The sequence below is a fragment of the Streptomyces sp. WMMC940 genome (assembly GCF_027460265.1).
In the GTDB taxonomy this organism is placed as follows: domain Bacteria; phylum Actinomycetota; class Actinomycetes; order Streptomycetales; family Streptomycetaceae; genus Streptomyces.
The window spans coordinates 1,084,776-1,141,652 of the sequence record NZ_JAPZBC010000001.1; the positions used below are offsets into that span (position 1 = coordinate 1,084,776).

The following is a 56,877-nucleotide window of genomic DNA, read 5'->3' on the forward strand; positions in this document are numbered from 1 at the left end:
GCCGGGGCGATCTTCCCTCGCCGTGCCCGGTGAAGCGGGTCTCCCCGGCCGGGGTGAGGCCGTGCGCCGCGCCGAACGCCTCGATCCGCTCGGCCCGGTCGTAGGGTGCCATCGCCCGGTGGGGAGCGAGCACTGCCTCGATGTCGTCGCCGGGTCCGTGCGCCGCGTCCATGTCCACGGTGGTGACGAACACTCCGCCGGGGCGCAGTACCCGTGCGGCCTCCGCCACCACCGCCCGGGCGTCACGCACGAGATGCAGCAGCCACACCGAACTGACCGCGTCCACGGACGCGTCGGGCAGCGGCAGCCGGCGCGCGTCCGCGAGGACGACGCGCGGGACCCGGCCGACGGCGGCCCTGACCATGCCGGGCGCGGAATCCGCGCCCAGCAGCCGTAGTCCGGGCCGGGCGAGCCGTTCGGTCACGAGGCCGGTGCCACAGCCGACGTCGAGGAGCGAACCGGCCGGGTGGGGGACGAGGGAGAGCACCGCCGCGGCCGCCGCGGCCGCCCGGTGCACCCCGCCGCGCGCGGCGTCGTACAGGGCCGCCTCCACGTCGTGGTCGAGCAGCGCGTCACGGCCGGCGCCGGCGGATCCGGCCCTGACGCGCGGCTCGTCGTCGTGCAGCACGGTCAGCTCGCGCCGTGGCTGGGGGCGGCGCCCTCGACCCGATGGGCGAGCTCGAAATCGTGTTCGGTGATCGCGCCGCCGGCGGCGTGCGTGTTCACCGTGAGATTGACCGTGTTGTACCCGAGGAGCAGGTCGGAGTGGTGGTTCAGCTCCTCCTGGATCTGGGCGATGTGGACGACCAGCGCGGTGGCGGCGAAGTGACTGCCGAGCCGGTAGGTGCGGGCGATCCGGTCGCCTTCCTGGGACCAGCCTGGCAGTTCGCGCAGCCGGTCCTCGATCTCCTTCTGGGACAGCGGCTCTGTGGGCATGGGCGAGCTCCCTCCGGAAGTGTCTGTCGGCGACGTTACGGTTCCCTGATGACAACTGTCGCGCCCGACACGGGAGTAGGGCCACTACTCGCGGCTGGCGGGAGCGGCGCAGGCTGAGCCTGCTCCTCCGCCCGCCACGTCAGCTTCGTCGACGTCCCGGCGCCGGGGGCGGGGGCGTGGGGCCGGTCCGAGCCGCCGCCCTTGACATCGGCGCTCGGACCGGCGTCTGTTCCGCTCTCGCGGCGTTGATGGCCCGCACCAGCGGCAGGGGGCCGGTTGGACACGTACGGACACCGGTACGGGAGTCCGGAATCGGCGATCTCGACCCGGACCGCCGTGGGGACGTACGCGCGCAGCTTCGGCTCGGCGCGCCGGGGACGGCCCAGCCGGGATGCCGGGATGCCGGGACGGCCGGGATACCGGGACGGCCGGGATGCCGGGGTGCCGGGGTGCCCGGAGCCGGGCGCGGGGCGGGTGAGCCCGCGTGCCCGGCCGCGCGGGGTCAGTGGGCGTCGTGCGGCCCGGCGTCACGGCCCCGGGATTCGGCGGGTTCGGGAGGCGCGGGTTCTCGTTCGGCCGCTCCGGGGGTGTGGTGGTCGTCCGGACCGGTGCGGACGACCTCGGCACGGATGAGGGCGTTCACGGCGGCGAGGGGGTCGATGGGCATGGCTGTCTCCTTGCGCTACACGAGGTGCTCGGACTGCGGTTGAAGGTGGGCGTCCTACGGGAGCCGGCACGACGAGACGCCGGTCCCGTACGGGTCCTCAGCAGCGCAGGACCACGGACCTCGTGGCCGGGGGCGGGGGCGGCGCGGCGGACACGGCGACTCCCCGGGGATACGTGCCGGGGGCCCTTTCGCCCGCCGTCCCGTCCTCGGGCGGCGCGCAGGCCCGCGCGGTCCGCCCCTCCGACCGGGCGGGCGGTGGCTGTTCCGCGACGGAGGTGTCCATCGGTGCCTCCCCCGCCGGATCGGCGGGCACGGAGGCCGGCGGGCGATCGGCGCCCGGCGGGATGACGGCCGTGGCGCCCGCCCGGGTCCCCAGTACGGCGACGAGCGCCATCAGGACGGCGAGCACGACACGGTCGGCACAGCGCACGGGTCGGTTCACGGGCACAACCTCCTGGACATGCCAGCTGTGCCCCCGAACCGGCCCCGGCGCGCCGTCCTTGCCCGGAATCCGCCCTATCGGACCTGCCTGACTACACCCGACCGGCCGAATCCTCCGAGTCCGGCACCGTCCGGCGGTTCCGTGCCGACATCGACGGTGACGAGCACGCCCGCGGCCGGCCCGCGGCGCCGCCTGCGGGCGAAGACCGCCGGGAAGAGGCCGTCCCGCGCGGCCTCGTACGGCGTCTGGGCACTGAGCAGGGTCCAGCCGTTGAGCGCGCCGACCATGGAGACCAGCGCCATGCACGGGGGGGGGGGGTGGCGCGCCCTTCTCCGTACGAACCCGAACATGTTCGGGGACGGTCGGGCAGCCAACCGAATCAATCGGGTTCGTCCTGCGGCACCGGACCGGTCACGGGAAGAGCTTCGTCCCGGCCGTCCGGCGATCGGCGCTCCTCCACGGGCCCCAGCGGCACCTGCGGTCCGAACGGCTCGCCCCGGCACTCGTCCAGCCAGCGCTGCAGCACTGCGTGCACCTGTTCGGCCCCGGCCGGCTCGCCCCCGTCCGGGACGGGCTCCGAGAGTTCGAGCGGGGAGAGGAGGAAGGGGTGGGACTGCTCTCCGCCGAGTCCGCCGTGCGAACCGATCTGCGCCTCGAAGGCGTGCACCCGGCCCGTCGCCGGGTCGTACATCGAGTTCACCATGATGTCGGCGGCGTGCGGGAACGAGTCGGTGCGCCGGACGGCGTCGGCGGCCCCCGGCCCGAACACGGCGAGCGGGCCGGAACCGTCGAGTCCGGCAACGGGCAGTTCCACCGTGCCCGCGCCGTCCCGGGCGAGCACGACGGAACCGTGCCGTTCGCTGCGCACCAGCAGGAATCCGATGCCGGGGTGCCCGGCGAGGGTGTGCAGGAGCGCCGGGTGGCGGCGGTCGATCTCCTCCCGGCCGGCCCGGCCCGGGAGGTCCGGGAAGGAGATCAGACCCAGGTTCCCCGAGGCGAGGACGATCGGATCCGGACCGGCCGCGGGCCGCTCCCCGACCGCGTCCTCGCCCATCGGCCGGTGCAGCGCGCCGAACAGCGCGTGCCGGGCCGCGTCCCTCGCCTCCGCGCCGCTCCTCGTGCGTCCCGCGCGACGGGACACGGGCAGCCCGCACCCGGCCCTCACGAGGTCCTTCAGGGTCAGCCCGTAGGCGCCCTCGAAGGTCTCGCCGGGGCTCTGGCCGTGGTCGGACAGAAGCACGATCCGGTAGGTGCGGGGCGCGTGGTCGGCGACCTTGGCGATCAGGGCGACGGCACGGTCGATCCGCTCGAGGACCTTCGCGGCGTCACGGCTGTGCGGTCCGGAGTGGTGGGCCACCTCGTCGTAGGCGACGAGGTCGGCGTAGACGGCGGTGCGCCCGGCGAGCATGTCGCCCATCACGGCGGAGACCACCACGTCCCGTTCGACGACGGTCGCGAAGGCCCGGATGAAGGGGTAGAGCCCGCCGCGGCCGGTGCGCGGCCGGTCGCCCCGCGTCCGTGAGCGAACGGACTGCCCGATCTCGCGGACCACCTCCGCCACGAACGACACCGCGGTGCGGACGGCGTTGGCGGGATCCGAGAAATAGGCGAAGTATCCGGCCCGGGAGCGGTTGGCGCGGCCCCGGCGGGCCGCCACCGACAGCACCAGCGCGAGCTGGTCGGCACCGCCGGTGAAGAGGTTTCCGCGGCTGGCGCCGTCGAGACTGAGCAGCCCGGCGTCCTTGGTCCGCAGTACGGCCCGGCGCTGGAGCTCGGCGGCGCTCGCGGGCCTGTTGCTGACCATGATCCGGCCGGTGTCCTTCTCGTACCAGCGGAAGCCGGGCACGTCGTGGTTCGAGCCGTGCAGGATGCCGAGCTGGCTGGCCCCCGTCTGGCTGGACCAGTCGGTGCGCCAGCGGGTGAGCCGGTGCGTGGTGTCGAGCCATCGCGCGACGGTGGGCATCAACCCGTCCTTCACGGCCTGGACGAGCACGGCGTGGCCCACGCCGTCGAGTTGCAGGAACACCGTGCCGGGAGGCGCGTCGCCGTCCGCCGGTCCGCCGCGTCTGCGGCGCCGGCGGGTGGCGAGGCGGGACAGCCGCCGGCGGTAGGCGTTGTCGTCGCGGACGGCCAGGGCGGTGGAGGTGGCCGAGGCGACGGCCGACATGACGGCGGCGACCACCACGGCGGTCTCGGGCGCGGCGGCGCCGCCCCCGTCGGGGATCAGCCTCAGGGCGAGCAGCAGCAGCGAACCGTTCAGGAAGAACACCAGCACTCCCAGCACCAGCGCGGGCACCAGCAGGAAGGCGCGTACGACCAGCGGCCAGACCAGCGCGCTGAGCAGGCCGAACGCGCCAGCGCCCCAGGCCGCGGTGACCGCCGTCCTCGTGATGCTCTCGCCGTCGTCGGACCGCAGCTGGAAGTCGGGCAGGATCCCGGCGAGCGCGAGCAGCGTCAGGGTGGACACCGCCCACACCACGATCACCCGCAGCAGCGCTCCCCCGGCGGTCTGCCACCGCCCCGCACCGATCCGCGGTCCGCCCACGCACGTCACCGCCCTCTCGACTCGCCTGCGTCCAGCCTGTCACGCGGCCCGGCAGGCCGGGCTCCGGATCCCCCCATCACGGGCGCCAGGGCGCCGGGCCCGCGGACCGGTACGGGCCCGGGCGGCGTGAACCGGCCGGGGGTCCGACACCGGGACGGCGCATCGGCTCCGGATCGCGGACCGCCGGGGCCGGGGTCGCGGACCTGGAGCCCGGCGGCCGGGGTCGCGGACCAAGGGCAGGACGGCGTGAAGCGGCCGGGTCCGGAATCGTAGACCTGGAGCCCCGCGGCCGGGATCGCGGCCGGGCCCCGCGAGCCGGGCGGCGAGCCAGGACGGGGCCGGAAGCGGAACCGGAACGGACCGAGACCCGCGGGCCGGGCTGCCGGGCAGGCCCGCACCCGGGCGGGACCCGGCCGCCCGGGCGCCGTTCCCGCTCGCGGCCCGTTCGCGGCCCGGTCAGCAGCCGTCGTAGCCCGCGGTCGGCATCGAGAGCCGGCGGTGGACGCTCGCCTTCATGGCGGCGTCGTACGCGGGCTCGTCCAGACCTGCCGTGGCCAGCGGGACACCGCGGCGCTCGCATTCGGCGGAGAACTCGGGGACGGAGGTCAGGGCACGCGCCAGGACGCGCTCGTTCGGGGCGACGAAGAGGTCGACGAGGCCCGCCTCGACATCGGCCCAGAGGCCGCAGTGGTCGGGCCGCAGACCGTAGAAGAGGAGCTCGCGGGCGACGACGTACCCCTTGTCCGCCGCCCAGCGGGCGCACATCGCGTGCTGGCTGCGGGTGTCGACGAGGAAGGGGTCGATGTCGAGCTCCTCCAGCGGGGTCAGGCTCGCGATGGCCGCGACCCGCACGCCGTCGTCCCCTGCGCCTGTCATGGACCGTCCCCCTGCGTCGGCTGTCGTGGCCCGACCCTACTCGGCCACGGCCGCGCGGGGGAGGCGCACTTCGGGGCGCGCGGGAGACCGCCGGACCCCCGAGCGCCTACGCTCGTACCGGAGACGGCGGCCGGCCCGCCGAGGTCCGGAACGGCGCCGGGTCGCCGGCGAGGAGGCGGTGAGTGGCGGTCGAGGTCACCTGGTGGGGTCACGCCAGCTGCACGGTCGAGGACTCGGGGGTCCGGGTGCTCACCGACCCGCTGTTCGTCGGCAGGCTCGCGCATCTGCGCCGCCGGCGGGGGCAGCTGCCGCCGCCCGAGGCCGCGGTCGCCGACGCAGTGGTCGTCTCCCACCTGCACTCCGACCATCTGCATCTGCCGTCACTGGCCCGGCTCGCCCCCGGCACCCGGCTGATCGTGCCCCGCGGCGCCCCGCGGGCCGTCCCGGGGCTGCGCAGACTGGACCGTCTGCGGATCGTGGAGGTGGCACCGGGCGACGAGGTGGCCGTGGCGGACGTGCGCGTACGGGCCGTGCCGGCCGCCCACGACGGGCGGCGGCTGCCGATGGGGCCGCACCGCTCCCCCGCGCTGGGCTTCGTCGTCCACGGCACCGCGCGCACCTACTTCGCCGGGGACACCGGCCTGTTCGACGGCATGGCGGCCGCGGTCGGTCCGGTGGACGTGGCGCTGCTGCCGGTCGGCGGCTGGGGGCCGTTCCTCGGGCACGGCCATCTGGACCCGGACCGCGCGGCCCGCGCGCTCGCCTCGCTCGCGCCCCGCGCCGCGGTGCCGGTGCACTACGGCACGTACTGGCCGATCGGGATGGACGCGGTCAGACCGCACGAGTTCCACTCCCCGGGCGACGAGTTCGTCCGCAAGGCGGCACGTCTGGCGCCGGAGGTGGCGGTGCACCGGCTGGGGCACTGCGAGAGCGTGCGGCCGGAGGTCTCCCGGTGACGCTCCAGGACGTGGTCGGGCAGCTGCCGCCGGAGTCGACCCAGCAGGCCGTCGGCTATCCGACACTGTTCCTGCTGGTGGCGCTGGGCGCCTTGGTACCGGTGGTGCCGACGGGGGCGGTGGTGAGCACGGCCGCGGTGGTGGCCCTCCATCAGACCGAGCCGCTCTCGGTGTTCTTCGTGTTCGTGGTCGCCGCGTCGGCCGCGTTCCTCGGGGACATCACGCTGTACTGGCTCGGCAGGCGCGGCGTCGGGTCGAAGAACGGCTCGAAGTGGCTGGAGGCGCTGCGGGCGCGGGCGGCCCCTGACCGGCTGGAGCAGGCACAGCGCAGACTCGACGACCACAGCGCGACCGTGCTCGTACTCTCCCGGCTGGTACCGGCCGGACGGATTCCGGTGATGCTCGCGTGCCTGATGTCGCGGATGCCGCCGACCCGCTTCGCCCGCGGCGACGCGCCCGCCTGCCTGGCGTGGGCCGCCACGTACGGGGTGATCGGGATCCTCGGCGGCTCGCTGTTCGACGAGCCCTGGGAGGGCGTGCTGGCCGCCGTGGGCCTGACGCTGCTGCTGAGCGGGGCGCCCGCGCTGTGGCGACGGCTGCGGCGGCGGAGACTGCGCCCGCGCCGCCCGTCAGGCGGTCAGCACGCGTGAGCCGCCGACGGGCAGGTCCCACAGCTGCTCACGGGGCCGGCCCGTGTGCTCCCAGGCGGTCAGCAGCCGGCCGAGGGGCTCCATCACCGGCTCGGACGAGAGCACGAAGGTGGCCCAGTGCATCGGCGCCATGTTGCGGGCGCCGAGGTCCTCGAACGCCTGGACCGCCTCCTCCGGGTCGGTGTGCACCGAGCTGAGCCACCAGCGCGGCGCGTACGCGCCGATCGGCAGCATCGCCAGGTCGATGTCCGGGTGGCGGCGGCCGATCTCCTTGAACCAGTGGCCGTAGCCGGTGTCGCCCGAGAAGTACACCTGGCGGCCGCGCTGGTCGGTGAGGATCCAGCCGCCCCAGAGCGAGCGGCAGGTGTCCGTGAGCGTGCGCCTGGACCAGTGGTGCGCGGGCACGAACTCGAACCTGACCGACCCGACCCCGCTGCCGGCGGGCAGTTCCGCCGTCTCCCACCAGTCGAGTTCGGTGACGCGGGTGAAGCGCCTGCGCCGGAACCAGCCGCCGAGGCCCGCCGGCACGAACATCGGGGTGCGCCTCGGCAGCCGGGCGATGGTGGGCGCGTCCAGGTGGTCGTAGTGGTTGTGGCTGATGACGACGGCGTCGACGGGCGGCAGGTCCTCCCAGCGGACGCCGACGGGAGTGAGCCTGGCCGGGGTGCCGAGGATCCTGCGGGACCAGACGGGGTCCGTGAGCACCGTGAGCTCGCCGATCGCGACGACCCAGCTCGCGTGGCCCGCCCAGGTGACGGCGACGGTGCCCGGTTCGGCCTCCGGCAGGGCCCCGGGGGCGAACGGCAGCTGGGGAATGTCCCTGAGTCCGGCCGCCGCCGGCCGCAGCGCGCCCTCCCTCGCCAGCCGCGCCATGGCCCGTACCCCGGGCAGCGGCGCGGTGAGCCGGTCGGCGAAGGACCGCGGCCACCGCCGGACGAGCCCCAGCGGCCGCAGCCCGGTCACGGCCGCCGCTCCGGGCCCGGCCTCGTCGTTCACGGGCCGGTGCCGGGGCCCGCCCGGCGGCCCGTGCTGCGTCTCCGGCGGGGCGGCCGCGCCGGTCCCGGCGTACGAACCGCCTCCCGGAGCGGCGCCGTCCGCGGGCGCGGTCGGCTGGGCGGAGACCCCACCGCTCCCGCCGCCCGCACGCGTCTCCGCGTCGGCCGGGAGCGCACCGCCCGGACCCCTCGCGCCGGACGCCTCCTCCCCGCGCGCCGCCGCGGCGGCGGTCGGAACCGGGCCGTCCGGGTCTGCTCCGGCCGGCGCGTCGTGCGTCGCGCGGGTCGTCCCGGGCCGGTGGGCCGTGGCCAGGGCGGGGGCGGTTCCCGTGGTGCGGCGGGTGGGGGCCGCCGGGGAGGTGGGAGGCGGCTGCTCCGTCTGTTCCGTCATCTGCGGCTCCGTTCATCGCGGGTGGGGCTCGCGGGTCGCGGTCCCCCGGGGCTGCGTCATCGCAGTTCCCGGAAGGCCGATCCGAGGGACTTCAGCGCCTTGGCGACATGCGGCAGTGCGAGGGGGGCGTCGGACTCGAGGGCTTCGAGGCGTTCCTCCGGGCTCGTGCCCAGGAAGGGGCTGGTGTCGACACGGACGCGCAGCGCGCCGAGTTCGTCGCCGAAGCGGTGACCGCCGGGGACCGGTGTGTGCAGGCGTTCGCTGAGGTAGTCCTCCAGCTCCATCGAGTCGGTGACCCCGAGACCGGCGAGCCGGGCTCGCAACGGGCCCAGGTCCGCGTAGAGATGGCGACCCGCCTGGGGCGGCCCGGCGAGGGCGCCGGAGGTGAGGACCAGATGGTGGACCGCGTCGGCGACGGCGGCGTGCAGGGCGTTCGCCCGGGCGCGCCGGGCGGTGACCGGGCCCGGCTCCTCCAGCGCGTGCGCGGCGGCCGCCGCCACCGGACCGGCGACGAAACCCCCGAGGGCCGTGAGGATGTCGAGCACCCGGGCCCGCCGCCCGGCGCCGGGCCCCGTCGTCGGGAACCGGGCCACGGCGACGGGCCACGCGGCCGGCAGCAGGGCACCCGACAGATCGCTGATGACGGTCACGTCGTCCGGGCACATCTCGGCGGGGCTGAGCAGGGGGCGGTCGAGCGGCTCGTGCACCGTGTCGCGCCAGGTCTCGTCGCTGATGATGTGCAGCCCTTCGTCGACGGCCGCCTCGCAGGCCTCGCGGACGAGTTCGGGCGGGGCGACGGTGGCGGTGGGGTCGTCCGCGACGGACAGCAGCATCACATGCGGACTGCCCCCCTCCGCCCGGATCCTCCGCACGGTCTCCAGCAGGGCGTACGGATCGGGCACGCCGCCGCTCTCCGCGGACGTGGGCACGTGGAACGCGGGCCGTCCGAGGAGCCGGGCCTGCGGTGTCCACCACGCGGGGCAGGGCCGCGGCATGAGGACGTCGCCGCCGTGCGCGGCGAGCAGCGCGAGCAGCAGCGGCTGCGCTCCGGGCGCGGCGGCCACGTCCTCGGGACGGCTGCGCAGTCCGCGCCGCCACCAGTAGCCGGCGGCGGCCTCGCGCAGGATCGGCCCCCCGCCCGGCGGTTCGGGGGAGGTACGTCCGGCGGCGGACGCGAGCACGCCGGCGAGTTCGGGCAGCACGGGCAGGCCGGGGTCCGGTGCGGGCGGCCCGTAGCGGACCGGGCCGCGGCCTTCCGGATCGGTCCGCCGCATGCGCCCACCTCCCGTCGCCAGGGCCCGGGATTCGGCTGCCCGGCCACGAGCCCTTTATACGGAGGTTCGGGCCGGCCCGCCGCTCCGGGCGGGCCGTTCGGCAGTCCCCGGGTTCGGGGCCGGCCGGGAGCGCGGTCGTGCGCGTCGCCGGTGCGCGGCCCGCTCGCACCAGGGTCAGGGGACGGCGGACTACGGCGTCGAACACGGGGAACGCCGGGCGGGCCGACGGCGGACGGAGTCGTCACGGCACTCCTCGGAAGTGCGACGGGGGCGGTACGGGGTCCGGTGGACCGCAGGCGGCGCGACGCGGGCGGCGGCCGCTGCGGGTGAACAGCCGTGGGAAGGGTGGGAAAAGGGTGGGGACGTGAAGGGTGGTCACGGGAGCCCCGGGCGAGAATTCCCTTGCGACCGGAGCCGGTCGGGACGGTCCGGCCGCCGACCGGCTCCGGCCGGAAGGGCGCGCGCCACCGTCGCCCGTCGCCCGTCGCCCGTCCTCCGTGCGCCGGTCCGGCGCGGGCGCGCCCGTGTACCGGGCGTACCCCTGTGCCGGTGCGGCGGTTCGCGGAGCCGGCGTCAGGGACGGCGCCCCAGCAGGCAGAGCAGCCTCGTCTGCCGGTCCGCGCCCTCCGGCGGTTCCACGGCAGGCGCGAACAGGCCGCTTCCGGACAGTTCGGCGGCGTACGGCGCGACTTCCTCCGCGGCGAAGCCGACCAGTGCGTCCGGGAGGGTGTCGTCGGCGCCGATCGCCCGCGAGAGGTCCCACGCGTGCACGATCACGTCGGCCGTCATCTGCGAGCAGTAGGCGGCGACCGTGGTGTCGCCGTGCGACAGACCGACGCCCCGGTCCAGGGCTCCCGGCTCACGGAAGGCAGCCTTGGCCGCGGAGGCGGCCCGGTCCCAGGTGACGGCGGGATGCCCGCCGAGCACGTCGCCGTCGTAGGCGTCGCCCACGTCCGAGACCGAACGGCCTTCGCCGACCAGGGGCGGTACCCACAACTGCTCGGCGGTCACATGGTTGACGAGGTCCCGCACGGACCATCCGGTGCAGGGCGTCGGCGCGTCCCACTGCTCAGGGCGGACGGCGTGCACCCGGTCCGTGAAGAGCGCGAGGGCCTCGGCGTGCCGGTCCAGCAGGCGAGTGTCCATGGGCTCCACTGTGCTCCGGCGGTCCGACGCCCGCGAACGCTCACGGCGCCGCAGGGGCGCGGGGGGCGCGCGCCACGCGGGCCGTCGCCGGGGCGGCGGTGCGGCGGCGGTGGGCCCCGGAGGCACGGGCCGCGGCCACGCCCCCTGCGCCGCCCGGGTGCACGATCACCGCACCCACCCGTCCTGCACGGCCCCGGGACCCACGCCCACGCACCGGCCCCGCGCCCACGCGAGCGCGTGCACACCGCCACCCCACCGGCCCTGCACGGCCCCGGGACCCCCGCCCACCCCCACGCCCACGCACCGGCCCCGCGCCCACGCGAGCGCGTGCACACGTCCTGCGCGGCGCGGGTGGCATGTGCAGGGGGTCCGCTTGGATCGCGAGGACTCGGGGTACCCGCGTTCCATGCCGGCCTTCCACCGAGACGCAGCGCCGCGGTCCGCCGCGCACTCGCTCCCGCAGTCCTTCACGCGTGCCGTGTCCCGCGTCGTGTCCTTCCCCGAGGGGTTGCCGCAGCGTACGCCGCGCGCCCGGCGGGTCGCCTCGACCCTCACCGGGTGGGACCGCGGGGTCCTCCATGCGGTCGCGACCCGCCACTGGCCGGGGGCCGACCCGGTGCTGCCGAGGCTCAGCAGGGCCGCCGACCACGGGCTCCTGTGGTTCGGCACGGCCGCCGGGATGGCCGTCTTCGGACGCGGCGCACGGTCGCGGCGGGCCGCTGTGCGCGGCGTGGCCTCGCTGGCGCTCGCCTCCGCGACGATCAACACCGTGGCCAAGCGGTCGGTGCGCAGGTCGCGCCCGCTGCTCGACGCCGTGCCGCTCGTCAGGCAGCTGAAGCGGCAGCCGTTCACCACGTCCTTCCCCTCCGGCCATTCGGCGTCGGCGGCGGCGTTCGCCACGGGAGTGGCGATGGAGTCCAAAGGCTGGGGTGCGGTCGTGGCACCGGTCGCGGCCGCGGTCGCCCTGTCCCGCGTCTACACCGGGGTCCACTACCCGAGCGATGTCCTCGTGGGGGCCGCGCTCGGCGTCGGAGCGGCGTTCGCGGTGCGCGGGCTGGTGCCGACCCGGGACCAGCTGCCGCCGCCGGGACGGCCGCACACCCTGGCGCCCCGGCTGCCCGCCGGGAAGGACCTCGTCGTGGTCGCCAACCGCTCCTCCGGCTCCGGGACCGGACCACTTGGCGCGCTGGCCGCCGGGGACGACGCCACGGCCCTGGTCCGCGACGCGCTGCCGTTGGCGCGGATCGTCGAGTGCGCTCCGGAGGAGATCGAGAGCGCCCTGGAGGAGGCGGCCAGGAGCGGCTGTCGGGCCCTCGGCGTGCTGGGCGGTGACGGCACGGTGAACCTCGCCGCGAGCACCGCGGCCCGGCACGGGCTGCCGCTCGCCGTGTTCCCCGGAGGGACTCTGAACCACTTCGCTTACGACCTCGGTCTGGAGACCGTGCACGACACGTGCGAGGCACTGACGTCGGGTGATGCCGTACGCGTGGACCTGGGCCGGTTCACCCCGGGGCCGGACGGCGCGCGGGAGGGCCACTTCGTCAACACCTTCTCCCTCGGCGTGTACCCCGAGATGGTGCGCATCCGGGAACGGTGGTCGCCGAGGATCGGCGGCTGGCCCGCCGGTGTGCTGGCCGCGCTGCGGACCCTGCGCGGCGAGCACCCCCTGGAGGCGGAGATCGCCGGGCGCAGGAGGCCGCTGTGGCTGCTGTTCGCCGGGAACGGGAGCTACCAGCGCGTCGGCCCGACACCCGGGCGCCGTTACGACCTCGCCGACGGACTGCTCGACGTCCGGGCGGTGCACGGCGGCCGGTTCCCGGGCGTGCGGCTGCTCGCCGCGGCGCTCGCGGGTCCGCTGAGCCGGTCCCCGTTCCACGCGGCCGGCCGGCTGCGGAAGCTGCGCATCTCCGGCCTGGCGCCGGGCTCGCTGCTCGCGTACGACGGCGAGATCGCCGGGGCACCGACGGACCTGACGGTGGACAAACTGACGGAGGCACTGGTCGTCTACCGGCCCTCGCCTGCCTCACCGCTGCTCTGATCGTTGCGGGGCCCGGATCTGCACTTCCGCACCGACGGACGGCTCCCGGGCCCCGGGCCGTCCGGAGCCCGGCCTGTGCGGCGGCCCGGCACTCACCCGAGAGGCCGGCACCCGCCCGCGGAGGCCGGCGCCCGCCCGGGTCAGGTCCGCCACAACCGGCGGGCCGCGCTCCACCGCGCGTCCATATCGCAAGACGCAGGTCTCAACATCCGGATGACCGGCGTACGGTGGCCGTACCACGTCTCGAGAGGGGTAGGGCCACATGCCGAAGGAGACCGCCGTCTACACCCACGGCCACCACGAGTCGGTGCTGCGCTCGCACCGCTGGCGCACGGCGGCCAACTCGGCCGCGTACCTCGTGCCCGAACTGCGGCCCGGTGCCGACGTGCTGGACGTCGGCTGCGGCCCCGGCACGATCACGGCCGATCTGGCGGCCCTGGTCTCCCCCGGTACGGTCACGGCGGTCGACGCCGCGCCGGACGTCCTGGAGCCGGCGCGGGAGGAGGCGCGGGCACGCGGACTGGACAGCATCCGCTTCGAGGTCGCCGACGTCCACGCACTGGACTTCCCCGACGACTCCTTCGACGTCGTCCACGCCCACCAGGTGCTGCAGCACGTGGGCGACCCGGTGGCGGCGCTCCGCGAGATGCGGCGGGTGTGCAGGCCGGGCGGCGTCGTCGCCGTCCGCGACAGCGACTACGGCGCCTTCGCCTGGTTTCCCGAAGTCCCGGCGCTGGACACCTGGCTGGAGCTGTACCGCCGTGTGGCACGGGCCAACGGCGGGGAACCGGACGCCGGCCGCAGGCTGTACTCGTGGGCGCGCGCCGCCGGCTTCCCCGACGTCACGGCTACGGCCTCCGCCTGGTGCTTCACCACCCCGGACGAACGCGCGTGGTGGAGCGGTCTGTGGGCGGACCGTACGACGGCCTCGGCCTATGCGGCGCTCGCCGTCGAGGGCGGCCACGCCCGCCCGCACGAACTCGACGCCATAGCCGCGGCCTGGCGCGCTTGGGGCCGCGCTGACGACGGCTGGTTCATGGTCCCGCACGGCGAACTGATCTGCCGGGCACCCTGAGCCGTGCTCGGCCGCGGCCCGCTCCGCGGCCGACCGGCGGCAGCGCCCAGGGTTCCGGCGTCCCGTCGCCGCGCTCGGCGAGGAACCGGCCCCGCCCCGCCGGCGCAGCGCCAACGGCATCCTCGCGGTAGGCGACCGCAACGCCCCGTACTGCGGAGCGTGTCCGGGGTCCAGCCAAGGTGAGCCCAAAAGCCGCCACGGGATGATCTTGGTGTTCTGATTCCCTGCTGCCCTTCTATCACCAAGGAGCCACTCGCGTCCGGGACTCCTGGATTCTGATCTTCTCAGGTCCGCGCACTGGGGATGATCACGCGGCGCGGCGTGAGGCACCTTGAAAGCTGGGCATCGAGTGGGGGTGGGATGACCTCGATCGAGAGAACCGGATACCCAAGCGGCTGATCACCCCGCGCGAACTGCACGCGTTCTTCACTCCCAGTGAGGAGGAGCGAGTTGGTCCGAGGAGGTCACAGACTCTGGCGAGCACCAGCTCGCCCTGTTGGTGGCGCTGAAGTCTTACCAGCGGATGAGCTGCTTCCCTAAGGCATACGACGGACCAGGTGGAGGAGTTCGTGCGCCGGGCGGTGGAGCTGCCGGAGAGCACCTTGCCGGTGTACGCGTCGGCCCGGACGGCCGAGCGGTACGGGTCGTGGGTGCGTGAGCGGTGCCAGGTGCGCTACGACGGCCCGGCGGCCCGCGGGCTGGTCAAGGAGACGATGCGGATCGAGGCGGCGTCGAAGAACGATCCGGCGGACCTGATCAACATCGCGCTGGAGAAGCTGGTCGAGGCCGGGCTGGAGATCCCGCGGTTCTCCACGCTGGACGCGACGGTGTCCACTGTGCGGAGGCAGGTCAACGAGGAGATCCTGACAAGGATCCGGGTCGGATGACCGGGAATGAGTGGGGCCAGCTGCCGGGGCTGCCGGATGTGATCGGGCTGGACGGCAAGACGCTGTTCAACGCGCTCAAGCAGAGCCGGGCCGAGCGACCTGGTCGCACTTCAAGCGGCTGAAGGGCCACCTGGAGTGGGTGGACGGGTTCGGCGATCCGGGGAAGTGGCTTGAGGGGGTCGCGTCGGTGAAGGCCGCGGACTTCGCGGGCGAGGCGGAGGCGCAGGACGTCGCGACGTTGAAGGACTACACCGAGGCCGCGGGTGGGCGCTGATCGCGTGCTGATAGAGACCCACTTCAAGGACCTGATGCGGGTCACGGTCTCGGTCCGCGAGGGCACGATCTCCTCGACGCTGCTGCTCAAACGGCTGCGCCCCGGTTCCCACAAGAACGCCACCTACACCGCGTTCCGCGAGGTCGGGCGAGTGATCCGCACCGTCCAGCTGCTGCGCTACCTCTCGGACGCGCCGCTGCGCGGCCGGGTGACGCCCCGGTGTGTACTCCACCCACGAGATCGGGATCACCCCGGAGGACTACGACACCCGTCTCGACGTCGACTTCAGCACGCTGTAAGACGAGCGGGCCCCAGCCGCTTGAACCACCTGGCCGTCCGGAGCACGTGCCAGGCGCCCGGGCGGGGAGAGGGGCAGCCCAGCCCGCGGGCGCCGTACTACTTGATCACAGTTTTCATCACCGACGGCGTTGGCGGCGAACCTGCTGATGGACTCGTCGACTTCGAACTAGTGGTCCCGGTCGAGCTTCTGGTAGTTCGCCTCGAACTCGTCCTCGGGCATCGTTGCGATGCTGGTGCACAGAATCACGACGAGCTGCTCCTGCTCGTCGAAGCTCAGTGGCTTCGTGGTCATGTGTCCCCTTCGAAGGTGTCGGGCTTGCTCAAAGGGTGAGCGTAGGACCCCTCGCGGCGACGTGTGCCGCGAGCGGGCTTGTTGGGACATCGGTACAGCCGTTGACGCTGCGAACGATCACGGTCCGAGAATACCTGCGGGCATTGTGAGAAAGCATTTCTGCGAGACATCGCGTGAAGATACAAAGAGCAAATCGAACATGGTCGGGCAGGGGTTCGCAACCTCATCGGCAAGAGGGAAACTCGGGGCCAGGGAAACCCGGCCTCCTGCGCAAGCCTGCCAACATTGAAGGCCAGCGCGACGATGCCCGTCGATAGGCGATCACTTCGGTGGCGCGACCACCCCGAGGTTCAGAGCGAGGGTCATGATCACTGCAGTAAGAGCGGGCTGGCCGGCCTCGGCGAGGAACGAGGCGAAGCGTGCGAACGCGGCCCGCAGGCGTCCGGGCTCTACCGGCTCGACCGAGGCGGCTTCTTCGATTTCGGCCAATGCCGCCTGTGTTCCGGCTCGGTGCTCCTCCGCCATGGTGACAGTAGCGAGTTCGCGGGACATCATGGTGACGAAGGCACTCAGGGCCTCGCGGTCGGATGCCCGTCGGTTCGTGAGCACGTTGTTGTCGCCGGTGTTGAGCTGACCGACGGCGTTGCCGCCGACACTGATGCTGCGGGTGCCAGGGGATTCTGTCACGGCTTCCTTCCTTCAGATGCGCGAGAGAATGATCTTCACGAGTGCTTCGGCTGCCGCCATGTCGTTGATCCAGTCCCATCCCTGTTGCCTGCCGACGCGCACCTGAAGGCTGGATCCGTCATCGCGCTGCACGCGGACTTCTTTGCCGTCGGCATCCCCGGGGGTCGGAGCGGGGCAAATCCAGGACTTGTCAGTGATGTCGATCTGGCGACATTCATCCCTACCCGACCAAGTCAATGTGGGCTGGTATGACCATTCGACAGTTGCGGGGTTGTCGGTATATGGCGGCGTGTAGTATCCGCATTGTCCGAAAAACGCGGCACCGGTGTTCCCTGGGTCTGAGTTTCTACGCACTTCCAGCTCCGTGGCAATCGCCAGATATCCAGCGGTGCGCTTCAGGTCGGACGGTTTCAGGATTGAGCAGGGATCAAACGCGGGCTGCGGGGTCGCGTTCACGTCGCCCGGCGGTGACGCTGGCGAGACCGATGCCGGTGAGGTGTCGACGACGGTCGGCGTTTCCTCGCGGTAGGTGCCGCTCAGAGTCGGATCTCCGGTAATGGTGAGCGTGCGATCTCGGCTACCGATATCGCCTGCTGCGGAGAGGCTGATCGTTGCCTTCCGGCTGCTGTCCAGGTCCTGGCACGTCATCGTGATGGTGGTGCTGCTTGACGGGTCGTCCACGGTGTAGCGGCACACCGTGAGATCCTCGCGGCTCGCGGGGAGCCATCGCGCGTTGGCCCCGTCGAAGTCGAACTTTGCGCCGTCCTGCCGGGTCCACACCCCGAGAATCCGCGCCCACGGAGGTGCCGATGCCTCCTTGCCGGTGCCGCCGAGCGCGGCGCACCTGCTGCGGGCCGCTGTGTCCTTGGGGCTGGTGGTCGTGACGCATACCGAGCGCTCGGCGTCCGCTGTGACGGTGCAGGTTGCCGAAGCAGCGCCCTCGTCGCAGCCCCAGTAGACGATCTTGACGCCGGTGGGCAGGGGGCCGTCGGGCACGACCGTGACCGGTCCCTGCTCTCCCTTGGCCACCCGGACGACCTTCGTGCAGTCGCTCCGGCCGCCCTCGACACGGCAGGTTCCCTCGGTTGTGCCGGGCATCGCGCCCACCTCGAAGACGTCGGTCGCTACCTGAACGTGCAGCGGCACCGAGGGCTTGGCACCTGCTTCGCCGCCCTGCCCCAGGACCCACACGCCGCCGCCTCCGATCGCCAGCAAGGCGCCGCCGATCAGGAGCTTGGCGGTCAGCGTCAGGCCTCCTTGGGAGAGTCCTCCGCCGGGTGGCGTGTGGCCGTCGGTCCTGTGGCGGTGAGGCGGCTGGGTCGTGTCGGCAATGCCGTGGTCGACGGACCCTGGCTCCTTCGCATGTTCCGCGCCACCGGAATGGCCGTCTGCGGAACCGGGCTGGCTGTCCGCGCCGCTGTTGTATCCGTCTCCGGCATGGGACGGGTCACTCGCCTCCTTGCCGTCCGCCGAGGGGGATCCGTCCTGCGCTGCTTGCGCGCCTGAGTCCGGCTCCGGCGGCCCGGTCGTCGTGCCGTGGGGATCCGCGAGTGTCTGACCGTGCTCAGCGATGTCCGCACGGCCGTCGTCGCCCAGTGAGCGCCAGGCGGCTGCGGCCGCTGTAAAGGCTGCCACGGCGGCGATCCTCTTGCCGGTGAGCAGGGAACGGACGCCGGTCTCGTGGGTGAAGTAGGCACGGGCACGCTCGTCACCGGCTTGCTCCGCCGCTGTCAGACCCCGGGTGAGGATGCGTCCCCAGGCCCCCCACCGCAGGGAGCATGCTGTGGCAGGAGCGGCAGCCCGGGCCAGCCGGACTCCGAGATCCGGTCGGCCCGAACGGCCTGCGGCCTCGATCCAGGCGGCTATGAGCGGGCTGTGCTCGGCGACCTCTGCGGCTGATGTGACACGTGCCGTGGCCCACGCTGTCAGTCGGCCGGTGATCTCGGCGATCCGGGCCGTGTCCTGGCCAGGGCTGGCGGCGGGGGCTGCGGCGACGTCCGGGAAGAGCCTGACCTTCTCGTCGGCACGGGTGAGGAGCCCGAATGCGGCGAGCCGCCCGGCGGTCGTACTTACTGCTTCGGCAGTCGCGGAGGGCGCCAGCAGAATCGCCAGCAGGTCGATCGACACCTCGGCGGCCGGGGCCACCGACAGCAGCTCGAGGATCCCCCGTTCCACGCCGGTCGCGGCCGTGATGAGGTCGTGGAGGAGCTCAGGAACCTCGACCGGAGTGGGTAACCGCGCAAGTCCTGTGCTGCCGTCGCGCCGGGCCAGCGCGGTGGCGCGCAGCAGCTTGAAGGGGTGCCCCAGGCACGCTTCCCAGAGCAGGGACGCGCCGACTTCGTCCGCCGGGCGCAGTTCACGCCGCAGTTCCCTGGCGAACAGCTGCTGCGCCGCCGACTGCGGGAGACCGGCGAGTTCGAGCGCCTTGCCGTGTCCCCAGAGCGTGCGCTCCCCGGAGGCGACCAGTACGGTGCCGGCGGGTATCACGTCCTGAAGCCGCGCCAGATACCGGCTCGGCTCGTCGAAGTCATCGACAACCAGGCAAAGCCGGAGGTCGGCCAGCAGGGCGTGCAACTCCCCGTCGCTCGGGCGGTAGCCAGGACTGTCGTAGCAGGCCTCAAACACGCTCTGAAGCAGGTCGTCGAGGTCCTTCCCGTACCCGTCAAGGAATACCACCCCATCGCGGCCGTCGAGTTCGAGGGCGGCGTGCCGGATCAATGTGCTCTTGCCGATTCCGTCCGCGCCGTACACCTGCACGGGCTCGTTGTCCGCGATGGATCGCAGCACCAGCGCTGCTTCGTCGTCGCGCCCCAGGAGGGCGGCGGCGCCGCTGGGGAGACGCTCGATGTGTGCCCGCCGTTGCGGCTTCACACGTGGGGCAGCCTGGTGGACCTGCACCAGCGAAGCGTTGGCGGTCACGAGTACGTTGTGGTCTCCGGTGGAGAACTGTCCGATGGCGTCGCCGCCCACCGACAGCGCCCTCTCCCCAGCCGTCATTGCCCCCCCGGCCACGACATGTGCAGTGACACGGCCCAGCATCCCGGAACTTCGGCAACTCCGGCAGCGGAATGGGGAATTCCCAAATGAATTATCAGAATTGACTTACAGCCGTCCAAAATAACTCAAGATCGAACAGGCGGGTACCGAGGTAAGCTCGAAAGTCGCCAGCAGTTGATCTTCAGCGCGTACGTCGCGCAGCCGGGTCCCACTCGGCGACTTGGCGGGCATCGACGCCGAAGCGGACGGAGGCGTGCCCGGAGCGGGCCAGCAGCATCGGGGGGAGGTGCCGCCCTCGGCGTCATGGGTTCCGAACAGGACCTGATCGACGAGTTCAATGAACTCCACAGAGAAGCTCTGCCCTTCGCCAACCTCAGGAACAACGCCCGAAAGACTCCGGAGACAGACACCAGCCGCAACTAATCCTGGTCACCCTGTACCGCCCAGCGGCCGCGGCCCCTGGGCGGTACAGGGAGGCGAGCATGACCCCGCCAAGCTGCACTCCGATTCGCCATGATCATCCCGTGCCGGCTCTTGGGATCATCTTGGCTGGACCCCTGTCCGAGGTGCGGGCACCGGTGGGGCACCGCCCGCGGGCCGTTCGGCGGCGCGGCGGACGCCGCGCCGCCTCGCGCGGTCCGGTGCCCCGTCCGTCCGCCGCGCGCCCTCGACCGCCTTCCGTGCCTCGCGCGGCGGCCGTGCCCCCGCGGCGGTGCACATGGCCGCTGCCAGGCCGCGGGAACCGATCTCGTCGTCCACGGACGCCAACTACCCTCGCCGGTATGGAGATCCTCGGAACCACGCTGCGTATCTGCGTCGACGACCTGGAAGCCGCGGCCGGCTTCTACGAACGCCTGACCGGCACGCCTGCGCTCCGCTTCGAGCGCGGCGGGGTGTCGGTGGCGGCGGTGGGCTGCTTCCTGCTCATGAGCGGTCCCGAGTCGGAGCTGGAGATCCTCCGCAAGGTGTCCGCGACCCTCGCGGTCGAGGACGTGGACACGGCGTACGCGACGCTCACCGGGGTCGGCGCCGAGGTGGTGGCCGGACCGGTGCCGACGCCGGTGGGCCGCAACCTCATCGCGGTCCACCCCGACGGGTCGGTGTTCGAGTACGCCGACCGGAAGCCCGCCGCCGACGGCCCCGGCGCGCCGGGCCACTGAGCTCCTGTCGGGTCCGGCGGACCACGGCGGGGGACGCCGAGGCCCCGCCCGCCTGGCCACGCTCCGCACCCGCCGGGCCAGGGCTCGACACCGCCCGCGGCGGAGCGGCCGTCCGGCGCAGCCACGGCCTCCCCGCTGCCGGCCCGGGCCTCACGCCTCCGGGCACGGCGGCCGCATCCGGCGGTCGTGGCGCGCCGGCAGTGGTTCGCCGGTGAGCCGGGACCAGATCTCGCCGAGGACCTCTGCCTCTCGCAGGTCCGCCGCCTCGAAGCCCTCGTCGAAGACGCCCGGGCCCCGGCCGGTCGCCCTCCGCCAGGAGCAGCCGGGCCTCCCGCACCCGGAACCGGCCCGCTCGGGCAGAGCGGACGAGAGCCGGTCCACCACCGGGCGGGCGCCCGCCGTGCGGCCGGCGTCCAGCAGGGTCCCGATCGCCTCCCGGGCCAGTGCCGCCGTCGGCGCCGTCCGGGCGCCGGTGGCGCGGGCGTCGACGACGCCGCCCCGCCGGTAGCCGCGGTCGTAGCACGGCGGTACGACCACGCCGCCCTTCGGAGGCGCCGAGCCCGGCACGACGCCCTGTTCACAGGACACCCGGCAAGCGGATGCGTCCGGCACGGTGCCGGACGCGGGCGGGCGCAGACCCGGACCGCGGGGAGCGCGGATCACGACGGCGTTCCGGGTGCGGCCGCCCCGGGCGGCGCGGCTCCAACGCCGATCCGGTGCCGAGCGAACAGGCGGCCGTGTCCGTTCCGTGCAAGGGCCCGTTCGGCACCATGCGTCATATGCACCATATTGTCCGGATGCATCACTCGAATGGCTGGTTTAGGGTGAAAAAGCTTGTGCTCGTGAGCAAGCGCGTCGCGCACCGCGGCGCGAGCCGTGCGCCCGGGCCGTCCGCCCCGGGGCAGTGGGTGCCAGGTGCCCGGCTCTTCGCCGGGACGGTCCGGTCCGGGCCACCAGCCCGAAGGACGTGCCCTCCCGAGCGGGCGGGCCCCTGGGCGCCCGAGCGCAGGCCCCCGCAACCGATTACGGAGGTACCCGCATGTCATGGCCGATACGCACCCGCACGGGCGGTGACCACGCAGGTCCGGGCCGTCCCGTCCCTGATCCTGCGGTGCGCACCCGTGCGGCACGTGTCCGTACGGCCGTCCGTGCCCGTACCAGGACCCGTGCCCGGGCACGGGTCCTGGGCACCCTGGCGGCGGTGGTGGCCCTCGCCGCACCGGTGGTGTCGGCAGCACCCGCCGCGGCGGCGCCGCCCCCGCCGTGCCTGACCTCGGACCTGTCGCTGTCCTGGGCTCCGGGCGGCACGGCCGTCTCGGGCGGCACGGAGCCCGGCAGCAGCCGGACCGCCGTCGTCGCCCTGCGGAACGCGGGGGACACCACCTGTCTGCTGGACGGCTTCCCGAAGGTGACGCTCGCCCAGGGGGCCACGACGGAGAACCTCGTGGACCAGCGGTCGGTGGCGCACTCGGCCGTCACCCTCGAGCCCGGGGCGAGCGCCCGGTTCACCCTCACGTTCCGGCAGGGGCAGTCCGGCCAGGACGGGGTGATCGAGCCGGTCACCGCGATCGTGACCCCGCCGAACAACACGGCGTCCACGAACATGCGCTGGCGCTGGGGCCCGGTCGCCGAGCAGGAGTCGGCCGACCCGCCGCGCAACTTCGTGGGTCCCGTGGTGGCCGCCTGAGTCCCCCTCAGCCCCTGAGCCCCCGGCGCCACTCGGGACGCTGTTGGCGAATTCGGGGGCTCGCGTGACGTCGGCCTTCAAGACCCGGTTGTGGTCTTGAAGGCCGACGTTGTCGTATGGGGTGGGTGCGGATGTCGATGCAGCCGGGCGGGCCGAGTGAGGTCCCGGCGGAGACGGTGCGGGTGGCGCGGGCTGCGTTCCCCAGAGGCAGCTTGGCGATCCGGGTCCGAGACGAGTTGGGGCCGCTGTTCACGGATGAGGAGTTCGCGGACCTGTTCCCGGCGCGGGGCAAGCCTGCCTGGTCGCCGGGGCGGTTGGCGCTCGTGCTGGTGTTGCAGTTTGTGGAGGGGCTGACCGACCGGCAGGCCGCGGAGGCGGTGCGGGCAAGGATCGACTTCAAGTACGCCCTCGGCCTGGAACTGAGTGATCCGGGGTTCGACTTCTCGGTGCTGTCGGAGTTCCGGGACCGTCTGGTGGAGGCGGATGCGGGGCGGCGTGTTCTGGACGGCATCCTTGCCGCGGCCGGGGAGAAAGGGGCTGCTCAAGACGGCCGGCCGGGCAAGGACCGACTCCACCCACGTGCTGACAGCCGCCCGGGATGTCGTCTGGCTGGAGCGGGTCGCGGAGACCTTGCGGTCGGCGTTGAACGTTCTGGCCCAGGCGGCCCCGGACTGGCTGGTGCAGGTGGCCGAGCCGGACTGGTTCAAGCACTACGCGAGCAGGGCCGAGGACTCCCGGTTCCCCAAGGCCCGCACCCGGCGGGACGAGATGGGGCTGCGGATCGGACGGGACGGGACACGGCTGCTTCAGGCCGTCTGGTCTCGCCAGGCGCCGCCGCAACTGCGCACGCTCCACCAGGTGGAGCACCTGCGCCAGATGTGGGTGCAGAACTTTCACCAGGTCGAAGGCGAGGTGAGGCGGCGGGACCCAAAAGACCGGCCTCCCGGCACGACATGCCTGGTCAACCCCTACGACCTTGAGGCCCGCAACAGCGTCAAGCGGGATACCTCCTGGGCGGGATACAAGGTCCACTTCACCGAGACCTGCGAGCCGGACACTCCCAACCTGATCACGAACGTGGCCACCACCGGCGCCACGGTGCCCGACGTGTCGATGACCGAGTCCGTGCACGTCCAGCTCGCCGAGGCAGGCCGTCTGCCCGCCGAGCACCTGGTCGACGCCGGATACGTCGATGCACATGCGCTCGTGCGAGCCCGCCGCGAATACGGCCTCATCCTCACCGGCCCGGCCGCCTTGGCCATCAGTCCCCAGACTGCGGCAGGCGGCGGATTCACTGGCGACGATTTCGGCATCGACTGGGAAAACGGGCAGGTCACCTGCCCTGGAGGCAGGACCACGACCCGCTGGAATCCGGACCGTTCACCCGAAGGCACCCCCGTGATCCGGGTCCGTTTCAACAAGACCGACTGCCGGCCCTGTCCGGTCCGCCAGCAGTGCACCACCTCCAGCGTCGGCCGCCGCCTGACCCTTCGGCCCCGCGAGGAACACGAAGCCCTCCGCCAGGCCCGCACCGACCAGGACACCGACACCTGGAAAGAGCGCTACAAGACCCGCGCCGGTGTCGAAGGCACCATCTCCCAAGCCACCCAGCGGTGCGGCCTGCGCAGATCCCGCTACCTCGGCCTCGCGAAGACCGCCCTGCAACACCAACTCACCGGGGCCGCGATCAACCTCGCCCGCATCGACGCCCATCTCACCGAAACACCCCGAGCCCGCACCCGCACCAGCCACTTCGCAGCACTGCGCGCCCGCCCACCGCACGGCGGGCCGCCCACCGCACGGCGGGCCGCTCACCGCACGGCGGGCGGCTCGCCGTGCCACGCCGGCGGGCGGGCGCCTACGGTGCCGTGTCGTCGGGCCATGACGCGCTCCGCCTCCAACTCCGGCACGACCCGGTCCCGCACCCCCCCGCGCCTCCGTGTGGGCGGCGGGGAGCTGGAGCCGGCCGACGCGGTCGGGCATCGCGTACTCCCGCGCCACCAGCGGCTCCCGGCCCGTCGCCGCGTGGACCTCCGTCCTGCGCAGGATCTCCGTGTCCCACCGGGACCGCCGGCCGTCATAGGCGACACTTGCGGCAGTCAGTCCGGCCTGCCGGCGCCGGGGACCGCTCGTGGTACGCGGAGTTCCATCTCGGCGGTGATCGCCCAGCGCTCGTGGTCGCGCCAGGCGCCGTCGATGAGCAGGAAGTCCGGGGAGAAGCCCTCCAGCCGGAAGCCAAGCCGCCGCACCAGGGCGATGGAGGCCCGGTTGCGGGGCTGGACGTTGGCTTCGAGCCGGTGCAGTCCGAGCGGCCCGAAGGCATGGCGGACGACGAGCGAGAGACCCTCCGTCATCAGTCCCCGGCCCGCGGAGTGGGCGAACGCCCCGTAACCGAGTGCGCCGCTGAGGAAGGCGCCCTCGACGATGTTGTTGATGTTGATGAACCCGGCGATCCGGCCGTCCGTACGATCACAGACGAGGTAACCGGCCCTGGTGGGGTCGTCGAGGAGCCTGCGGGCGTAGGCGAGGTAGTCGGCCTCCGTCCGGGGCGGGAAGAGCCAGGGCCGGTGGAGCCGGGTGCTCTCCCTGGCGAGCGCCGTGTACTGCGCCGCGTCGTCGAGGCGGTAGTGGCGTACGAACGTCCTCGGGCCCACCGCGACCTCCGCGGCGGGAGCGTCGGGGGCCGCGGAACCGCCGGGGGCCCCGGAACCCGAGAGGGCCGGGGGGCCCGCCGTGGCACCGGGGCCGGAAGCGGTGCCGGCGTCGCGTGGGTCCGGAGGGGGACTCGGTGCCGGGGACATGACGCCGCGCCGGCACCGGTCATCTCCTGCGGCGGCAGGAGAGGTAGGCACCGCAAAGACCGCCGACCACCCATGTCCCCAGCAGAGCCAGGTACAGGGGGATCGTGACCACGGGAATCAGCAGTCTGATCTCGACTTTCTGGGTGTTCTCGAAGATGAAGACCAGGGTGAGGGCCGCGACCACCAGGGCGGCGATCCTCCCGGGGGTGAGTCTGCCGCGGAGGCCCTCACCGCCTCGCCCGCCGCTGCCCTTGACTCCGGTCGTCGTGTCCTTCCGGCTCATGGGACCAGGATGGACGGATCCCGGTCCCATGAGGCGCCCGGAGTGGGCCGTACGGGTGAACGGTCCTGCGCCCGCGCAGCGTCGTCCGTGGTGGCTGAGCGCCGGCAGGGACCGCTCGAACCGCTGGCCCCGCTCCCCCGCCGCGCCAGCCGGTTCCGGGCGCCGGATCAGCACGGCGATCGCGCCGCGTCTGCGAGGGTGCAGATCGTGGTGATCAGCAGCGGCAAGGCGCGGCGGGAGGCCAGGACCTCGATGTCGACCACCGGGTCGGCGGCGGACTTCCGCGAGACGACGAAGAAGACGAGAGAGGCGGCACCGCAACCCGTTCAGGATGACCGCAGCCCGAATGGGGTCTTGCAGAGGTTGTCTGACAAATACCGCCGGAACAGGCAGGGATTCACCTGCGTAGAACGTCAAGGCCCTCTGGCCGTGAATTACGGTGGGCGGCAGGATGTCTGGTGCGCCACGACCGTGGCGCACCAGGCGAAACACGGGCCGGACCGGCCACACCCGCCGACGGCGCCCGTCGTGCCCGTGCCGCGACGGGACGAGCAGCCCGGGTACGCAGCCTGACAAGTGAGCCGAGGAGGGGCCGTGGCAGTCAGCGGACAGCAGCGTAGGCCGGTCGTCGTCCTGTACGAGCGGATCGCGGACGCCATCCACGAGGGAACCTATCCGCCGGGTTGCACCCTGCCGTCCGAGCCGCGACTCGCCGCCGAACTGGGCGTGAGCCGGCCCGCCCTGCGCGAGGCGCTCCTGCTCCTCCAGGAGGACGGGCTGCTGACGGTACGGCGCGGAGTGGGCAGGACGGTCAACGACAGCCCGCCGCGCCGGGGCTTCGAGCACGTCCGGCCGCTGGAGGAGCAGCTCTCGGCGGGTACGTCGCCCCTGCGGGTGAGAGCGCTGCTGCGCACGGTCGAGGAACCGACCGACTTCACCACCCAGCACCTGCTCGCCCCCGCCCGGGCCGAGCTGCGGTTCTGGGAGTCGCTGCTGTCGGGCGAGGGCAGCGCGGCGGCGCTCAGTCAGGAGTGGGCGGCGGCGGACGACGTCCTGGTGCGGGCGCACCCGGCGTTCGCGCAGGCCCTGGACAAGGCGGGCGGCGACACCGGCACGTCGATGCTCGCGGTGCTGACCGGGGCCTCCCGGGGAGTGCCGCTGACCGCGCACTCGGGCATCACGGCGACGCTCCTCGGCAGGCGCCGGGGGGCGCAGCTGAACCGCCCGGCCGACACTCCCGCCGTGCTGGTCACCCAGGTCGTACGGTCCGCCGACGTCCCGATCCTGGCCGCAAAGCACATGCTGCCGACGGGCGCCCCGGCGCTCCCGGTCCTCCAGTCGCACTGACGGCGGCGGGCGGTCGCGGCGACGAGCGCGGACGCCGGACGCACCCGGTCGCGGCGTGGCGTACACTCCCGCTGCATGCACTTGTCTGACAACTCCGCCGCAGAGTCCCCCGCCGCCCCCGGCCCCGTCGCCGACTGGATCCGCCGCGCGCCGAAGGCCGTTCTCCACGACCATCTGGACGGCGGTCTCCGCCCCGCCACGATCATCGAGCTGGCCGAGGGATGCGGCTACGGCGATCTTCCCACCGACGACCCCGACGCACTCGGCGTCTGGTTCCGCGACGCCGCGGACTCGGGTTCGCTGGAGCGCTACCTGGAGACCTTCGCCCACACCTGCGCGGTGATGCAGACCCGCGACGCCCTCTTCCGGGTCGCTGCGGAATGCGCCGAGGACCTGGCGGCGGACGGTGTCGTGTACGCCGAGGTGCGCTACGCCCCCGAGCAGCACCAGGCGCGGGGCCTGAGCCTCGACGAGGTCGTGGACGCCGTCAACGAGGGTCTCCGTGAGGGCGAGCGGCGGGCGGGCGGGCGCATCACCGTCCGTGCCCTGCTCACCGGCATGCGGCACACCCGGCGCTCGCTGGAGATAGCCGAGCTGACCGTCGCCCACCGGGACCGCGGTGTCGCCGGCTTCGACATAGCGGGCGGCGAGATCGGCAACCCGCCGGCGAACCACCTGCCCGCGTTCCAGCACCTGAAGCGGCACAACTGCCACTTCACCATCCACGCCGGCGAGGCCGTCGGCGCGGAGTCCATCCACGAGGCGGTCCAGGTCTGCGGTGCCGAGCGCATCGGCCACGGTGTACGGATCACCGACGACATCCAGGTCCACGACGACGGCACGGCGACGCTCGGCCACCTCGCCGCCTACGTCCGCGACAACCGCATCGCGCTGGAGGTCTGCCCGACGTCGAATCTGCAGACCGGTGCCGCGAAGGACTACGCAACGCATCCGATCGACCTGCTGCGCCGTCTGGGCTTCCGGGTGACGCTCAACACCGACAACCGTCTGGTCTCCGGCACCACCATGAGCCGCGAGTTCCAGCACATGGCCGACGCGTTCGGCTACGGTCCCGAGGTCTTCGAGCACTTCACCGTCGCGGCCGTCGAGTCCGCCTTCCTGCCTCTCCCTGAGCGCCGCCGCATCATCGACGAGGTGATCCGGCCGGGTTACTCGGCACTCGGCTGACCCTGACGCGCCGTCGGTGCGCACCGGTCCGGGAGGTGTCCGGGAGGTGTCCGCTCGTGCGTCACGGGGGCCGCGCAGACACCGGACCGGCCGCTCCCCCGAGGACGGCGCGGTCCGCGCCGTCCTCCCGGTGTCAGCCCAGTGCCGGAACCTCCAGCGTCAGCGTCCCCGCGTCGGCGTCGAGGACCGCCGGCAGCCCGAGGGGCACCGTGAGATTGCCCGGGCCGTGCCCGAAGCCCAGTTCCTCGACGACCGGTACACCCAGTCCGGACAGTCGATCCAGGAGGAGCGCCCGGACCTCCTCGTAGGGCCCGCAGTCCTCCCAGGAGCCGAGGGCGACACCCGCCACTCCGTCCAGCCAGCCGGAACGCAGCAGCTGGGTGAGGACCCGGTCCAGGCGGTACGCCTCCTCCCCCACGTCCTCGATCAGCAGCAGGCCGCCGCGTGCCGAGGGCCGTGCGTGCGGGGTGCCGAGGTCGGCTGCGAGCAGACTGACGCAGCCGCCGAGGGTGACGCCGCCCGCGCGCCCCGGGACAAGCGCACCGCCGCCCGTGCCCGGTCCGAGGGTCATCACCGACTCGGGCTCGAACAGCGTGGCGCGCAGCGACTCCTGGGTGGTGGTGTCCTTGAGGAAGTTCGCCGTGGCCGGCATGGGGCCGTGCAGGGTGGACAGCCCTGTGCGGACCGCGAAGGCCTCGTGGAGGGCGGTCACGTCGCTGTAGCCGACGAAGACCTTCGGTCCGGCCGCGCGTATCGCGGTCCAGTCGACCAGGTCCACCATGCGCTGTGCGCCGTAGCCGCCGCGAGCGCAGACGACGGCGGAGACCGCCGGATCGCACCATGCCTGCTCCAGGTCCCGGGCACGGTCCTCGTCCCTGCCCGCGAGATATCCGAGATCCCGGCTCTCGTCGAGGACATGGGGCATGACGACCGGGTCCAGGCCCCAGCCGCGCAGGATGCCCAGGCCCGTTTCGAGGGCGTCGGCGGGGACGGGACCGCTCGTGGCGACGACGGCGACCCTGGCCCCGGCGGTGAGGCGCGGGGGCCGGGTGAGGGCGGTCGGGCCCGCCGTGCCGGAGTGCTGGTGCATGGCGTCACTTCTTCAGTTCGAGCGGGGGGACGTCGGTGCGCCGGATACCGAAGGTCTGGGCGTACAGCGAGAGTTCGGCTTCCAGAGCACGGATCATGGTGTCCGCGCGGCGGAAGCCATGGCTCTCTCCTTCGAAGGCGATGTACGCGTGCGATATGCCGCGCCCCGCCATCCGGGCGAGGAAACGCTCGCTCTGGACGGGCGGGCAGATCGGGTCGTCCAGCCCCTGGAGCAGCAGGAAGGGCACGGAGATCCGGTCGACGTGCTCGATCGGCGACCGCTCCCGGTAGCGGCAAGGAACTTCGGCGAGCGGACCGACCAGGGAGTCCAGGTACCGCGACTCGAAGTCGTGGGTCCCGTCGGTGGCCCAGCCCATCAGATCCAGGATCGGATAGATGATCGTGCCGCAGGCGTACACATCCGTGCCGGTGAGCGATGCCGCGGTGGTCCAGCCTCCGGCGCTGCCGCCGCGGATGGCGAGCCGGTCCGGGTCGGCGGTGCCCTCCGAGGCGAGGGCCTCGGCGACCGCCGCGCAGTCCTCCACGTCGACGACGCCCCACTGCTCGCGCAGTCGGTTGCGGTACTCACGGCCGTATCCGGTGGAGCCACCGTAGTTGACCTCGGCGACGCCGATGCCGCGTGAGGTGAAGTAGGCGATCTCCAGGTCGAGGACGAGCGGCGCGTGTCCGGTCGGTCCGCCGTGCGCCCAGACCACGAAGGGGGGCAGTTCGTCGTCGGGGGCGACCCGGTCCGGGTTGTGCGGCGGGTAGATGTGTGCGTGGATCTCGCGGCTGTCCGGCCCGGTGAAGGTGCGGATCTGGGGTTCGGGGTAGTACGCGGGGTCCACGGCGTCTACGTGCGCCGCGCCGATGACTCGCGTCCGGCCGGTACGGGTGTCGAGCTCCACGACCTCGTAGCCGGTGCGGGGGCTGGCCGCCACACCGACGACCCTGGTGCCGTGCGCCGCGAGCGTCGGGGCCCACTCCGTCCAGGGCCCCGCCGCGTCGACCAACTCGCCGGTCTCCGGGTCGAGTATCCCGAGGGCGGTGGCCCCCTTGCCGTGGATGACCGCGATCAGTCCACTGTCGAGCGGCTGGAACCACTGCAGGCCGATCTTCCACAGCGGGCCGCCGAACTCCTCGTTCCGGCCCTCGCACAGTCCGGTCGCGGTGGGCTCGGCACCGTCCAGGGCGTCCGGCCGGATACGGCGCGGCTCCCACCAGTTCCCGGGGTCGGAGACGAGGAGCAGCGAACCGTCCGGGGCCCAGTCGACCTGGGCGACCGACTCGTCGGGGCCGCCGGCGACGCAGCGCACCGCGGTGAACGGTCCCGTACCGGAGACCTCGCCGACCATGGCCTCGGTGCCGTCCCACGGCATGCGCGGATGGTCCCAGGCGATCCACGCGACCCGACTCCCGTCCGGGGACAGCCGGGGGCCGGTCACGAACCGGTGCCGGTCGTCGGTCAGTTCCCGTACGACGGCACGGTCCTCGGCCGCGGAGCCGTCCAGCGGCACGGCGGCGACGACGCGCCGCACGTCGGTGGGGGCGTCGCCGGTGAACTCCTCCAGCACGCACCAGACCTCGCCCCGGTCCGGCAGTACCACCGGGTCGACCCAGCGCAGTCCGCCCCCGGTCCCGGACACCGGGGTGAGCGGCCGCGGCTCACCCCCGCCATCCGGTTCGAACACGTACAGCCGCTGATCGGGGTGGTGGACGAAGACGACGAGCGGGCCGTCCCCGGGCCGGGCGGCGGCGGCCCACGGCCGGCCGCCGTACTCGATGACGCGGCTGCGCACGTTCCACGGGGCGGGCAGGACGGACTCCTCGGGGCCGCCCGCTCTGCGGCGCATCAGTGCCCGGCGCCCGCCCTCGGTGGGGCGCGGCGCGGTCCACCACACCTCCTCCCCGACGACGCCGGCGAATTCGGGACGGCCGTCGCGCGAGGCCGCGAGCGCGGCGTCGATCGGTGACGGCCAGGTGCCGTAGGCCCCCGTGGGTACCATGCCAACTCCCCCCTTCTTATGCGGACTTCAGGTAGTGGTCGAGGACGCGGACGCCGAAGTGCAGGGCTTCGACGGGGACACGCTCGTCGACTCCGTGGAACATCGCCGCGTAGTCGTAGCCCTCGGGCAGCTTCAGCGGTGAGAAGCCGTAGCCGGTGATGCCGAGGCGCGAGAACTGCTTGGCGTCGGTGCCGCCGGACATGCAGAACGGGACGACGTGCCCTTCGGGGGCGAAGCGTTCGATCGCCGCACGCAGCTTGGCGAAGGTCGGGGAGTCGACGGGCGCCTGCAGGGCGACCTCCCGGTGGTGGAACTCCCAGTCGACGTCGGGTCCGGTGAGCCGGTCGAGGGTCTCCCGGAACTCCTCCTCGCCACCGGGCACCATCCGCCCGTCGACGAAGGCGCTTGCGTGGCCGGGGATCACATTGACCTTGTAACCGGCGTCCAGCATCGTCGGGTTGCTGCTGTTGCGCACGACCGGTTCGACCAGCGCGGCGGCGCGGCCGAGCTTGGCCATCAGGGCGTCCACGTCGAGATCCGGCGCGTCGAGGTCGGCGGCGACGCCCTGCAGGGCCGCCAGCTCCGAGAGGGCCGCGCGCACGGTCGGGGTGAGCCGGACCGGCCAGTCGTACGCACCGATCCTGCCGATCGCCGCGGCCAGCCGAGTGACGGCGTTGGAGCGGTTGACCTTGGAGCCGTGGCCCGCCCTGCCGTGGGCGGTCAGCTTCAGCCAGGCGGTGCCGCGCTCACCGGCGCCGACCGGGTACAGCGCCATTCCGGGGCCGGCGTGGAAGGTGAAGGCCCCGGATTCGCTGATGCCTTCCGTGCAGCCCTCGAAAAGCTCGGCGTGCCGGTCGGCGAGGAAGCCCGCCCCGTCCTCCGCGCTGGCCTCCTCGTCGGCCGTGTAGGCGATGACGATGTCCCGGCGCGGCCGGACGCCCGCGCGGTGCCAGGCCCGCACGACGGACAGGACCATCGCGTCCATGTTCTTCATGTCGACCGCGCCGCGCCCCCAGACGACGCCGTCGCGGACCTCGCCGGAGAACGGGGGGACGCTCCAGTCGGCGGGCTCGGCCGGGACCACGTCGAGATGCCCGTGGACCAGGAGGGCGTCCGAGGAGGGGTCGGTGCCCTCGATCCTGGCGACCACGTTCGTACGGCCGGGAGTGCGCTCCAGCATGACGGGCTCGAGGCCGGCGGCTGCGAGCCGCTCCGCCATGTACTCCGCGGCGGGGCGCTCACGGCAGTCGCCCCCGCCGCGGTTGGTGGTGTCGATGCGGATGAGCTCGGACGTGAAGGTCACCACCTCGTCGAGGGCGGTGTCGTCGACGGGTGCTGCCGTTGTCATGTCGTGGGACCTGTCCCTGTGCCGTGTGTCGGATGGTGCGGTGGGCTCGGTGGTCCGGGTGGGGCGGCGGGTCACGTCAGCCATACTGCTCCTCCACCGCGGCGGAGACGATCGTCGTGACGGCCTTGAACGTGCGAATGGCCTCATACATGGTCTCGCTGGTGTAAACGGCGCGGCGCTCGCCGCCGCGGGCCGTGCCCGGCACGACGGTGGCGGCCGCGGCGAGGTGCTCCGCGTCGAACTCCAGCTCCACGGTGAACGGTCCGCCCCGGACCGGCTCGTGGCGGACGGCGAGTGCCGTGGCCTCCTTGGCGGCGGCGCGAATGTCGGCGGCCGTGCGCGTCGGCGTGCGGCACACCGCCGCGTACCGCGAGACATGGTCCTTGACCGCGACCTTGCGGGCCTCCGGCGCATATCCCAGGGCGTCCTCACAGGTGAGGTCGTCGCCGGTGACGAGGACCACCGGGACCCCGTACTCCGCGACCACGTGCGCGTTGAGCAGGCCCTCGCTCGCCCGGGTGCCGTTCAGCCACACGCCTGTGATCGAGTTCGCCAGGTAGGTGTGCGCGAGGACGCCCTCGGCTCCGGCGCCCGTGTGATAGCCGACGAAGGCGATGCCGTCCACGTCGCCGTGCTGCACGCCCTCCACCATGGACAGCGACTTGTGCCGCCCCGTCAGCATCTCGGCACGGTCGTCCAGGTGCTCCAGCAGAAGGTTCCGCATGCTCAAGTGCGCTTCGTTGATGAGCACCTCATCGGCACCGCCGTCGAGGAAGCCGAGCACCGCCGCGTTCACGTCCGAGGTGAAGAGGGACCGGCAGCGCTCCCACTGGGGCGTGCCCGGCAGCACGTCGGCCGGCCACGTGACACCGGTGGCACCCTCCATGTCGGCACTGATCAGGATCTTCATGCCAGGAACCGTACGCGGCGCCCGCCGGGCCGACCACCCCTGTGGACAACTCCCGCCGGTTCAGACCCGTGACCTCACTCGTTCCGCCCTCCGACCTGCTCCTTCACCGTCAGCACGGTCGACTCGGGCCGTCTCGTCGGACCTTCGCCGGGAAGGCACTCACCCGGCGCCGCCGGGTACGAAGGACCGGCACCTGGGCACGCCGCGGTCGGGCGTCGCCGGCATCCGGTCGGGGTGTTCGAACTCGATGACGGGGCAGCCCAGTTCCCGTACCCGGCCGACGACTGCGCCGGGGTCCCGTACGCCCGCGCCGGGCAGGAGCGCGGCGAGCCGGCGGACCAGTTCGCCGGAGCCGGGGAGTTCGACGTGCAGGGCGAACCCGGGCGCGACCCGCTCCCCGCCGGGCCCGTCGACGGAGCCGAACCGCCCGGAGTCCGCCGCCAGGACGAGCAGCCGCTCCGGTCCCGGGTCCGGGAGCGGGTACGCCCACCACACCACGTCGATCCGCTCCTCCCGAGGCCGGTCGCCGCCCGCGCCGAGCCGGGCGCGCCCAGCCGCCGGACAGAAGGCGGGCGTCCAGGACGGGGCGCCCGGTCCGGTGCGGCGACCGCCGCCGCCCCACGACCGGGCCGGCGCGTACGCCGAGGGCCCCGGGGACGACGAGGACACGGAGACGCCGGCCGCCGACAGGGCGCCGGTGACGGGCAGCAGGTCCGCGGCGGGCCGGCCGACGGCCGCCTCCTCGTTGTGACCGAACAGCGCCCGCGCACCCTCGGACCAGTGCGAGACACGGCCGGCGCCGTCGACGAGGACCACGGCCAGGCCCGCCGGGCCGACCGCCACCGACCGCCGCCGCAAGGCCGGCGGAACGCCACCGTCCATGACTGACAGGCTCCTTCCCGGACGCGGGATCCACGACAAGTGACTCAACAGTAGGCCCCTGCGAGCGCGACCCGCCGGTCATCGCGCGAATCGGCCGGGTACCCGCGCACCACGGGCCGGGGCGGCGCAGTCCGCACCGCTGCGCCGCCCGGCCCCACCCCGTCCGCACGGTCCCGGACCTCCGCAGGTCCCGGACCACCCAACGATCCCGGCCCCCGCCGCTTCCGGCCCTCCCCCTTCCGGACGTCCGAGCGCTTCCGGGCTCCGAGCGCTTCCGGGCTCCGAACGGCTCCTGGCATGCGCCGCTTCCGGCCGCGGACCTGAGTCGTCGGGCTCGCGAAGCCCTTCGAGGGTCCGCCCGGAGTCCGCATCGGGCCGCGCCGGGAGCATCCGCCTCGCGGTGTTCCGGAGGACGGCCCGGCGGCGGCCGGCACGTCGACCACGCCGCGGCCACCCCGGACGCCGGAGCAGGATCCCGAAGCGCTCTCCGAGCCCCGCTCACGCGAACCGGGAGGAACCCCACCACGCCCGTGATACTAATACCGGTATAAGTATTGGACAACCGCGCGGCAGGGAGTCACACGCATGGTGGAGATCAAGACCGACACGGCACTGGAGGCGATGAGAGAAGCCGGACGCGTCGTGGCCCACGCGCTTGCGGCCGCCCGCGACGCGGCCGCCGTGGGGGTACGCCCGCGCGAGCTCGACGAAGCGGCCCGCGCCGTTCTCGGCGAGGCCGGTGCCCGGTCCCCGTTCCTGGGCTACCAGCCCTCCTTCGCCCCGACCCCGTTCCCCGCCGTGATCTGCGCGTCCGTCAACGACGCCGTCTCGCACGGCATCCCCGACGACCGCCGCCTGCGCGACGGCGACCTCGTCAGCATCGACTGCGGAGCCGAACTCGACGGCTGGACCGGTGACGCCGCGATCAGCTTCATCGTCGGCACCCCTCGCCCCGCCGACCTCGAACTCATCGCCGCCACCCGGCAGGCCCTGGACGCCGGCATCGCCGCCGCCACCGTCGGCCACCGGATCGGGGACATCTCCCATGCCATCGGCACGGTCGCCCGCAGGGCCGGCTGCGGCATGCCGGCCGACTTCGGCGGCCACGGCATCGGCCGCCGGATGCACGAAGACCCCCACGTCCCCAACCACGGACGACCCGGCCGCGGATTCCCCCTGCGCCACGGCCTCACCCTCGCCATCGAACCCATGCTCATGGCCGGAGGACGCAACGCCTACCGCACCGGTCCCGACGGATGGACCCTGCGCACGATCGACGGCAGCAGAGCCGCCCACGTCGAACACACCGTCGCCATCACCGAGGACGGCCCCCGCATCCTCACCCTGCCCTGACCCCGGACCCCTCGCGCACCCTCAGGATCGGCTCCGGGCATGCGAAGAACGCCACAACGCCACGGCGTTCCCCTCCACCGGCTCCGGCCGCAGTGGATCTGCGGCCTCCGGTCAGGAGTACGGGTCCTCGTGCCCCAGCTGGAGTTCGCGCTCCGTGCGCCCCCCGGCCGCGACCTGCAGCACCGTCGCCACGGGGGGATAGCCGGCGGCGATGACGGTGTACTCGCCGGACGACAGATCGACGAAGCGGAAGCTCCCCTCGGGGCCCGTGGTGAGAGTGTCGACGACGTTCCCCGCCGCGTCGAGCAGGGTCACCCGCGCGTCCTCCACGGGCCGCCCGCCGCCCGCGCGCACCGTGCCGCGCAGGACCGCGCCGCCGGCGAGTTCGATGTCCTGGCGGGTCTCCCGCGACGCCTGCACGCTCACGGGAAGTGCGGCCGGGCGGAAGGCCGGTGCGCTCGCCGCGAGGGTGTACTCCCCCGCCACCAGTTCGCCGATCACATAGCCGCCCTCCCGGCCGCTGCGGGTGGACGCCACGACCTCGCCGCGCACATCGGTCAGCGTCACCGCGGCGTCGCGCACGGGGGTTCCGTCGGCGGTGACCACGCTCCCGGCGAGCCGGCCGGCGCCCCCGAGAACGACGTCCAGGTCGACCGGCCGCTCGCCGACGGTGACGGACACGGCCTGCGGCTGGTGCCCACCGGCCGCGGCGATGAGGACGTACGAGCCGGATCCGGGGACGCTGAGAGCGTACCGTCCGTCCTCGCCGCTCGCCCCGCGTCCGATCTGCTGCCCCCGGACGTCGATGAGGGTGAGCGCGGCCCGGGGCACCGTGCTGCCGTCGTGGTGCCGGACCGTGCCGCAGACGGGTACTCCCGCGTTGGGGGCCGCCGGCGCGGGCGCCGGGGCGGAGGGCGCCGTGCGGGCGTGGGGCACGGACGTGGGTTCGGCGGCCGTGGGGGTGTTGTGGGTCACCAACGGTTTCTCCTTGAGGAAGAAGGCGAGGATCAGGCCGAGGACGAGCACCGGCACGAGGTAGAGGAAGATCCGCGGCATCGCGTCGGCGTACGCCTGGATGTAGCCGTCCCGCAGGGCGGGCGGCATCGCGTGCACGAGCTGCGGGGTGATGGCCTCTGCCTCGGGCACGCCCTCGGGGGTCGTGGGGATGCGTCCGGCCAGGGCGTCGGCGAGCCGGTCGGCGAAGAGGGTGCCGAAGACGGCCGCGCCGACGCTGCCGCCGATCTGGCGGAAGTAGTTGTTGGCGCTGGTCGCGGTGCCGAGGTCGGCGGGCGGTACGGAGTTCTGCACCGCCAGGACCAGCACCGGCAGCACCAGGCCCACACCGATGCCGAGGACCGCCTGCCACACCGAGTACGCGAACCGGGAGGTGTCGGTCTCCAGACCCGACAGCAGCCACATGCCGACGGCCGCCAGGGCGGTACCGGCCACCGGATGGGACTTGTAGTGACCGGTGCGGCTGATGAGGTGGCCCGACACGATCGAGGCGACGACGATGCCGCCCATCATGGGCAGCATCAGCAGCCCGGACTCGGTGGCGCTGGCACCGTCGACCATCTGCAGGAACGTGGGCAGATAGCCGGCCGCGCCGAAGAGGGCGACGCCGACCACGGCTCCCACGAGACCGGTGACGTTGAAGACCGAGTCGCGGAACAGCCGCAGGGGGATCACGGGTTCGGGCGCGTGGTGCTCGACGGCGAGGAACAGCAGGGTCGTTCCGGCGGCGCCCGCGGCAAGGGCGAGGATGACGCGCGAGTTCCAGGCGTACTCGGTGCCTCCCCAACTGGTCAGCAGGACGAGGCAGGTGGAAGCCGCGGCCAGGAGCAAAGCGCCGAGGACATCGAAACGGCCCCTCGCCGGCGGCTTGGGGAGCTTCAGCACGACGGCCACCACGGCGAGGGTGACGAGGCCGAACGGAACGTTGAAGTAGAAGCACCAGCGCCATGACACGTGATCGGTGAAGAAGCCGCCGAGCAGCGGCCCGGCGACCGAGGCGAGCCCGAAGGCAGCGCCGATGAGGCCCATGAACCGGCCGCGTTCCCTGGCCGGGACGATGTCGGCGATGATCGCCTGGACGCCGATGATCAGTCCGCCGGCGCCGATGCCCTGGACGGCCCGGAAGGCGATGAGCTCGTCCATCGTCCGGGACCAGCCCGCGAGGGCGGAGCCGGCGACGAACACGACGATGGCGAACTGGAAGACGCCCTTGCGGCCGTAGAGGTCACCGAGTTTTCCGTAGACCGGCAGTCCGATGGTGGCCGTGAGCAGATAGGCGGTGATCGCCCAGGACATGCGGTCCAGACCGTGGAGTTCGCCCACGATCCTCGGCAGCGCCGTGGCGACGATCATCTGCTCCAGGGCCGCGAGCAGCAGCGCGAGCAGCAGACCGAAGAACACGAGCCGGACCCGCCGGGGGCTGAGTGCGGCCGCGTCGCCGCCTCCGGCGGCGGGGGGTGCGGGGGGTCCGTGACGACCGGTCGCCACGGCGGTCTGCCCGTCCTTCACCAGAGTGATCCCGCCCACGTACTGCTCCCCTCGTCGCGGCTGCGCGGCGCCATTCTTCGCATTGCATGCCAAGACGGATCAAGCCGGACGCTTGCGTCGAGGAGGGGCGCAGTGCGGGCGGACGGGGACCCCGGGGGCGCACAACAGCGGCTCATCAGGCGCTTTTCTGTGCACCCGGTGTGCCGGGGGGCCCACGGAACCACGGGGAAAACCACTCGAAACGGTGACCCGAACGGGGGCGCGGCGGAGGGGAGTTCACCTCCGGACCGGATGAAGGACCCTCCGGATCCGCTCCCTTGGGATCCTTGTGACTCCCTCGGGGGGAGGGACGGCGTCGCGAGCGCGGCACCGCCCCTTCGCCCCGAAGAATCACCGCCCGAAAGGATCAGCCCTCAGGAGGGCCGGCGCTCAAGAGGGCCGGCGCCCGGTCGAGCGGTGCTCGAGATGCTCACTTCTCGACTTCGGCGGCGAGGTTCGCGAGCACCTCGTCGTGGATCCGGGCCAGGCCCCTGGGCGCGAAGGTGCGCTCGAAGAACCCGCCGATGCCACCAGCGCCGTTCCAGACGGTGGTGACCACGACCCGCGAGCGGCCCTCGCCGGCGGGCGTCACGGTCCAGGTGGTGACCATCGAGGAGTTGCGGTCCTTCTCGACGAGCTGACCGTCGGTCGGTTCGGTCACCTCGAGGAGGCAGTCACGGACGCGCTTGCTGGTGGCCTGGAGCTTCCAGTGGACGAGGGTGCCCTCGCCGTCGCCGCCCTCGCGCACCTGGTACTCGCTGAAGTGCCCGGGCAGGAGCTTCGCGCGGGTGTCCTTGTAGTCGGCCAGCGCGTCGAACACGGCCTCCGCGCCCCCCGCGACGATCCGTTCCGTCGTGGCCTCGACCTGCGCCATCGCTTCTCCTCCAACACTCGTTCCCTGCAGTGCCACCCAGCCAACCACCTCCGCCCCGGCCGCCCAAATTCGGGGTTGCGGCGATCAAGGGAACACATGTTCTATTCTGTGGTCAGTGCTACCGAGGAGGCGCCCATGCGCTGGGACAATCTCGCCGAGAACGGCCGGAACGCCACGGACCCCGACGGTTCGCCCCTGGCCGGGAGCCCCGCGCTCTTCGGTACGGACGCCGTGACCACCCGGACCTTCGACACACCGGAGTTCCGGGGGATGACCTTCCACGAGGTGCGGGCCCGCTCCGTCCTTAACCGGGTGCCCGGAGCCTCCCGGATGCCGTTCGAATGGACGGTGAACCCCTACCGCGGCTGCACACACGCCTGCGTGTACTGCTTCGCCCGCAAGACCCACAGCTATCTGGACCTCGACACCGGGCACGGATTCGACAGCCAGATCGTCGTCAAGATCAACGCCCCGGAGGTGCTGCGCCGTCAGCTGGCCTCCCGGCGCTGGCAGGGCGCGCACGTCGCCATGGGCACCAATGTCGACTGCTACCAGCGAGCGGAGGGGCGCTACCGGCTGATGCCCGGCATCATCGGCGCCCTGCGCGACCACGCCAACCCCTTCTCGATCCTCACCAAGGGCACGCTGATCCTGCGCGACCTGGATCTGCTGCGCCAGGCGGCGGACGTGACCGATGTCGGCATCTCCGTGTCGGTCGGCTTCACCGACCGCGAGCTGTGGCGGTCCGTGGAACCGGGCACGCCGGCACCGGAGCGGCGGCTCAACGTGGTCCGGGCGCTCGCGGACCACGGCATCGGTTGCGCGGTGCTGATGGCGCCGGTGATTCCCTTCCTCGGGGACCACCCGGACCAGCTGCGCGCGACCGTGCGGGCGGTCGCCTCGGCCGGGGCGACGTCCGTGACCCCGCTGGTGCTGCATCTGCGGCCCGGCGCGCGTGAGTGGTTCACGGCCTGGCTGGCGCGGGAACACCCGCACCTGGTGCGCCGATACGAACGGCTCTACGCGGAGGGCGCCTACGCCCCCAGGTGGTACCAGCGGCGGATCACCCGTCATGTGCACGAGCTGGCCACGGAATTCGGCATCGGTCCGGAGCGGCGGGGCGCGCGGAGGCGCGTTCCGACCCCGGCGGAGCCCTCCCTCGCCGAGCCCGCGGCCACCCAGCTCACCCTGCTCTGACCGCCGGCCGGGACGAGGGACGCCGGCCGCGGCGTGCCGGGCCCGACGACCGTCCGGACCGCCTGAAGCCGAACAGACACTCACCAAACGGGTCTTTTCCCAAAGAAACATGCCTCGCCGGTTGATATCGGGGAAATCTGTCCCGGGGCTCTGCCGTCCGGGCGCGCCCCGCCATCCCGGGAGGACATGTGAACAGACGGGCAGGAGTGCTGGTCGCCATGGGGGCGACGGTGGCCGGACTGGTGACCGGTGCGCCGTCCGCCGCGACCGCGGGCCCCGTGGCCCCGCACGCCGCGGCGCTGGAATGGGCCGGCTGCGCGACCGAGGAGCACCCGAGGCTCGAATGCGCCTCGCTCCAGGTGCCGCTGGACCACGACGACCCGCAGGGCACGAAGATCACGCTCGCGCTGTCGCGGATCCGGCACACGGCGAAGACCTTCCAGGGACCGCTGCTGGTCAACCCGGGCGGCCCGGGCGCCTCCGGCCTGAAGACCGCCGGGTTCGTCGCCGCCTCGCTGCCCGCCGGGCTGGCGGCGCAGTACGACGTGATCGGCTTCGACCCCCGCGGTGTGGGCAGGTCACGTCCGGCGCTCGACTGCCGTCCCGGGCACTTCGCGCCGGTACGCCCCGACTCGCTGCCGCTGGACCGGAAGACCGAGCTGGTCAACCTCTCCAGGGCCCGCTCCTTCGCCCTGGGCTGTGCGACCCGGCACGCCGAGCTGCTGCCCCACATGAGCACGGTCAGCATGGCGAAGGACCTGGACCTCGTCCGGCAGGCCCTGGGGGCCGCCAGGATCAACTATCTCGGGTACTCCTACGGCACCTACCTCGGAGCCGTGTACGCCAAGCACTTCCCCGGGCGAGTGCGACGCGCCGTGCTCGACTCCGTGGTCGCCCCGGACAGGGTCTGGTACCGCGCCAACCTGGCCCAGAACCTGGGATTCGACGCGCGCCACAAGGCGTTCACCGCCTGGGTGGCGAAACACCACACGACGTACCGGCTCGGCAGCGACCCGGCGCGGGTGGAGGCCGCGTGGTACGCGATGCGCGCCTCCCTCGCCGAGGCGCCCGTGGGGGGCGAGATCGGTCCGGCCGAGCTCGAGGACACCTTCCTGCCGGGCGGCTACTACAACGGCTTCTGGCCGTACCTCGCGGACGCCTTCGCGGCATTCGCCCGCGGCCGGGACACCGGGCCGCTGCTGGAGGTGTACCGGACCTTCGCCGCGGTCGACCGGGAGGGTGAGAACGCCTACTCCGTCTACGCGGCGGTGCAGTGCAGGGACGCCGCCTGGCCCCGTGACTGGGGCACGTGGCGCCTGGACAACCGGGCGGCCCACGCCAAGGCCCCGTTCTCCACCTGGAACAACGCCTGGTACAACGCCCCGTGTCTGTTCTGGCCCGTCGCGCCGCTCGACCGGACGGACGTCACCAACGACAAGGTGCCGCCGGTGCTGATCCTCCAGGCCACGGACGACGCGGCGACCCCGTACGAGGGGGCCGTCACCGTCCACCGCGCGCTGCGGGGTTCCCGGCTCGTCGTCGAGCAGGGCGGCGGCAACCACGCCACCTCGCTGAGCGGGAACGCCTGCATGGACCGCCATGTGACGGACTATCTGGCCACCGGGAAGCTCCCTCCGGCCGCGGCCACCGGCGAGGCGGACGCGTTCTGCGCGACGGGGCGGGAGCCGCAGCCGCTGAAGCCGGGGGTGCGCACGGGCGTGCCGGATGCGGACAGGGCGGGTGCCGCGCTGCACCGGCTCCTCGGTCACCGCAACTGACGTACCGGTCGATGTGGCGCCGCCCGGTTCTCCCGCCGGCGGTGCCGGGCCCGGCGACCCAGCACCGCCGGCGGGCGGCGCGCGGTCGGTGGCGTGCGCCAGGACGAGCCCGTGAACACGCGCCTCGCGCCTCCGGCCACGGGAGCGCCCCCGGGCCGATGGGGCGGAGGAGCCGTTCGAAGTGGACGGCGTCGCCGTGCCCGAGGCGCGTCACCGCAGGCGGCTGAGCGCCGCGGAGGCGGCGGCGGACAGGCGGGGGTGGGCCAGCGCGGACTCCAGGACCGGACGGGCGCGCTCGTCGGCGAGTGCGCCGAGCCCTTCCACGCAGGCCAGGGCGACGCGCCAGTGCGGGTCGCCGGGGACGAGTCTCCGGCCGAGGGTGGTGATGAGCGCCGGGGCGGACTCGGGGGCGCGCAGGGTGGTGAGGAGCCGTACGGGGACGAGGGCGTAGGCGACGCGCACTTCGTTGGTCGCGAGGGCGGCGGCGGCCGCCGCGGTACGGGGGTCGCCGAGCCTGCTCAGGGCGTGGGAGGCGGAGAGGCAGCGCTCCGGATCGCGGTGGTTGAGCAGCAGCACGAGCGGTTCGAAGGAACGGCGGTCACCGGCGCAGCCGAGCCGGAAAGCGGCTATCTCCCGCGCCCACAGCGGCAGTCGGGTCTGGGTCAGCACGGTGGCCAGGGCGTCGGGGTCCGCGATCGCGGTCAGTCGCCTGTGCAGTTCGTCGTCCGCCGGCCCGGTCAGCTCGCGGCGGGTGCGGCGGGTCAGATCCTCGAGATCCGCGTCCATGCGAGCAGCCTAGGGCGCGCGCCCGCGGCCGGTGGGGCTCTTCGCGGATCGCCCCCGGGCGGACGCGGACGCGCGATCTCCGGGCCCGCCGGGGGAGTGACGGCCCGGCCGTGGGCCCGCTCACCCGCGCGACGCGGCCCCGCCGACGCCCGGCGCCGGACGCCCCGGCCGTGGGCCCGCTCCCTGCACGCGCCGCGGCCCGGGCGCCGTGCCCCACGGCCACCCGGCACCCCGAGCACGCCGTGCCCCCGCCCCCGCAGAGATCGGCACAGCGCACGCCGCACGCCCGGCGCGCGCCGGAACCGCGGACCGGCCCGGCTCCGGCCACCCCGCGGACGAGCCCTGTCGTTCCGACCGGCGCGGTTCACTCCGTGGCGGCGCAGATCACATCCACGCAGGGCTGGCGCGCTCGTTACCCGCGAGTTAATCTCATGTGAGCGGGCAACACCCGCTCTGCTCTCGGCGGCCTGGTGACGCAGCCGCTCGGGGGTGACTCCCAGGCCCCACGGCCGGGGAGAGCCAGTCGGTTCGGCAGTTCAGTACGGCGTGACTCCGGGACAGGGTCCGTCGCCATCCTCATCGCGACACGCACTCTGCGCGTGCCGCGCGCCCCCTCCGGTCCGCGGACGCGGACCGCCCTCGGCGCCCTGCGGCACGTACGCCCTCCCTCAGTCGTCACTCACTCCTGGAGTCCCGTGATGGACACCCCTCTCTCCACCATCGCCGTCGTCGGTCTCGGCACCATGGGCACCGGTATCGCCGAGGTGCTCGCCCGCGCCGGGCGTGAGGTCATCGGCATCGACGTCAGCGAGACCGCCGCGCGCCACGCCGTCACCGCCCTCGAAGCTTCCACCGCGCGCGCCGTGCAGCGCGAGCGCATCACCGAGGGGGAGCGGCGGAACGTCCTGGCCCGTTTCCGCACCTTCTCCGACCTCCAGGCGGCGGCCGAGGCCGACCTCGTGATCGAGGTCGTTCCCGAGTCGTACGAGCTGAAGCAGCAGGTCTTCCGGGAACTCGACGCCGTCGTCCGCCCCGGGACGATCCTCGCCACCGGCACCAACGCGCTGTCCGTGACCCGGCTCGCCGCCGACTCGGCGCACCCCGAGCGGGTTCTCGGCATGCACTTCTTCAACCCGGCCCCCGCGATGCGCCTGGTCGAGGTCGTCTCCTCGGTGCTGACCGCGCCGCAGGCGGTGGAGGCCGTCACCGCGCTCGCCCGCGACCTCGGCAAGGAGCCGGTCGCCGTCGGCGACCGCCCCGGATTCGTCGCGGACGGGCTGCTCTTCGGGTACCTCAACCAGGGCCGCCGCCATGTACGAGGCGAAGTACGCCTCCCGTGAGGACATCGACGCCGCGATGAAGCTCGGCTGCGGGCTGCCGATGGGCCCGCTGGCGCTGCTCGACCTGATCGGCATCGACACGGCCCGCACCGTCCTCGAGGCCATGTACGCCGAGTCCCACGACCGGCTGCACGCTCCCGCGCCGATCCTGAAGCAGCTCAGCGAGGCGGGGCTGACCGGCCGCAAGTCGGGCCGCGGCTTCTACACCTACGAGGCCCCGGACAGCGGCACGGTCGTCCGCGACGCCCTGACGCCGCTGGAGACCGCCCAGTCCGCCGGCGGCCGCCCCGTGCGTTCGGTCGGCGTGGCCGGTTCCGGCACGATGGCCGGCGGGATCGCGGAGGTGTTCGCGAAGGCCGGTTACGACGTGGTCCTCGCCGCTCGCAGCCAGGAGAAGGCGGAGACCGCCAAGTCCCGTATCGCCAAGTCGCTTTCGCGCTCCGTCGACAAGGGCCGGCTGACCGCCGAGGCCCGGGACGAGACGCTGGCGCGGATCACTCCGGCCGGGTCGCTGGACGCCTTCGCGGAGGTCGATCTGGCCCTGGAGGCCGTCGCGGAGGACCTCGAGGTCAAGCAGCAGCTGTTCGCGACGCTCGACAAGATCTGCAAGCCGGGCGCGGTCCTCGCCACCACGACGTCCTCACTGCCCGTCGTCGCCTGCGCCCGCGCCACCTCGCGTCCCCAGGACGTCATCGGGATGCACTTCTTCAACCCGGCCCCGGCGATGAAGCTCGTCGAGGTGGTCCGCACGGTCCTGACCTCGGACGACGTCCACGCCACGGTCCGCGGGGTGACGGCGAGGATCAAGAAGCACCCCGTCGACTGCGGTGACCGCGCCGGCTTCATCGTGAACGCCCTGCTGTTCCCGTACCTGAACAACGCGATCAAGATGGTGGAGGAGCACTACGCGACCCTCGACGACATCGACGCGGCGATGAAGCTCGGCGGCGGATACCCGATGGGGCCCTTCGAACTGCTCGACGTGGTCGGTCTCGACGTCTCCCTCGCCATCGAGAAGGTGCTGCACCGGGAGTTCCGCGACCCGGGTCTGGCCCCGGCGCCGCTGCTCGAGCACCTCGTGGCCGCGGGCTGCCTCGGCCGCAAGACGGGCCGCGGCTTCCGCGAATATGCCCGGCGCTGATTCCGGCCGCGCGAACCGAGCGGGCGGCCGACGGCGGGGAGCGTGGGTCGAGGAGCGGGTCGACGGCCCAGTCCGGCAAGGCGGAGGAGGAGAGCGCCGGCGTCCCCTCCCGTACCCGAAGGGCGATCGGGAAGGCGCTGCGCGCGACGACGCAGCCGGGCGGCAGCCATCGGCCCGCGACTCCGCGGACCCCGGCGTCGGCCGCCCGGCCTGGGGCGGGCTGCTGGACGGAGCGGGCGGCCCGCCCCTGGAGGCGCAGCCCCCTGCGCAGATGCAGTACGTTCAGGGCATGTCCCAGCCCGCTGACGCCCACCGACGCACCTCCCGGAACTCCGCCGCGCCCGCGACGTCCGACGCCCCCGAGAGCGCCGCAGGCAGCCGCGCCGCCGCCCAGCGGCTCAAGATGCGCCGGGAGCTGGCGGCGGCCGCGATGGAATTGTTCGCGACCAAGGGGTACGAGGCGACGACCGTCGACGAGATCGCCGCGGCGGCCGGGGTCGCCCGGCGCACCTTCTTCCGGCACTTCCGCTCCAAGGAAGAGGCGATCTTCCCCGACCACGACGACACGCTCGTGCGGGCCGAGGCCGTGCTGAACGCCGCTCCGGCCCATGAGCACCCGCTCGACACGGTGTGCCGGGGCATCAAGGAAGTCATGAGGATGTACGCGGCGTCCCCGGCGGTGTCCGTCGAGCGGTACCGACTGACCCGCGAGGTACCGACGCTGCGGGAGCGGGAGATCGCCTCGGTGGCCCGCTACGAGCGGCTTTTCACCCGCTATCTGCTGGGCCACTTCGACGAGCGCGACCACCACGCCGGCAACGACGATCCGCTGCTGGCCGAAGTCGCGGCGTCCGCGGTGGTCACCGCGCACAACCATGTGCTGAGGCGCTGGCTGCGGGCGGGCGGCCAGGGCGACGTGGAGGCTCAGCTCGACCACGCCTTCGCCATCGTCCGCGAGACGTTCGGCTCCGGTATCGGCGCGGGCCGCGCCGGGGCGGAACGCGCCCCCGCCCCCGCCGCCGCGCAGGTGCGGACGGGCGACGAGGTCCTGGTCGCGGTGGCCCGCACGGACGCCCCGCTGCCCGAGGTGATGCGCACGATCGAGGAAGCGCTGCGCCGCCGCTGACGGCGTCATGCCGGGCGGCCCGCCGGACGACGTCGACCGAGCGGACGGGCCGCCCGGCGGAGCCGTTGCGCTCCGGAGCGTGGGGTTCCGCCGGCTCAGGGACGTCAGCCCCCTCGCCTTGGCTCGAACCCCGCCCTCCGGACGGGGGCGGCGAACCCGGCTCCGCACCTGACCACAGGCCGAGGGCGGCGGACCCGGCTCCGGCAATCTGATCACAGGCCGGGCACGGCCCGGCACGCTCAGGCCGCGCGGGAACCGGGACACGGCGCCGGCCGCGCGGGGGCTCGCCGGTGCGAACCGGCCGGAGGCCCGCCCGGCCGTGGCACGGGGGCGGCGTGGCACGCGGGGCGGGACCGCCGGCCCCTCCCTCCCCACGAACACGGCTGCGAGCGGCACGAGTTCCGCTGCCCGACGGGCCCGAGGCCGTCCCCGGGCTCGTATCACCGCCGGTGCGCTGCCCGGCCGCCCGGCCGCGGAGCGCACCGACGGACACGCGAAGCCGGGTGGCCGTCCATCGCCGGGCAGACCCCGGCGGTGACCGATGCGGGTCCGGCCGGGAGCGCGAGGACGGCACCGAGGCCAGGGGTGCGTCCATGACATAGACCACAACGCGATCACCGAACGGACACGGGTGGGCACTCCGCGCAGGCCCAGCCCCTCCCAGCGGGTCGTTTGCGCAGGTCAGACCTTAAATTCGATCGATCATCGCTCATGCGTGACGCGGAGATTGCATGTGAGTGAAATTGTTGGCACGCAGTGTCTTGCGGGCTGGCACGGCGTGCCATACGTTGAAGTTGTCCGGGCGGCCGGCGTGCAGAGAACTCTCGTACGCCGGCTGTCCCCGCAAGCCACCCGGCTCGCGCGCCCGGACGCCTGCGTCACAGGCAACCTCCCGCGCACACCAGCGCTGCCGGCACCACCCGCCGAACCGACGGCACACCTCCACAGAAGCAGCACTCCCCGACGTTCCCCTCAGCGCTCTCGTCCGCGAGACGCCTCCCCCGCCCCCGGGCCGGGGAGACACCATTCGCCGGAGGCACACCGTGAAGGAAATCCTGGACGCGATCCAGTCGCCGGACTCCACGTCCGCCGACTTCGCCGCACTGCCGCTCCCCGAGTCGTACCGGGCGGTCACCGTGCACAAGGACGAGACCGAGATGTTCGCGGGACTCACCACGCGCGAGAAGGACCCGCGCAAGTCCCTGCACCTCGACGAGGTCCCGGTCCCCGAGCTCGGGCCCGGCGAGGCCCTGGTGGCCGTCATGGCCAGCTCGGTGAACTACAACTCCGTGTGGACCTCGATCTTCGAGCCGCTGTCGACCTTCGGCTTCCTGGAGCGCTACGGCCGGCTCTCCGAGCTCACCAAGCGCCACGACCTGCCGTACCACATCATCGGCTCCGACCTCGCGGGCGTGGTGCTGCGCACCGGCCCGGGCGTCAACGCCTGGAACCCGGGCGACGAGGTCGTCGCGCACTGCCTCTCCGTCGAGCTGGAGTCGTCGGACGGCCACAACGACACGATGCTCGACCCCGAGCAGCGCATCTGGGGCTTCGAGACCAACTTCGGCGGACTCGCCGAGATCGCACTGGTGAAGTCCAACCAGCTGATGCCGAAGCCCAAGCACCTCAGCTGGGAGGAGGCCGCGGCCCCCGGCCTGGTCAACTCCACCGCCTACCGCCAGCTCGTCTCGCGGAACGGCGCGGCGATGAAGCAGGGCGACAACGTCCTGATCTGGGGCGCCAGCGGCGGTCTCGGCTCGTACGCCACCCAGTTCGCGCTGGCCGGCGGCGCCAACCCGATCTGTGTCGTCTCCAGCGAGCAGAAGGCCGACATCTGCCGGTCCATGGGCGCCGAGGCGATCATCGACCGCAGCGCCGAGGGCTACAAGTTCTGGAAGGACGAGCGGACCCAGGACCCGAAGGAGTGGAAGCGCTTCGGCAAGCGCATCCGCGAGTTCACCGGCGGCGAGGACATCGACATCGTCTTCGAGCACCCGGGACGCGAGACCTTCGGCGCGAGCGTCTACGTCACCCGCAAGGGCGGCACCATCACCACCTGCGCCTCGACCTCGGGCTACATGCACGAGTACGACAACCGCTACCTGTGGATGTCGCTGAAGCGCATCATCGGCTCCCACTTCGCCAACTACCGCGAGGCCTGGGAGGCCAACCGCCTCATCGCCAAGGGCAAGATCCACCCCACCCTGTCGAAGACGTACTCGCTGGAGGACACGGGTCAGGCAGCCCACGACGTCCACCGCAACGTGCACCAGGGCAAGGTCGGCGTGCTCTGCCTGGCGCCCGAGGAGGGCCTGGGCGTGCGCGACGAGGAGATGCGCGCCAGGCACCTCGACGCCATCAACCGCTTCCGGAACATCTGAGTCAGAGGTCCATCAGATGACAGAGCGTCAGAAGGACCGGCCGTGGCTCATGCGCACGTACGCCGGTCACTCCACGGCCGAGGCGTCCAACGAGCTGTACCGGCGCAACCTCGCCAAGGGCCAGACCGGTCTGTCGGTCGCGTTCGACCTGCCGACGCAGACCGGCTACGACCCCGACCACGTCCTCGCCCGCGGCGAGGTCGGCCGGGTCGGGGTGCCGGTCTCGCACCTCGGTGACATGCGGCGGCTGTTCCAGGACATCCCCCTGGAGCAGATGAACACCTCGATGACCATCAACGCCACCGCCATGTGGCTGCTGGCGCTCTACCAGGTGGTCGCGGAGGAGCAGGGCGCCGACGTCACCAGGCTCCAGGGGACGACGCAGAACGACATCGTCAAGGAGTACCTGTCGCGCGGGACGCACGTCTTCCCGCCCGGTCCGTCGCTGCGTCTGACCACCGACATGATCACCTACACGGTGGCGAACATCCCCAAGTGGAACCCGATCAACATCTGCAGCTACCACCTGCAGGAGGCCGGGGCCACACCCGTCCAGGAGATCGCCTACGCGATGTCCACGGCGATAGCCGTCCTGGACGCGGTGCGCGACTCCGGCCAGGTGCCGCAGGAGAAGTTCGGCGACGTCGTCGCCCGGATCTCCTTCTTCGTGAACGCGGGCGTCCGCTTCATCGAGGAGATGTGCAAGATGCGCGCCTTCGGCCGTATCTGGGAGAAGATCACGAGCGAGCGCTACGGCATCGAGAACGCCAAGCAGCGGCGCTTCCGCTACGGCGTCCAGGTCAACTCGCTCGGCCTGACCGAGGCCCAGCCGGAGAACAACGTGCAGCGCATCGTCCTCGAGATGCTGGCCGTGACGCTCTCCAAGGACGCCCGCGCCCGCGCGGTCCAGCTCCCGGCCTGGAACGAGGCCCTCGGCCTGCCCCGCCCCTGGGACCAGCAGTGGTCGCTGCGCATCCAGCAGGTCCTCGCCCACGAGAGCGACCTGCTGGAGTACGAGGACATCTTCGCCGGCTCGCACGTGATCGAGGCCAAGGTGGACGCCCTCGTGGCGGACTCGCTCGCCGAGATCGAGCGCATCCAGGAGATGGGCGGCGCCATGGCGGCCGTCGAGTCCGGCTACCTGAAGTCGCAGCTGGTGTCCTCGCACGCCGAGCGGCGGGCCCGGATCGAGGCCGGCGACGAGAAGATCGTCGGCGTCAACGTCTTCGAGACGACCGAGCCCAACCCGCTCACCGCGGACCTCGACACCGCGATCATGACGGTGGACCCCGCGAACGAGGCCCGGGTCGTGGCCAAGCTCCACGAGTGGCGCGACAACCGGGACGAGAGCCGCGCCCAGAACGCCCTGGCCGCGCTCAAGGCCGCGGCCGCGGGCGACGCCAACCTGATGGCCGCCACGGTCGAGTGCGCCCGCGCCGGCGTCACCACCGGCGAGTGGGCCTGGGCACTGCGGGACGTCTTCGGCGAGTTCCGTGCCCCGACCGGGGTGTCCTCGGCCCCGGTGGCCGTCGCCGCCGAGGCGGGAACACCGCTCGCCCTGGTCCGGGAGAAGGTGTCCCGAACCGCCGACGAGCTCGGCTCGGGCCGGCTGCGGCTGCTGGTCGGCAAGCCGGGTCTGGACGGGCACTCCAACGGCGCGGAGCAGATCGCCGTACGCGCGCGCGACGCGGGCTTCGAGGTGGTCTACCAGGGCATCCGGCTCACGCCCGAGCAGATCGTCGGCGCCGCCCTCGCCGAGGACGTGCACTGCGTGGGCCTGTCGATCCTGTCCGGCTCGCACGCCGAGCTCGTGCCGGACGTGCTGGAGCGTCTGCGTGAGGCGGGCGCCGCCGACATCCCGGTGGTCGTCGGCGGGATCATCCCGAACGGCGACGCCGAGGAACTGAGGCGTGCGGGTGTGGCCGCCGTCTTCACCCCGAAGGACTTCGGCATCACGGAGATCATCGGCCGTATCGTCGACGAGATCCGCCAAGCGAACAAGCTCGACCCCCTGGAGGTCCCCGCATGACAAGCCCCGTCAACCGGCTGCGCCCGCGCCGCTCCTGCCTCGCGGTGCCCGGTTCGAACCCGCGCTTCCTGGAGAAGGCCCAGGGGCTGCCTGCCGACCAGGTCTTCCTGGACCTCGAGGACGCCTGTGCCCCGCTCGCCAAGCCGGAGGCCCGGCACACCATCGTCAAGTTCCTCAACGAGGGCGACTGGACGGGCAAGACCCGCGTCGTGCGGGTGAACGACTGGACGACCCAGTGGACCTACCGGGACGTCGTCACGGTCGTCGAGGGCGCCGGGCAGAACCTCGACTGCATCATGCTGCCGAAGGTCCAGGACGCCCAGCAGGTCGTCGCCCTCGACCTGCTGCTGACGCAGATCGAGAAGACGATGGGCTTCGAGGTCGGCAAGATCGGCATCGAGGCGCAGATCGAGAACGCCCAGGGCCTCAACAACGTCAACGCGATCGCCCAGGCGTCGCCGCGCGTCGAGACGATCATCTTCGGCCCGGCCGACTTCATGGCCTCGATCAACATGAAGTCCCTGGTCGTCGGCGAGCAGCCGCCCGGCTACCCGGCGGACGCCTACCACTACATCCTGATGAAGATCCTCATGGCCGCCCGCGCCAACAATCTGCAGGCGATCGACGGCCCCTACCTGCAGATCCGCAACATCGACGGATACCGCGAGGTCGCGCAGCGCGCCGCCGCGCTGGGCTTCGACGGCAAGTGGGTGCTGCACCCGGGCCAGGTGGAGGCGTCCAACGAGATCTTCTCCCCCTCCCAGGAGGACTACGACCACGCCGAGCTGATCCTGGACGCGTACGAGTACTACACGTCCGAGGCCGGCGGGAAGAAGGGCTCGGCGATGCTCGGCGACGAGATGATCGACGAGGCCAGCCGCAAGATGGCCCTGGTCATCTCCGGCAAGGGCCGCGCGGCCGGCATGGCCCGTACCTCGAAGTTCGAAGCCCCGGAGGCGTGAGCACCATGCAGTTCGGACGCACGTACGAGGAGTTCGAGGTCGGGGCGGTCTACAAGCACTGGCCCGGGAAGACGGTCACGGAGTACGACGACCACCTCTTCTGTCTTCTGACGATGAACCACCACCCCCTCCACATGGACACGAACTATGCGGAGAAGACGACGGATTTCGGGAAGAACGTCGTCGTGGGCAACTACATCTACTCGCTGCTGCTCGGCATGTCCGTGCCGGACGTGTCGGGCAAGGCCATCGCCAACCTGGAGATCGAGTCGCTGCGGCACGTGGCGCCGACCTTCCACGGCGACACGATCTACGGCGAGACGACCGTCCTCGACAAGACCCCGTCCAGGTCGAAGAACGACCGCGGGATCGTCCACGTCGAGACCAAGGGCTACAAGCAGGACGGCACGCTCGTGTGCGTGTTCCGCCGCAAGGTGATGGTCCCCACCGAGACGTACATCAAGGAGCGCGGCGGCGAGCAGCCCGGCCGGCCGGAGCTGATCGAGCCCCCGAAGAAGGCGGAGAAGTAGAAATGGCCCGACTCGCCCAGACCGCCGGTCTGACCGACGTCCAGCAGGAGATCCTCTCGACGGTCCGCGACTTCGTCGACAAGGAGATCATCCCGGTCGCCACCGAGCTGGAGCACCGCGACGAGTACCCGCAGCAGATCGTCGACGGCCTCAAGGAGCTGGGGCTCTTCGGTCTGATGATCCCCGAGGAGTACGGGGGCCTGGGCGAGTCCCTGCTCACGTACGCGCTGTGCGTGGAGGAGATCGCCCGCGGCTGGATGTCCGTCTCGGGCATCATCAACACGCACTTCATCGTGGCGTACATGCTCAAGCAGCACGGCACCCAGGAGCAGAAGGACCACTTCCTGCCCCGGATGGCGGCCGGCGAGGTGCGGGGCGCGTTCTCCATGTCCGAGCCGGGGCTCGGCTCGGATGTGTCGGCCATCACGTCGAAGGCGGTGAAGGACGGCGACGAGTACGTCCTGAACGGCCAGAAGATGTGGCTGACGAACGGCGGAACGTCGACGCTCGTGGCCGTTCTGGTCCGGAGTGACGAAGGACACCCGGAGGGTACGGCCCCGCACAAGTCGATGACGACCTTCCTCGTCGAGAAGGAGCCCGGCTTCGGGGAGGTGCGGCCCGGCCTCACCATCCCCGGCAAGATCGACAAGATGGGCTACAAGGGCGTCGACACGACCGAGCTCATCATGGACGGACTGCGCATTCCGGCCAATCGCGTCCTCGGCGGCACCACCGGCCGGGGGTTTTACCAAATGATGGACGGAGTCGAGGTCGGCCGCGTCAATGTGGCGGCACGTGGCTGCGGCGTCGCTCAGCGTGCCTTCGAACTGGGTGTCGGGTACGCCCAGCAACGTCACACTTTCGGCAAGCCGATCGCCCAGCACCAGGCCATCCAGTTCAAGCTCGCGGAGATGGCTACCAAGGTCGAGGCGGCCCATGCGATGATGGTCAACGCAGCCCGCAAAAAGGACTCCGGGGAGCGAAACGACCTGGAGGCCGGGATGGCGAAGTACCTCGCCTCCGAGTACTGCAAGGAAGTCGTCGAGGACGCCTTCCGGATCCACGGCGGTTACGGCTTCTCCAAGGAGTACGAGATCGAGCGCCTCTACCGGGAGGCCCCGATGCTGCTGATCGGCGAGGGTACCGCCGAGATCCAGAAAATGATCATCGGGCGCCGACTGCTCGAGGAATACCGCTTCCAGGGCTGAATGGGGCTTTTGAGTCGGTTCGGCCGCGAAGAAGATCACAATCCGGCAGCCTTTGCCGAAGGCTTCCGGCCGACCGACTCGGCTTCTGGCTTTCCCAGTTGCGGCCCGTAACCGATAACATCGCCAGAAAGCCGCCGTCCCCCTTGTTGCCAGCGCGGCATCATCCGCTACGAAGGTCATCCATGCCCCACAGCCAAACCTCTGCACCTCGCGGCCGCGTCCGCCTCGCGCGCGGAGCATCGCCGTGGCTCCTCCCGACCGTCGCGACCGCGGCACTCAGCCTGGCGCGTGCGCGCCGGTCGAGGCGTGCCGCGGCCATCGCCGTGCCCACCACCGCACTCGCGGCGGGCATGCTGTGGTTCTTCCGCGACCCCGAGCGTGAGATCGCCCAGGGACGGGTCATCTCCCCGGCCGACGGCGTGGTGCAGAGCATCATGCCGTGGAAGGACGGGCGCACCCGTGTCGCCATCTTCATGAGCCCGCTGAACGTCCACGTCAACCGTGCCCCGCTCGCCGGCACGGTCACCTCCGTCGAGCACGTGCCCGGCGGTTTCGTTCCGGCGTTCAACAAGGAGAGCGAGAACAACGAGCGCGTCGTCTGGCACTTCGACACCGAACTCGGTGACATCGAGATGATCCAGATCGCCGGCGCCGTGGCGCGCCGCATCGTTCCTTACGTCCCGCAGGGCACCAAGGTCGAGCAGGGTGAGCGCATCGGCCTCATCCGCTTCGGCTCGCGCGTCGACATCTACCTCCCGGAGGGTGTCGAGGCCGGGGTCGAAGTCGGTCAGGTCACGACCGCGGGGGTGACTCGCATTGACCGTGATTGATCCCGACACACAGGCGGGCTGGGTCGACGGGACCGAGCCCGGCTCGGGGACGGCGGACGACGCGGAGGAGATGCCCCTCTCGCTGCGGCTGTCGATAGCCGACACCCTCACTCTCGGTAACGCCACGTGCGGTTTCATGGCGGTGTACTTCACCACCACCGGAATCCTGATCCCGCACCTCGTCGGCAGCGGCGAGAGCGGCATGGCGCGGCACTCCGCCGCGACCGCGGTGATCCTCATGCTGTGCGCCGCCGTCTTCGACCTGTTCGACGGTCTCGTGGCGCGCAAGCTGCGCAGCAGCCCCATGGGCGCCGAGCTGGACAACCTCTCGGACCTGATCAGCTTCGGACTGGCCCCGGCGTACTTCGTCCTTGTCTACGGCATGGTCGCCGACGACGCCCACCAGAAGGTCTCGGCGGTGGCCGCGATCGTGGTGCTGCTGGCGGTCGTGCTGCGTCTGGCCAGATTCTCGTGCGTGACGATGAAGGACGGCATGTTCCAGGGCATGCCGAGCCCCTTCGGCGCGCTGACGGTCGTGTCGATCGTGCTGCTCGAGCTGCCGTTCATCCCGACGCTGCTCGCGATCATCGGCGCGGCCTGGCTGATGGTGAGCCGGGTCGAGTACCCGAAGCCGCGGGGCAAGCTGGCGGTCGCGATGCTCAGCTGGATCGTGGGGGCGATGGGCCTGCTCGCGGCGTGGGCGTTCGACGCGCCGGGAGGCCAGCTGCTGCTGCAGACCGGCTGTGCGCTGCAGATCGTGCTGGCGGCGACGATCCCGCTGTTCGCGACGGCACGGCGGGTGAACACCTTCCGGGACAACCGGCGCGAGGCGCGGGCCTCGGCACAGCTTCCGTAGCGGTTCCTCCAAGGGCGTGGCACAGGGCCCGGGGCGTATGCCCCGGGCCCTGTGCCGCGTGCGCAGGGGCCCTGTGCCGTGTGCAGGGGCCGTGCGCGGGGCCGGGGGCGGCTCGCGGCCGACGGGGCGCCCGGGGTGCGGGGCGTCCCGGGGGACCCGGTGCAGACGCAAGGGCGCTCGGCGCCGGCTCGTCGCGCGGGTGCCGAGCGGAACTCCGGGGAGGGCCCAGGCACGGGGGCGGAGGACGCGGAGCGCTGCGAGCGCGCGGCACGACGGCACCTCTCCACTCCCCGTCCGACCGCGAGGCGCCCCGCGCGGCGCGGCCCGGGAGCAGTCGGGGATCAGCCCCTGCCGGGCAGGGCCAGGCTCGCCCACACCGTCTTGCCCCTGGGTTCGGTGAGGGACCAGGACCAGCTCTCGCTCAGCGCGCCGATGAGTTCGAGACCGCGACCGTCGACGTCCGAGGCATCGGCGTCGCGCTGCCTGGGCGGTTCCGAGCTCGGGTCCGCGACGGAGCAGACGACGTGTCCCGGGTGGCGGACGAGCCCCAGCCACAACGGGTACTCCGGCGTCGTCTCCTGCGGTTCGGCGACGAGCGCGTGCCGGACGGCGTTGGTCACCAATTCGCTGACGACCAGCGACATGTCCCCCACGAGGGCGGGCAGTTCCCAGCAGTGCAGGGTGTGGGCGACGAACCGCCGGGCCTGGCACGGATTCCGCGGGCCGCCGTCCAGCCCGCAGGCGGCGAACCCGCCGAGTGGCGGGAGCCCCTCCAGGACGGGGTCCCGGGGTGTGGCACGAGGGTTCTCGGGCAGCGGTTTCGGGCCGAACTGCTCTGTTGCGCGCCGATCACCGTGCCCGGCCGTCGTGGTGGAGATGGTTGACACGTGAATCGTCACTGGTCATGTCCCCCTGCAGGCCTGGGTGTTCGACGCTGCGGCAGCCGGTGTGGACCGAGTATTGTCGAGCCGCCCCTGGAAATGCAATTGCATCTGGGATTGCACTGACCAGATACGGGGCGAACGAACGTGCGAACAAAGAGGGGTTGTTGGGCATGGAGTTCATCAATGGCATGCCGGCGGGGGAGCTGAGCCCGGTGGTGTGGATCAAGAGCAGCCACAGCAATGCCACCGGCAACTGCGTGGAGCTGGCAGCACTCCCCGACGGACAGGTCGCCGTGCGCAACTCCCGGGATCCGCAGGGGCCCGCCCTCGTCTACACGCGGGACGAGGTGGAGGCCTTCGTCGCAGGAGCGCGCGGCGGTGAATTCGATGACGTGATTGGCTGAAAGCAAGCACCCCACCGTCCAGTTCGCCGTGGCTCACACACGGATGTACGGGATAGTGTCGACGTCTTCTCAATAGTCCGCAGGAGCGCACGATGGCTGCAGTAGAACCGAGCCCGTCGTTGTTCGCCGGGCCACTGGGAGCGGTCGAGAGCAACCCGACCGCCCTGAAGGTGATCCTGGGTGGCAAGCTGCGCGAACTGCGCACGGCCGCCGGGCTCGACCCCTCCGCCGTCGACGTCCGCCTCGGCTTCTCCCGTTCCAAGACCAGCCGCATCGAGCTGGGCCGGCACGGCTGCAAGCCGGCCGACGCCGTCGCCCTGCTGGAGCTCTACGGGGTGAGCGGGGAGGAGAGCGTCGCCGAGTTCCTGCGACTCGTGGAGCAGTCACGGCGCAGCGACTGGTGGCGCAGCTACAGCGACGTGCTGTCGGACTTCTTCGCCCCGCTGGTCGCCCTGGAGGGCGCTGCGGCCACCATCCGCACGTACGAACCCTTCTACGTGCCCGGCTTGTTGCAGACCTCCGCGTACG

48 protein-coding genes and 6 pseudogenes (2 of these 54 running past the window's edge) are annotated in these 56,877 nt (G+C 72.5%); 28 read left to right on the forward strand and 26 right to left on the reverse strand.

The features are described from left to right. From O7595_RS04885 to O7595_RS04915, 7 genes and pseudogenes are all read right to left on the reverse strand, one after another. Positions 1-568: the 5' portion of a class I SAM-dependent methyltransferase gene (locus O7595_RS04885; RefSeq protein WP_269732366.1), read on the reverse strand. It extends 167 nt beyond the left edge of the window; only the first 568 of its 735 coding nucleotides appear in the window; the start codon lies at positions 566-568; its stop codon lies off the left edge, out of view. A gap of 62 nt (positions 569-630) precedes the next feature. Further along, the gene (locus O7595_RS04890) at positions 631-936 is read right to left on the reverse strand and encodes a 4a-hydroxytetrahydrobiopterin dehydratase (RefSeq protein WP_269727492.1); all 306 of its coding nucleotides are present in this window, start codon (positions 934-936) and stop codon (positions 631-633) included. Positions 937-1,438: 502 nt separating this feature from the next. After that, positions 1,439-1,603, reverse strand: coding sequence for a hypothetical protein (locus O7595_RS04895; RefSeq protein WP_269727493.1), 165 nt, complete (start codon positions 1,601-1,603; stop codon positions 1,439-1,441). Between the two features lie 97 nt (positions 1,604-1,700). Then, on the reverse strand, positions 1,701-2,045 hold the full coding sequence (locus O7595_RS04900; protein WP_269727494.1) for a hypothetical protein: 345 nt from the start codon (positions 2,043-2,045) through the stop codon (positions 1,701-1,703). Between the two features lie 152 nt (positions 2,046-2,197). Continuing rightward, a pseudogene (locus O7595_RS04905) lies at positions 2,198-2,347 on the reverse strand (amino acid permease); the annotation flags it as partial. A 77-nt stretch (positions 2,348-2,424) separates the two neighbouring features. Further along, entirely contained in the window at positions 2,425-4,575 is a 2,151-nt protein-coding gene (locus O7595_RS04910) for a phage holin family protein (protein WP_269732367.1), read from the reverse strand. Between the two features lie 471 nt (positions 4,576-5,046). Next, positions 5,047-5,466, reverse strand: a complete 420-nt coding sequence (locus O7595_RS04915; RefSeq protein ID WP_269727495.1) for a hypothetical protein — start codon at positions 5,464-5,466, stop codon at positions 5,047-5,049. 182 nt (positions 5,467-5,648) lie between these two features. On the opposite strand from O7595_RS04915, the gene O7595_RS04920 reads away from it, so the two are divergent. Further along, entirely contained in the window at positions 5,649-6,422 is a 774-nt protein-coding gene (locus O7595_RS04920; RefSeq protein ID WP_269727496.1) for an MBL fold metallo-hydrolase, read from the forward strand. Then, positions 6,419-7,072, forward strand: a complete 654-nt coding sequence (locus O7595_RS04925; protein ID WP_269727497.1) for a DedA family protein — start codon at positions 6,419-6,421, stop codon at positions 7,070-7,072. Before O7595_RS04920 ends, O7595_RS04925 begins: the two co-directional genes overlap by 4 nt. On the opposite strand, the gene O7595_RS04930 is transcribed toward O7595_RS04925, so the two are convergent. From O7595_RS04930 to O7595_RS04940, 3 genes are all read right to left on the reverse strand, one after another. Further along, a complete protein-coding gene (locus O7595_RS04930) occupies positions 7,052-8,068 on the reverse strand; it encodes an MBL fold metallo-hydrolase (protein ID WP_269732368.1) in 1,017 nt (338 codons plus the stop codon). The two genes, O7595_RS04925 and O7595_RS04930, sit on opposite strands and share 21 nt — an antisense overlap. Before the next feature lie 446 nt (positions 8,069-8,514). Further along, the gene (locus O7595_RS04935; RefSeq protein ID WP_269727498.1) at positions 8,515-9,732 is read right to left on the reverse strand and encodes an aminotransferase class I/II-fold pyridoxal phosphate-dependent enzyme; all 1,218 of its coding nucleotides are present in this window, start codon (positions 9,730-9,732) and stop codon (positions 8,515-8,517) included. 573 nt (positions 9,733-10,305) lie between these two features. Next, positions 10,306-10,878 (reverse strand): TIGR03086 family metal-binding protein, encoded by a 573-nt coding sequence (locus tag O7595_RS04940; RefSeq protein WP_269727499.1) that lies wholly within the window; start codon positions 10,876-10,878, stop codon positions 10,306-10,308. Positions 10,879-11,284: 406 nt separating this feature from the next. Here O7595_RS04940 and O7595_RS04945 point away from each other — a divergent pair, with 406 nt between their 5' ends. The 6 genes and pseudogenes from O7595_RS04945 to O7595_RS33810 all read left to right on the forward strand — a co-directional run. Next, complete coding sequence (locus tag O7595_RS04945) at positions 11,285-12,916, forward strand: bifunctional phosphatase PAP2/diacylglycerol kinase family protein (protein ID WP_269727500.1); 1,632 nt, start codon at positions 11,285-11,287, stop codon at positions 12,914-12,916. Between the two features lie 262 nt (positions 12,917-13,178). Next, entirely contained in the window at positions 13,179-13,991 is an 813-nt protein-coding gene (locus O7595_RS04950) for a class I SAM-dependent methyltransferase (RefSeq protein ID WP_269727501.1), read from the forward strand. 557 nt (positions 13,992-14,548) lie between these two features. Next, complete coding sequence (locus O7595_RS04955) at positions 14,549-14,878, forward strand: DUF4158 domain-containing protein (protein ID WP_269727502.1); 330 nt, start codon at positions 14,549-14,551, stop codon at positions 14,876-14,878. Then, a complete protein-coding gene (locus O7595_RS04960; RefSeq protein WP_269727503.1) occupies positions 14,875-15,000 on the forward strand; it encodes a hypothetical protein in 126 nt (41 codons plus the stop codon). The genes O7595_RS04955 and O7595_RS04960 overlap by 4 nt, the downstream gene beginning before the upstream one ends. A gap of 17 nt (positions 15,001-15,017) precedes the next feature. Continuing rightward, a complete protein-coding gene (locus O7595_RS04965; RefSeq protein WP_269727504.1) occupies positions 15,018-15,152 on the forward strand; it encodes a hypothetical protein in 135 nt (44 codons plus the stop codon). A 4-nt stretch (positions 15,153-15,156) separates the two neighbouring features. Further along, positions 15,157-15,354, forward strand: a pseudogene (locus O7595_RS33810) (Tn3 family transposase); the annotation flags it as partial. Positions 15,355-15,618: 264 nt separating this feature from the next. Here O7595_RS33810 and O7595_RS04970 read toward each other — a convergent pair. From O7595_RS04970 to O7595_RS04980, 3 genes are all read right to left on the reverse strand, one after another. Then, complete coding sequence (locus O7595_RS04970) at positions 15,619-15,744, reverse strand: hypothetical protein (protein ID WP_269727505.1); 126 nt, start codon at positions 15,742-15,744, stop codon at positions 15,619-15,621. A 321-nt stretch (positions 15,745-16,065) separates the two neighbouring features. Continuing rightward, positions 16,066-16,431 (reverse strand): hypothetical protein, encoded by a 366-nt coding sequence (locus tag O7595_RS04975; RefSeq protein ID WP_269727506.1) that lies wholly within the window; start codon positions 16,429-16,431, stop codon positions 16,066-16,068. 12 nt (positions 16,432-16,443) lie between these two features. Next, entirely contained in the window at positions 16,444-19,350 is a 2,907-nt protein-coding gene (locus tag O7595_RS04980) for a hypothetical protein (protein WP_269727507.1), read from the reverse strand. An 860-nt stretch (positions 19,351-20,210) separates the two neighbouring features. On the opposite strand from O7595_RS04980, the gene O7595_RS04985 reads away from it, so the two are divergent. Beyond that, on the forward strand, positions 20,211-20,588 hold the full coding sequence (locus O7595_RS04985) for a VOC family protein (protein ID WP_269727508.1): 378 nt from the start codon (positions 20,211-20,213) through the stop codon (positions 20,586-20,588). A 150-nt stretch (positions 20,589-20,738) separates the two neighbouring features. Here O7595_RS04985 and O7595_RS04990 read toward each other — a convergent pair whose 3' ends face one another. Beyond that, positions 20,739-21,176, reverse strand: coding sequence for a hypothetical protein (locus O7595_RS04990; RefSeq protein WP_332328118.1), 438 nt, complete (start codon positions 21,174-21,176; stop codon positions 20,739-20,741). A gap of 451 nt (positions 21,177-21,627) precedes the next feature. Between O7595_RS04990 and O7595_RS04995 the strand changes: the two genes are divergently transcribed. Continuing rightward, positions 21,628-22,275: a DUF4232 domain-containing protein gene (locus tag O7595_RS04995; protein WP_269727509.1), complete on the forward strand. Its 648-nt coding sequence runs from the start codon at positions 21,628-21,630 to the stop codon at positions 22,273-22,275. A gap of 131 nt (positions 22,276-22,406) precedes the next feature. Further along, positions 22,407-24,039, forward strand: a pseudogene (locus O7595_RS05000) (IS1182 family transposase); the annotation flags it as partial. Between the two features lie 47 nt (positions 24,040-24,086). Here the strand turns inward: O7595_RS05000 and O7595_RS05005 are convergent. The 3 genes and pseudogenes from O7595_RS05005 to O7595_RS05015 form a co-directional block, all read right to left on the reverse strand. Beyond that, positions 24,087-24,348: pseudogene (locus O7595_RS05005) on the reverse strand (hypothetical protein); the annotation flags it as partial. 26 nt (positions 24,349-24,374) lie between these two features. Next, positions 24,375-25,076 (reverse strand): GNAT family N-acetyltransferase, encoded by a 702-nt coding sequence (locus O7595_RS05010; protein ID WP_332328119.1) that lies wholly within the window; start codon positions 25,074-25,076, stop codon positions 24,375-24,377. A gap of 19 nt (positions 25,077-25,095) precedes the next feature. Beyond that, positions 25,096-25,359: a DUF1049 domain-containing protein gene (locus O7595_RS05015; RefSeq protein ID WP_269727511.1), complete on the reverse strand. Its 264-nt coding sequence runs from the start codon at positions 25,357-25,359 to the stop codon at positions 25,096-25,098. A gap of 594 nt (positions 25,360-25,953) precedes the next feature. Between O7595_RS05015 and O7595_RS05020 the strand changes: the two genes are divergently transcribed. Together O7595_RS05020 and O7595_RS05025 are read left to right on the forward strand one after the other, a co-directional pair. Next, positions 25,954-26,706 carry a GntR family transcriptional regulator gene (locus O7595_RS05020; RefSeq protein ID WP_269727512.1) on the forward strand — a complete coding sequence of 251 codons (753 nt, stop codon included), beginning with the start codon at positions 25,954-25,956 and terminating at the stop codon, positions 26,704-26,706. Positions 26,707-26,781: 75 nt separating this feature from the next. Continuing rightward, on the forward strand, positions 26,782-27,894 hold the full coding sequence (locus O7595_RS05025; protein ID WP_269727513.1) for an adenosine deaminase: 1,113 nt from the start codon (positions 26,782-26,784) through the stop codon (positions 27,892-27,894). Between the two features lie 133 nt (positions 27,895-28,027). Here O7595_RS05025 and O7595_RS05030 read toward each other — a convergent pair whose 3' ends face one another. The 5 genes from O7595_RS05030 to O7595_RS05050 all read right to left on the reverse strand — a co-directional run bounded on the left by O7595_RS05030 (position 28,028) and on the right by O7595_RS05050 (position 34,129). Continuing rightward, positions 28,028-28,984, reverse strand: a complete 957-nt coding sequence (locus O7595_RS05030) for a S66 peptidase family protein (protein WP_269727514.1) — start codon at positions 28,982-28,984, stop codon at positions 28,028-28,030. Positions 28,985-28,988: 4 nt separating this feature from the next. Next, positions 28,989-30,989, reverse strand: coding sequence for an LpqB family beta-propeller domain-containing protein (locus tag O7595_RS05035; protein WP_269727515.1), 2,001 nt, complete (start codon positions 30,987-30,989; stop codon positions 28,989-28,991). A 16-nt stretch (positions 30,990-31,005) separates the two neighbouring features. Continuing rightward, a complete protein-coding gene (locus O7595_RS05040) occupies positions 31,006-32,337 on the reverse strand; it encodes a M20/M25/M40 family metallo-hydrolase (RefSeq protein ID WP_269727516.1) in 1,332 nt (443 codons plus the stop codon). A 76-nt stretch (positions 32,338-32,413) separates the two neighbouring features. Then, positions 32,414-33,247 (reverse strand): M55 family metallopeptidase, encoded by an 834-nt coding sequence (locus O7595_RS05045; protein WP_269727517.1) that lies wholly within the window; start codon positions 33,245-33,247, stop codon positions 32,414-32,416. Positions 33,248-33,406: 159 nt separating this feature from the next. Then, the gene (locus O7595_RS05050; protein ID WP_269727518.1) at positions 33,407-34,129 is read right to left on the reverse strand and encodes a hypothetical protein; all 723 of its coding nucleotides are present in this window, start codon (positions 34,127-34,129) and stop codon (positions 33,407-33,409) included. Positions 34,130-34,714: 585 nt separating this feature from the next. Between O7595_RS05050 and map the strand changes: the two genes are divergently transcribed. Then, positions 34,715-35,482: a type I methionyl aminopeptidase gene (map, locus tag O7595_RS05055; RefSeq protein WP_269727519.1), complete on the forward strand. Its 768-nt coding sequence runs from the start codon at positions 34,715-34,717 to the stop codon at positions 35,480-35,482. 111 nt (positions 35,483-35,593) lie between these two features. Here the strand turns inward: map and O7595_RS05060 are convergent, their stop codons facing one another. Beyond that, the gene (locus O7595_RS05060; protein ID WP_269727520.1) at positions 35,594-38,023 is read right to left on the reverse strand and encodes an MFS transporter; all 2,430 of its coding nucleotides are present in this window, start codon (positions 38,021-38,023) and stop codon (positions 35,594-35,596) included. A 430-nt stretch (positions 38,024-38,453) separates the two neighbouring features. Beyond that, on the reverse strand, positions 38,454-38,897 hold the full coding sequence (locus O7595_RS05065; RefSeq protein WP_269727521.1) for an SRPBCC family protein: 444 nt from the start codon (positions 38,895-38,897) through the stop codon (positions 38,454-38,456). Positions 38,898-39,032: 135 nt separating this feature from the next. Between O7595_RS05065 and O7595_RS05070 the strand changes: the two genes are divergently transcribed. The 3 genes and pseudogenes from O7595_RS05070 to O7595_RS33815 form a co-directional block, all read left to right on the forward strand. Continuing rightward, positions 39,033-40,094, forward strand: a complete 1,062-nt coding sequence (locus tag O7595_RS05070; RefSeq protein WP_269727522.1) for an Rv2578c family radical SAM protein — start codon at positions 39,033-39,035, stop codon at positions 40,092-40,094. Between the two features lie 188 nt (positions 40,095-40,282). Further along, a complete protein-coding gene (locus O7595_RS05075; protein WP_269727523.1) occupies positions 40,283-41,872 on the forward strand; it encodes an alpha/beta hydrolase in 1,590 nt (529 codons plus the stop codon). 118 nt (positions 41,873-41,990) lie between these two features. Further along, positions 41,991-42,098, forward strand: a pseudogene (locus tag O7595_RS33815) (GNAT family N-acetyltransferase); the annotation flags it as partial. Here the strand turns inward: O7595_RS33815 and O7595_RS05080 are convergent. After that, a complete protein-coding gene (locus O7595_RS05080; RefSeq protein ID WP_269727524.1) occupies positions 42,083-42,658 on the reverse strand; it encodes a HEAT repeat domain-containing protein in 576 nt (191 codons plus the stop codon). The pseudogene O7595_RS33815 and the gene O7595_RS05080 overlap by 16 nt on opposite strands. 698 nt (positions 42,659-43,356) lie before the next feature. On the opposite strand from O7595_RS05080, the pseudogene O7595_RS05085 reads away from it, so the two are divergent. The 9 genes and pseudogenes from O7595_RS05085 (at position 43,357) to pssA (ending at position 55,061) form a co-directional block, all read left to right on the forward strand. Then, positions 43,357-45,139, forward strand: a pseudogene (locus O7595_RS05085) (3-hydroxyacyl-CoA dehydrogenase family protein). A 271-nt stretch (positions 45,140-45,410) separates the two neighbouring features. Then, entirely contained in the window at positions 45,411-46,265 is an 855-nt protein-coding gene (locus O7595_RS05090; protein WP_269727525.1) for a TetR family transcriptional regulator, read from the forward strand. 1,043 nt (positions 46,266-47,308) lie between these two features. Further along, the gene (gene ccrA, locus O7595_RS05095) at positions 47,309-48,646 is read left to right on the forward strand and encodes a crotonyl-CoA carboxylase/reductase (protein ID WP_269727526.1); all 1,338 of its coding nucleotides are present in this window, start codon (positions 47,309-47,311) and stop codon (positions 48,644-48,646) included. Between the two features lie 16 nt (positions 48,647-48,662). Further along, positions 48,663-50,675, forward strand: coding sequence for a protein meaA (locus tag O7595_RS05100; RefSeq protein WP_269727527.1), 2,013 nt, complete (start codon positions 48,663-48,665; stop codon positions 50,673-50,675). Then, entirely contained in the window at positions 50,672-51,637 is a 966-nt protein-coding gene (locus tag O7595_RS05105) for an HpcH/HpaI aldolase/citrate lyase family protein (RefSeq protein ID WP_138052217.1), read from the forward strand. The genes O7595_RS05100 and O7595_RS05105 overlap by 4 nt, the downstream gene beginning before the upstream one ends. 5 nt (positions 51,638-51,642) lie before the next feature. Further along, positions 51,643-52,167: a MaoC family dehydratase gene (locus O7595_RS05110; protein WP_269732369.1), complete on the forward strand. Its 525-nt coding sequence runs from the start codon at positions 51,643-51,645 to the stop codon at positions 52,165-52,167. A gap of 2 nt (positions 52,168-52,169) precedes the next feature. Next, entirely contained in the window at positions 52,170-53,375 is a 1,206-nt protein-coding gene (locus tag O7595_RS05115) for an acyl-CoA dehydrogenase family protein (protein WP_269727528.1), read from the forward strand. Between the two features lie 182 nt (positions 53,376-53,557). Beyond that, positions 53,558-54,205, forward strand: coding sequence for a phosphatidylserine decarboxylase (locus O7595_RS05120; protein ID WP_269727529.1), 648 nt, complete (start codon positions 53,558-53,560; stop codon positions 54,203-54,205). Continuing rightward, a complete protein-coding gene (gene pssA, locus O7595_RS05125) occupies positions 54,192-55,061 on the forward strand; it encodes a CDP-diacylglycerol--serine O-phosphatidyltransferase (protein WP_269727530.1) in 870 nt (289 codons plus the stop codon). The genes O7595_RS05120 and pssA overlap by 14 nt, the downstream gene beginning before the upstream one ends. 341 nt (positions 55,062-55,402) lie before the next feature. On the opposite strand, the gene O7595_RS05130 is transcribed toward pssA, so the two are convergent. Then, positions 55,403-55,948 carry an ATP-binding protein gene (locus O7595_RS05130; RefSeq protein WP_269727531.1) on the reverse strand — a complete coding sequence of 182 codons (546 nt, stop codon included), beginning with the start codon at positions 55,946-55,948 and terminating at the stop codon, positions 55,403-55,405. A 167-nt stretch (positions 55,949-56,115) separates the two neighbouring features. Between O7595_RS05130 and O7595_RS05135 the strand changes: the two genes are divergently transcribed. Together O7595_RS05135 and O7595_RS05140 are read left to right on the forward strand one after the other, a co-directional pair. Further along, positions 56,116-56,349 carry a DUF397 domain-containing protein gene (locus O7595_RS05135; protein WP_269727532.1) on the forward strand — a complete coding sequence of 78 codons (234 nt, stop codon included), beginning with the start codon at positions 56,116-56,118 and terminating at the stop codon, positions 56,347-56,349. A 92-nt stretch (positions 56,350-56,441) separates the two neighbouring features. After that, positions 56,442-56,877: the beginning of a helix-turn-helix domain-containing protein gene (locus O7595_RS05140; protein ID WP_269727533.1), read on the forward strand. Its footprint extends 467 nt past the window's final position; 436 of the gene's 903 nt are visible here — the first part of the coding sequence; the start codon lies at positions 56,442-56,444; its stop codon lies off the right edge, out of view.

What these genes read in the sequence shown, in the direction of transcription:
- O7595_RS04890 (WP_269727492.1), bottom strand. Translation starts at nt 936, where the DNA reads ATGCCCACAGAGCCGCTGTCCCAGAAGGAGATCGAGGACCGGCTGCGC.
- O7595_RS04895 (WP_269727493.1), bottom strand. Translation starts at nt 1,603, where the DNA reads ATGCCCATCGACCCCCTCGCCGCCGTGAACGCCCTCATCCGTGCCGAG.
- O7595_RS04915 (WP_269727495.1), bottom strand. Translation starts at nt 5,466, where the DNA reads ATGACAGGCGCAGGGGACGACGGCGTGCGGGTCGCGGCCATCGCGAGC.
- O7595_RS04935 (WP_269727498.1), bottom strand. Translation starts at nt 9,732, where the DNA reads ATGCGGCGGACCGATCCGGAAGGCCGCGGCCCGGTCCGCTACGGGCCG.
- O7595_RS04940 (WP_269727499.1), bottom strand. Translation starts at nt 10,878, where the DNA reads ATGGACACTCGCCTGCTGGACCGGCACGCCGAGGCCCTCGCGCTCTTC.
- O7595_RS04945 (WP_269727500.1), top strand. Translation starts at nt 11,285, where the DNA reads ATGCCGGCCTTCCACCGAGACGCAGCGCCGCGGTCCGCCGCGCACTCG.
- O7595_RS04950 (WP_269727501.1), top strand. Translation starts at nt 13,179, where the DNA reads ATGCCGAAGGAGACCGCCGTCTACACCCACGGCCACCACGAGTCGGTG.
- O7595_RS04960 (WP_269727503.1), top strand. Translation starts at nt 14,875, where the DNA reads ATGACCGGGAATGAGTGGGGCCAGCTGCCGGGGCTGCCGGATGTGATC.
- O7595_RS04970 (WP_269727505.1), bottom strand. Translation starts at nt 15,744, where the DNA reads ATGACCACGAAGCCACTGAGCTTCGACGAGCAGGAGCAGCTCGTCGTG.
- O7595_RS04985 (WP_269727508.1), top strand. Translation starts at nt 20,211, where the DNA reads ATGGAGATCCTCGGAACCACGCTGCGTATCTGCGTCGACGACCTGGAA.
- O7595_RS04995 (WP_269727509.1), top strand. Translation starts at nt 21,628, where the DNA reads ATGTCATGGCCGATACGCACCCGCACGGGCGGTGACCACGCAGGTCCG.
- O7595_RS05010 (WP_332328119.1), bottom strand. Translation starts at nt 25,076, where the DNA reads ATGTCCCCGGCACCGAGTCCCCCTCCGGACCCACGCGACGCCGGCACC.
- O7595_RS05015 (WP_269727511.1), bottom strand. Translation starts at nt 25,359, where the DNA reads ATGAGCCGGAAGGACACGACGACCGGAGTCAAGGGCAGCGGCGGGCGA.
- O7595_RS05025 (WP_269727513.1), top strand. Translation starts at nt 26,782, where the DNA reads ATGCACTTGTCTGACAACTCCGCCGCAGAGTCCCCCGCCGCCCCCGGC.
- O7595_RS05030 (WP_269727514.1), bottom strand. Translation starts at nt 28,984, where the DNA reads ATGCACCAGCACTCCGGCACGGCGGGCCCGACCGCCCTCACCCGGCCC.
- O7595_RS05035 (WP_269727515.1), bottom strand. Translation starts at nt 30,989, where the DNA reads ATGGTACCCACGGGGGCCTACGGCACCTGGCCGTCACCGATCGACGCC.
- O7595_RS05040 (WP_269727516.1), bottom strand. Translation starts at nt 32,337, where the DNA reads ATGACAACGGCAGCACCCGTCGACGACACCGCCCTCGACGAGGTGGTG.
- O7595_RS05045 (WP_269727517.1), bottom strand. Translation starts at nt 33,247, where the DNA reads ATGAAGATCCTGATCAGTGCCGACATGGAGGGTGCCACCGGTGTCACG.
- O7595_RS05050 (WP_269727518.1), bottom strand. Translation starts at nt 34,129, where the DNA reads ATGGACGGTGGCGTTCCGCCGGCCTTGCGGCGGCGGTCGGTGGCGGTC.
- map (WP_269727519.1), top strand. Translation starts at nt 34,715, where the DNA reads ATGGTGGAGATCAAGACCGACACGGCACTGGAGGCGATGAGAGAAGCC.
- O7595_RS05065 (WP_269727521.1), bottom strand. Translation starts at nt 38,897, where the DNA reads ATGGCGCAGGTCGAGGCCACGACGGAACGGATCGTCGCGGGGGGCGCG.
- O7595_RS05070 (WP_269727522.1), top strand. Translation starts at nt 39,033, where the DNA reads ATGCGCTGGGACAATCTCGCCGAGAACGGCCGGAACGCCACGGACCCC.
- O7595_RS05080 (WP_269727524.1), bottom strand. Translation starts at nt 42,658, where the DNA reads ATGGACGCGGATCTCGAGGATCTGACCCGCCGCACCCGCCGCGAGCTG.
- O7595_RS05090 (WP_269727525.1), top strand. Translation starts at nt 45,411, where the DNA reads ATGCAGTACGTTCAGGGCATGTCCCAGCCCGCTGACGCCCACCGACGC.
- O7595_RS05100 (WP_269727527.1), top strand. Translation starts at nt 48,663, where the DNA reads ATGACAGAGCGTCAGAAGGACCGGCCGTGGCTCATGCGCACGTACGCC.
- O7595_RS05105 (WP_138052217.1), top strand. Translation starts at nt 50,672, where the DNA reads ATGACAAGCCCCGTCAACCGGCTGCGCCCGCGCCGCTCCTGCCTCGCG.
- O7595_RS05110 (WP_269732369.1), top strand. Translation starts at nt 51,643, where the DNA reads ATGCAGTTCGGACGCACGTACGAGGAGTTCGAGGTCGGGGCGGTCTAC.
- O7595_RS05115 (WP_269727528.1), top strand. Translation starts at nt 52,170, where the DNA reads ATGGCCCGACTCGCCCAGACCGCCGGTCTGACCGACGTCCAGCAGGAG.
- O7595_RS05120 (WP_269727529.1), top strand. Translation starts at nt 53,558, where the DNA reads ATGCCCCACAGCCAAACCTCTGCACCTCGCGGCCGCGTCCGCCTCGCG.
- O7595_RS05135 (WP_269727532.1), top strand. Translation starts at nt 56,116, where the DNA reads ATGGAGTTCATCAATGGCATGCCGGCGGGGGAGCTGAGCCCGGTGGTG.